This window comes from Nonomuraea insulae (assembly GCF_042656245.1).
The window spans coordinates 102,642-158,522 of record NZ_JBHSPA010000073.1 but is presented as its reverse complement, the minus strand read 5'-3'; the positions used below and the strand labels follow the sequence as shown (position 1 = coordinate 158,522).

General features: G+C 71.2%; 54 protein-coding genes and 1 tRNA gene. 27 read left to right on the top strand and 28 right to left on the bottom strand.

Annotated features, from left to right (window positions below; all coding sequences use genetic code 11):
- Positions 1 to 105 precede the first annotated feature (105 nt).
- Positions 106 to 1,065, bottom strand: a complete 960-nt coding sequence (gene meaB, locus ACFPZ3_RS50550) for a methylmalonyl Co-A mutase-associated GTPase MeaB (protein ID WP_379521595.1) — start codon at positions 1,063 to 1,065, stop codon at positions 106 to 108.
- Positions 1,066 to 1,176: 111 nt separating this feature from the next.
- Between meaB and ACFPZ3_RS50545 the strand changes: the two genes are divergently transcribed.
- Positions 1,177 to 3,318 (top strand): serine/threonine-protein kinase, encoded by a 2,142-nt coding sequence (locus ACFPZ3_RS50545; protein ID WP_379521594.1) that lies wholly within the window; start codon positions 1,177 to 1,179, stop codon positions 3,316 to 3,318.
- A gap of 4 nt (positions 3,319 to 3,322) precedes the next feature.
- On the opposite strand, the gene scpA is transcribed toward ACFPZ3_RS50545, so the two are convergent.
- From scpA to ACFPZ3_RS50520, 5 genes are all read right to left on the bottom strand, one after another.
- Positions 3,323 to 5,470 carry a methylmalonyl-CoA mutase gene (gene scpA, locus ACFPZ3_RS50540; protein WP_379521593.1) on the bottom strand — a complete coding sequence of 716 codons (2,148 nt, stop codon included), beginning with the start codon at positions 5,468 to 5,470 and terminating at the stop codon, positions 3,323 to 3,325.
- Entirely contained in the window at positions 5,467 to 7,194 is a 1,728-nt protein-coding gene (locus ACFPZ3_RS50535; protein WP_379521592.1) for a methylmalonyl-CoA mutase family protein, read from the bottom strand. Before ACFPZ3_RS50535 ends, scpA begins: the two co-directional genes overlap by 4 nt.
- Positions 7,195 to 7,269: 75 nt before the next feature.
- Positions 7,270 to 8,028 carry a peptidoglycan recognition protein family protein gene (locus tag ACFPZ3_RS50530; protein WP_379521591.1) on the bottom strand — a complete coding sequence of 253 codons (759 nt, stop codon included), beginning with the start codon at positions 8,026 to 8,028 and terminating at the stop codon, positions 7,270 to 7,272.
- 82 nt (positions 8,029 to 8,110) lie between these two features.
- On the bottom strand, positions 8,111 to 9,049 hold the full coding sequence (mtnA, locus tag ACFPZ3_RS50525) for an S-methyl-5-thioribose-1-phosphate isomerase (RefSeq protein ID WP_379521590.1): 939 nt from the start codon (positions 9,047 to 9,049) through the stop codon (positions 8,111 to 8,113).
- 32 nt (positions 9,050 to 9,081) lie between these two features.
- Complete coding sequence (locus tag ACFPZ3_RS50520) at positions 9,082 to 10,947, bottom strand: CASTOR/POLLUX-related putative ion channel (protein WP_379521589.1); 1,866 nt, start codon at positions 10,945 to 10,947, stop codon at positions 9,082 to 9,084.
- Between the two features lie 95 nt (positions 10,948 to 11,042).
- Here ACFPZ3_RS50520 and ACFPZ3_RS50515 point away from each other — a divergent pair, with 95 nt between their 5' ends.
- Positions 11,043 to 12,587, top strand: coding sequence for a serine/threonine protein kinase (locus ACFPZ3_RS50515; protein ID WP_379521588.1), 1,545 nt, complete (start codon positions 11,043 to 11,045; stop codon positions 12,585 to 12,587).
- Positions 12,588 to 12,645: 58 nt separating this feature from the next.
- Positions 12,646 to 13,755, top strand: a complete 1,110-nt coding sequence (locus tag ACFPZ3_RS50510; RefSeq protein ID WP_379521587.1) for a DUF5925 domain-containing protein — start codon at positions 12,646 to 12,648, stop codon at positions 13,753 to 13,755.
- A 27-nt stretch (positions 13,756 to 13,782) separates the two neighbouring features.
- Here the strand turns inward: ACFPZ3_RS50510 and ACFPZ3_RS50505 are convergent, their stop codons facing one another.
- The gene (locus ACFPZ3_RS50505) at positions 13,783 to 14,589 is read right to left on the bottom strand and encodes an SWIM zinc finger family protein (protein ID WP_379521586.1); all 807 of its coding nucleotides are present in this window, start codon (positions 14,587 to 14,589) and stop codon (positions 13,783 to 13,785) included.
- On the opposite strand from ACFPZ3_RS50505, the gene ACFPZ3_RS50500 reads away from it, so the two are divergent.
- The 4 genes from ACFPZ3_RS50500 (at position 14,588) to ACFPZ3_RS50485 (ending at position 19,227) form a co-directional block, all read left to right on the top strand.
- A complete protein-coding gene (locus ACFPZ3_RS50500; RefSeq protein WP_379521585.1) occupies positions 14,588 to 14,881 on the top strand; it encodes a hypothetical protein in 294 nt (97 codons plus the stop codon). The genes ACFPZ3_RS50505 and ACFPZ3_RS50500 overlap by 2 nt on opposite strands.
- 173 nt (positions 14,882 to 15,054) lie before the next feature.
- The gene (locus ACFPZ3_RS50495) at positions 15,055 to 16,107 is read left to right on the top strand and encodes a C39 family peptidase (RefSeq protein WP_379521584.1); all 1,053 of its coding nucleotides are present in this window, start codon (positions 15,055 to 15,057) and stop codon (positions 16,105 to 16,107) included.
- A 4-nt stretch (positions 16,108 to 16,111) separates the two neighbouring features.
- Positions 16,112 to 17,968 (top strand): dipeptidyl-peptidase 5, encoded by a 1,857-nt coding sequence (locus tag ACFPZ3_RS50490; protein ID WP_379521583.1) that lies wholly within the window; start codon positions 16,112 to 16,114, stop codon positions 17,966 to 17,968.
- Positions 17,965 to 19,227, top strand: coding sequence for a M20/M25/M40 family metallo-hydrolase (locus ACFPZ3_RS50485; protein ID WP_379521582.1), 1,263 nt, complete (start codon positions 17,965 to 17,967; stop codon positions 19,225 to 19,227). The genes ACFPZ3_RS50490 and ACFPZ3_RS50485 overlap by 4 nt, the downstream gene beginning before the upstream one ends.
- A 59-nt stretch (positions 19,228 to 19,286) precedes the next feature.
- Here the strand turns inward: ACFPZ3_RS50485 and ACFPZ3_RS50480 are convergent, their stop codons facing one another.
- Complete coding sequence (locus ACFPZ3_RS50480; RefSeq protein WP_379521581.1) at positions 19,287 to 20,954, bottom strand: FAD-dependent monooxygenase; 1,668 nt, start codon at positions 20,952 to 20,954, stop codon at positions 19,287 to 19,289.
- Between the two features lie 92 nt (positions 20,955 to 21,046).
- Between ACFPZ3_RS50480 and ACFPZ3_RS50475 the strand changes: the two genes are divergently transcribed.
- Positions 21,047 to 21,679 (top strand): TetR/AcrR family transcriptional regulator C-terminal domain-containing protein, encoded by a 633-nt coding sequence (locus ACFPZ3_RS50475; RefSeq protein WP_379521580.1) that lies wholly within the window; start codon positions 21,047 to 21,049, stop codon positions 21,677 to 21,679.
- 59 nt (positions 21,680 to 21,738) lie between these two features.
- Positions 21,739 to 22,329: a TIGR03086 family metal-binding protein gene (locus ACFPZ3_RS50470; RefSeq protein WP_379521579.1), complete on the top strand. Its 591-nt coding sequence runs from the start codon at positions 21,739 to 21,741 to the stop codon at positions 22,327 to 22,329.
- A 6-nt stretch (positions 22,330 to 22,335) separates the two neighbouring features.
- Here ACFPZ3_RS50470 and ACFPZ3_RS50465 read toward each other — a convergent pair whose 3' ends face one another.
- The 6 genes from ACFPZ3_RS50465 to ACFPZ3_RS50440 form a co-directional block, all read right to left on the bottom strand.
- Positions 22,336 to 23,298, bottom strand: a complete 963-nt coding sequence (locus tag ACFPZ3_RS50465; RefSeq protein WP_379521578.1) for a hypothetical protein — start codon at positions 23,296 to 23,298, stop codon at positions 22,336 to 22,338.
- A complete protein-coding gene (locus tag ACFPZ3_RS50460) occupies positions 23,295 to 24,140 on the bottom strand; it encodes an ABC transporter ATP-binding protein (protein WP_379521577.1) in 846 nt (281 codons plus the stop codon). Before ACFPZ3_RS50460 ends, ACFPZ3_RS50465 begins: the two co-directional genes overlap by 4 nt.
- Positions 24,137 to 24,538: a GntR family transcriptional regulator gene (locus ACFPZ3_RS50455; RefSeq protein WP_379521576.1), complete on the bottom strand. Its 402-nt coding sequence runs from the start codon at positions 24,536 to 24,538 to the stop codon at positions 24,137 to 24,139. The genes ACFPZ3_RS50460 and ACFPZ3_RS50455 overlap by 4 nt, the downstream gene beginning before the upstream one ends.
- A gap of 63 nt (positions 24,539 to 24,601) precedes the next feature.
- On the bottom strand, positions 24,602 to 25,345 hold the full coding sequence (locus ACFPZ3_RS50450) for a DUF427 domain-containing protein (protein ID WP_379521575.1): 744 nt from the start codon (positions 25,343 to 25,345) through the stop codon (positions 24,602 to 24,604).
- 45 nt (positions 25,346 to 25,390) lie between these two features.
- Complete coding sequence (locus ACFPZ3_RS50445) at positions 25,391 to 25,978, bottom strand: hypothetical protein (RefSeq protein ID WP_379521574.1); 588 nt, start codon at positions 25,976 to 25,978, stop codon at positions 25,391 to 25,393.
- Positions 25,979 to 26,452: 474 nt separating this feature from the next.
- On the bottom strand, positions 26,453 to 26,920 hold the full coding sequence (locus ACFPZ3_RS50440) for an adenylyltransferase/cytidyltransferase family protein (RefSeq protein ID WP_379521573.1): 468 nt from the start codon (positions 26,918 to 26,920) through the stop codon (positions 26,453 to 26,455).
- A 172-nt stretch (positions 26,921 to 27,092) separates the two neighbouring features.
- Here ACFPZ3_RS50440 and ACFPZ3_RS50435 point away from each other — a divergent pair, with 172 nt between their 5' ends.
- Positions 27,093 to 27,545 carry an ATP-binding protein gene (locus ACFPZ3_RS50435; protein WP_379521572.1) on the top strand — a complete coding sequence of 151 codons (453 nt, stop codon included), beginning with the start codon at positions 27,093 to 27,095 and terminating at the stop codon, positions 27,543 to 27,545.
- Here ACFPZ3_RS50435 and ACFPZ3_RS50430 read toward each other — a convergent pair.
- Positions 27,542 to 28,897: an RNA polymerase sigma factor gene (locus tag ACFPZ3_RS50430; RefSeq protein WP_379521571.1), complete on the bottom strand. Its 1,356-nt coding sequence runs from the start codon at positions 28,895 to 28,897 to the stop codon at positions 27,542 to 27,544. The genes ACFPZ3_RS50435 and ACFPZ3_RS50430 overlap by 4 nt on opposite strands.
- A gap of 4 nt (positions 28,898 to 28,901) precedes the next feature.
- The gene (locus ACFPZ3_RS50425; protein ID WP_379521570.1) at positions 28,902 to 29,243 is read right to left on the bottom strand and encodes a YciI family protein; all 342 of its coding nucleotides are present in this window, start codon (positions 29,241 to 29,243) and stop codon (positions 28,902 to 28,904) included.
- 215 nt (positions 29,244 to 29,458) lie between these two features.
- Between ACFPZ3_RS50425 and ACFPZ3_RS50420 the strand changes: the two genes are divergently transcribed.
- Complete coding sequence (locus ACFPZ3_RS50420) at positions 29,459 to 30,316, top strand: NAD(+)/NADH kinase (protein ID WP_379521569.1); 858 nt, start codon at positions 29,459 to 29,461, stop codon at positions 30,314 to 30,316.
- A gap of 13 nt (positions 30,317 to 30,329) precedes the next feature.
- Here the strand turns inward: ACFPZ3_RS50420 and ACFPZ3_RS50415 are convergent, their stop codons facing one another.
- Positions 30,330 to 31,841, bottom strand: a complete 1,512-nt coding sequence (locus tag ACFPZ3_RS50415) for a YibE/F family protein (protein WP_379521568.1) — start codon at positions 31,839 to 31,841, stop codon at positions 30,330 to 30,332.
- 87 nt (positions 31,842 to 31,928) lie between these two features.
- Between ACFPZ3_RS50415 and ACFPZ3_RS50410 the strand changes: the two genes are divergently transcribed.
- Both ACFPZ3_RS50410 and ACFPZ3_RS50405 read left to right on the top strand, forming a co-directional pair.
- Positions 31,929 to 32,636, top strand: coding sequence for a DUF72 domain-containing protein (locus ACFPZ3_RS50410; protein ID WP_379521567.1), 708 nt, complete (start codon positions 31,929 to 31,931; stop codon positions 32,634 to 32,636).
- Positions 32,636 to 33,604, top strand: a complete 969-nt coding sequence (locus ACFPZ3_RS50405; RefSeq protein WP_379521566.1) for a magnesium transporter CorA family protein — start codon at positions 32,636 to 32,638, stop codon at positions 33,602 to 33,604. The genes ACFPZ3_RS50410 and ACFPZ3_RS50405 overlap by 1 nt, the downstream gene beginning before the upstream one ends.
- Here the strand turns inward: ACFPZ3_RS50405 and ACFPZ3_RS50400 are convergent.
- From ACFPZ3_RS50400 to thrS, 4 genes are all read right to left on the bottom strand, one after another.
- Positions 33,582 to 34,064 carry a hypothetical protein gene (locus ACFPZ3_RS50400; RefSeq protein WP_379521565.1) on the bottom strand — a complete coding sequence of 161 codons (483 nt, stop codon included), beginning with the start codon at positions 34,062 to 34,064 and terminating at the stop codon, positions 33,582 to 33,584. The genes ACFPZ3_RS50405 and ACFPZ3_RS50400 overlap by 23 nt on opposite strands.
- A gap of 35 nt (positions 34,065 to 34,099) precedes the next feature.
- On the bottom strand, positions 34,100 to 35,050 hold the full coding sequence (locus ACFPZ3_RS50395; RefSeq protein ID WP_379521564.1) for a TAXI family TRAP transporter solute-binding subunit: 951 nt from the start codon (positions 35,048 to 35,050) through the stop codon (positions 34,100 to 34,102).
- Positions 35,047 to 37,011 carry a TRAP transporter permease gene (locus ACFPZ3_RS50390; RefSeq protein ID WP_379521563.1) on the bottom strand — a complete coding sequence of 655 codons (1,965 nt, stop codon included), beginning with the start codon at positions 37,009 to 37,011 and terminating at the stop codon, positions 35,047 to 35,049. The genes ACFPZ3_RS50395 and ACFPZ3_RS50390 overlap by 4 nt, the downstream gene beginning before the upstream one ends.
- A gap of 73 nt (positions 37,012 to 37,084) precedes the next feature.
- The gene (gene thrS / locus ACFPZ3_RS50385) at positions 37,085 to 38,335 is read right to left on the bottom strand and encodes a threonine--tRNA ligase (protein ID WP_379521732.1); all 1,251 of its coding nucleotides are present in this window, start codon (positions 38,333 to 38,335) and stop codon (positions 37,085 to 37,087) included.
- A gap of 113 nt (positions 38,336 to 38,448) precedes the next feature.
- Here thrS and ACFPZ3_RS50380 point away from each other — a divergent pair, with 113 nt between their 5' ends.
- Positions 38,449 to 39,420 carry a helix-turn-helix transcriptional regulator gene (locus tag ACFPZ3_RS50380; RefSeq protein ID WP_379521562.1) on the top strand — a complete coding sequence of 324 codons (972 nt, stop codon included), beginning with the start codon at positions 38,449 to 38,451 and terminating at the stop codon, positions 39,418 to 39,420.
- Between the two features lie 68 nt (positions 39,421 to 39,488).
- The gene (locus ACFPZ3_RS50375; RefSeq protein ID WP_379521561.1) at positions 39,489 to 40,340 is read left to right on the top strand and encodes a DUF72 domain-containing protein; all 852 of its coding nucleotides are present in this window, start codon (positions 39,489 to 39,491) and stop codon (positions 40,338 to 40,340) included.
- A gap of 49 nt (positions 40,341 to 40,389) precedes the next feature.
- On the opposite strand, the gene ACFPZ3_RS50370 is transcribed toward ACFPZ3_RS50375, so the two are convergent.
- The 3 genes from ACFPZ3_RS50370 to ACFPZ3_RS50360 all read right to left on the bottom strand — a co-directional run bounded on the left by ACFPZ3_RS50370 (position 40,390) and on the right by ACFPZ3_RS50360 (position 43,655).
- Positions 40,390 to 41,709: an enolase C-terminal domain-like protein gene (locus ACFPZ3_RS50370; protein WP_379521560.1), complete on the bottom strand. Its 1,320-nt coding sequence runs from the start codon at positions 41,707 to 41,709 to the stop codon at positions 40,390 to 40,392.
- 7 nt (positions 41,710 to 41,716) lie between these two features.
- Positions 41,717 to 42,631, bottom strand: coding sequence for a 5-dehydro-4-deoxyglucarate dehydratase (gene kdgD, locus ACFPZ3_RS50365; RefSeq protein WP_379521559.1), 915 nt, complete (start codon positions 42,629 to 42,631; stop codon positions 41,717 to 41,719).
- Positions 42,632 to 42,740: 109 nt separating this feature from the next.
- Positions 42,741 to 43,655, bottom strand: coding sequence for a LysR substrate-binding domain-containing protein (locus ACFPZ3_RS50360; RefSeq protein WP_379521558.1), 915 nt, complete (start codon positions 43,653 to 43,655; stop codon positions 42,741 to 42,743).
- 169 nt (positions 43,656 to 43,824) lie between these two features.
- Between ACFPZ3_RS50360 and ACFPZ3_RS50355 the strand changes: the two genes are divergently transcribed.
- From ACFPZ3_RS50355 to ACFPZ3_RS50335, 5 genes are read left to right on the top strand one after another with little or no spacing between them, the layout of a single operon-like run.
- Positions 43,825 to 44,832, top strand: coding sequence for a tripartite tricarboxylate transporter substrate binding protein (locus ACFPZ3_RS50355; protein WP_379521557.1), 1,008 nt, complete (start codon positions 43,825 to 43,827; stop codon positions 44,830 to 44,832).
- 14 nt (positions 44,833 to 44,846) lie between these two features.
- A complete protein-coding gene (locus tag ACFPZ3_RS50350; RefSeq protein WP_379521556.1) occupies positions 44,847 to 45,434 on the top strand; it encodes a tripartite tricarboxylate transporter TctB family protein in 588 nt (195 codons plus the stop codon).
- Positions 45,435 to 45,443: 9 nt separating this feature from the next.
- Entirely contained in the window at positions 45,444 to 46,943 is a 1,500-nt protein-coding gene (locus tag ACFPZ3_RS50345; RefSeq protein WP_379521555.1) for a tripartite tricarboxylate transporter permease, read from the top strand.
- A complete protein-coding gene (locus tag ACFPZ3_RS50340) occupies positions 46,940 to 47,335 on the top strand; it encodes a universal stress protein (protein WP_379521554.1) in 396 nt (131 codons plus the stop codon). Before ACFPZ3_RS50345 ends, ACFPZ3_RS50340 begins: the two co-directional genes overlap by 4 nt.
- Complete coding sequence (locus tag ACFPZ3_RS50335) at positions 47,332 to 48,597, top strand: glucarate dehydratase family protein (RefSeq protein ID WP_379521553.1); 1,266 nt, start codon at positions 47,332 to 47,334, stop codon at positions 48,595 to 48,597. The genes ACFPZ3_RS50340 and ACFPZ3_RS50335 overlap by 4 nt, the downstream gene beginning before the upstream one ends.
- A gap of 14 nt (positions 48,598 to 48,611) precedes the next feature.
- Here the strand turns inward: ACFPZ3_RS50335 and ACFPZ3_RS50330 are convergent, their stop codons facing one another.
- The 4 genes from ACFPZ3_RS50330 to ACFPZ3_RS50315 all read right to left on the bottom strand — a co-directional run bounded on the left by ACFPZ3_RS50330 (position 48,612) and on the right by ACFPZ3_RS50315 (position 51,818).
- A complete protein-coding gene (locus ACFPZ3_RS50330; RefSeq protein WP_379521552.1) occupies positions 48,612 to 49,328 on the bottom strand; it encodes a FadR/GntR family transcriptional regulator in 717 nt (238 codons plus the stop codon).
- The gene (locus ACFPZ3_RS50325; protein WP_379521551.1) at positions 49,329 to 50,459 is read right to left on the bottom strand and encodes an L-talarate/galactarate dehydratase; all 1,131 of its coding nucleotides are present in this window, start codon (positions 50,457 to 50,459) and stop codon (positions 49,329 to 49,331) included.
- A gap of 2 nt (positions 50,460 to 50,461) precedes the next feature.
- Entirely contained in the window at positions 50,462 to 51,589 is a 1,128-nt protein-coding gene (locus ACFPZ3_RS50320) for an L-talarate/galactarate dehydratase (protein ID WP_379521550.1), read from the bottom strand.
- 88 nt (positions 51,590 to 51,677) lie between these two features.
- Positions 51,678 to 51,818, bottom strand: a complete 141-nt coding sequence (locus ACFPZ3_RS50315; protein ID WP_379521549.1) for a hypothetical protein — start codon at positions 51,816 to 51,818, stop codon at positions 51,678 to 51,680.
- Positions 51,819 to 51,848: 30 nt separating this feature from the next.
- On the opposite strand from ACFPZ3_RS50315, the gene ACFPZ3_RS50310 reads away from it, so the two are divergent.
- The 7 genes from ACFPZ3_RS50310 (at position 51,849) to ACFPZ3_RS50280 (ending at position 55,856) form a co-directional block, all read left to right on the top strand.
- On the top strand, positions 51,849 to 52,070 hold the full coding sequence (locus tag ACFPZ3_RS50310; protein ID WP_379521548.1) for a hypothetical protein: 222 nt from the start codon (positions 51,849 to 51,851) through the stop codon (positions 52,068 to 52,070).
- A gap of 650 nt (positions 52,071 to 52,720) precedes the next feature.
- Positions 52,721 to 52,794: transfer RNA gene (locus ACFPZ3_RS50305), tRNA-Pro, on the top strand.
- Between the two features lie 61 nt (positions 52,795 to 52,855).
- Positions 52,856 to 53,764 (top strand): PDDEXK-like family protein, encoded by a 909-nt coding sequence (locus tag ACFPZ3_RS50300; protein WP_379521547.1) that lies wholly within the window; start codon positions 52,856 to 52,858, stop codon positions 53,762 to 53,764.
- Between the two features lie 138 nt (positions 53,765 to 53,902).
- Positions 53,903 to 54,328, top strand: a complete 426-nt coding sequence (locus ACFPZ3_RS50295) for a hypothetical protein (RefSeq protein WP_379521546.1) — start codon at positions 53,903 to 53,905, stop codon at positions 54,326 to 54,328.
- Positions 54,329 to 54,399: 71 nt separating this feature from the next.
- Positions 54,400 to 54,948, top strand: a complete 549-nt coding sequence (locus ACFPZ3_RS50290; protein ID WP_379521545.1) for a hypothetical protein — start codon at positions 54,400 to 54,402, stop codon at positions 54,946 to 54,948.
- A 5-nt stretch (positions 54,949 to 54,953) separates the two neighbouring features.
- The gene (locus tag ACFPZ3_RS50285; protein WP_379521544.1) at positions 54,954 to 55,649 is read left to right on the top strand and encodes a hypothetical protein; all 696 of its coding nucleotides are present in this window, start codon (positions 54,954 to 54,956) and stop codon (positions 55,647 to 55,649) included.
- 6 nt (positions 55,650 to 55,655) lie between these two features.
- A complete protein-coding gene (locus ACFPZ3_RS50280) occupies positions 55,656 to 55,856 on the top strand; it encodes a hypothetical protein (RefSeq protein ID WP_379521543.1) in 201 nt (66 codons plus the stop codon).
- The last annotated feature ends 25 nt before the right edge of the window (positions 55,857 to 55,881 follow it).

The following is a 55,881-nucleotide window of genomic DNA, read 5'->3' as shown; positions in this document are numbered from 1 at the left end:
GGCGGACAGCCCGCCTGGCCGGCCGGGTGGAGATCCGCCGCCGGTTCAGGGGCGGTTGAAGGCGGACAGCCCGCCGAGCGGGCCGGGTGGAGATCCGCCGCCGGTTCAGGGGCGTTTGAAGACGGACAGGAGGCGGTCGGCCGCCAGCGCCGGGGTGATCTCGCCCGCCAGCACCTCCCGCTCCACCTCGGCCGTGATCGCGGCCACCTCCGGGTCGTTGCGGAGCTCGGACAGCAGCCGGTCGTGCACCAGTGTCCAGGTCCAGCGGACCTGCTGGCGGCGGCGCTTGGCGGCCAGGTCGAGGGAGTCCTGGTGGGCCAGCACGTGCCGCCAGAGCTTGTCCAGCCCGTCCCCGGTGATCCCGCTGCAGGTCATCACGGACGGCGGGGTGGCGTCGGTGCGCAACATGCGCAGCGCACCCGACAGCTCGCGGGCGGCCTTCCTGGCGGGCAGCTCGTGCTCGCCGTCGGCCTTGTTGACCGCGATGACGTCGGCCAGCTCCAGCACGCCCTTCTTGATGCCCTGAAGCTGGTCGCCGGTGCGGGCCAGGGTGAGCAGCAGGAAGGTGTCCACCATGTCCGCCACGGACGTCTCCGACTGCCCGACGCCGACGGTCTCGACCAGGACGACGTCGAACCCGGCCGCCTCCACGACCACCATGGCCTCCCTGGTGGCCTTGGTGACGCCGCCCAGGGTGCCGGAGGTCGGCGAGGGGCGGATGAAGGCGTGGGGGTCGGCCGACAACCGCGACATGCGGGTCTTGTCGCCGAGGATGCTGCCGCCCGTCCTGGTGGAGGAGGGGTCCACGGCCAGCACGGCGACCTTGTGCCCCTGCGCGGTCAGGCGCGTGCCGAGGGCGTCGATGAACGTGGACTTCCCCACGCCCGGCACGCCCGAGATGCCGACCCGGCGGGCCTGCCCGGAGAACGGGGTCAGCTCGACGAGCAGCCGCTGCGCCAGCGCCAGGTGGTCGGGCCTGGTCGACTCGACAAGCGTGATGGAGCGGGCGATCCAGGTTCGGGAGCCCGCCCTTACACCCTGGGCGTAGTCCTCCAGCGAATGCACCCGGTTTACTCCTTTCTTCGCAGTTGATCAGCCTAACTTCTGACAAATATTGACTTTTGCCAGTATGGTGCTGGAGTTCTTGTCTCAGCCGTCACAGGAGTCACTCCCCTCATGCCCAACGTCGAACCCCTTCGCGAGGGCGACCCGGCAGCGGTGGGACCCTACCGGCTGGTCGGTCGGCTCGGCGCGGGCGGCCACGGTGTCGTCTACCTCGGTCAGGCACGCAACGGGACCCCCGTCGCCGTCAAGGTGCTGCGCGAGGGGCTCGCCGTAGGCGCGCGCCTGGCCAAGGAGATCGCCGCCGCGCGCAAGGTCGAGCCGTTCTGCCTCGCGCAGGTGCTCGACGCCTCGACCAGCGGCAGGCCGTACATCGTGTCCGAGTACGTGGACGGCCCATCGCTGCAGCAGGCCGGACGGCGCGGCGGGGCGGAGCTCCAGCGGCTCGCCGTGGCGACCGCGACCGCGCTCGACGCCATCCACCAGGCAGGCGTCGTCCACGGCGACTTCACGCCGTCCAACGTCCTGCTCGGGCCCGACGGGGCCCAGGTGGTCGACTTCGGCATCGCCGGGGCGCTGGGCTCGGGCATGAAGGCGACCAGCAACATCGTGGGGACGCCCGCGTACATGGCGCCCGAGCAGCTCGCGGGCAAGGCCGTCGGGGCGGCGGCGGACGTGTTCGGGTGGGCGGCCGTCCTCGTGTACGCGGCCACCGGCGTGCCGCCGTTCGGCGACGACGCGCTGCCCGTGGTGATCAACCGCATCCTGCGTGAGGAACCGCAGCTCGGGGAGCTGGGACGGCCACTGCGCGACATCGTCTCCGCCTGCCTGGCCAAGGACCCGGCGGCCCGCCCGCCGATGCGCGACGTCCTGCTGCGCCTGGCCGCCCCCTCGCGGCGGCCCTCCACTCCTTACGCGGCCCCGCACCCCGGACAGGCCGCCTCCGATCAGGCCGCGTCCTCCGAGCAGCCCTCGGCCCGTCCCACGTCCTCCGAGCAGGCGGCGGCCTGGCAGCAGACCCTCGACCAGCCTGCGACCCGCTATCAGGGCTATGAGCAGACGCCCGACCGCTCCTGGGAGGCGGCCCAGGAGCGCTCGCGGGAGCAGGCCGCCGACCCCGCCGACCCCGCCGCCGGTCGCGACACGGCCGCGCACCAGAGCCGCTCCCAGGGCGCGCCCGGCCGTCCGCACGCGCCAGGACAGCCGGGCGGCGGGACCGGCCAGGGCCTGCCCCCGCGCCAGGCCGGCAGCCCGCACCAGGGCACGGCCGAGACGCCCATCCGCCGCAGGCCCCGGGACCAGCACCAGCAAGCCCAGGCGGCGCACCAGGCGATGGGCGGCCCTCACCAGGGCTCCTCGCCGCACCAGCACCCGGCCGACGCGCACCATGGGATGGCGCCCGGCGCACACCAGGACTCCGGCCAGGACGCCTCGCCGCTCCAGGCCCTGTTCGACCTCGCCTCCCCGGTGGAGTCCCAGAACGACGGGAACGGGCAGGGGCCGCACGGCCAGCACGGGCAGGGGCCGCACGGCCCGCACGGGCCGGGGCCGCACGACCGATTCGCGCACGGGGCCGATGCGCACGACCGGCTCCCGCAAGCTCCCCCGGCCGGTCCGCACGAGGCCGGGGCGGGCACGAGTGTGGAGAGCGGCGGCGCGGCGCCCCCGAGGTCCCGGGGGCGGCGGGTCAAGACGGTGCTCATCGCGGCCGTCTCCGCCGTGTGCGTGTGCGCGCTGGCCATGGCCATCGTCTGGCTCACCCCCACCACGCCCACCCCCAAGACCAAGAACATCGCCGTCGTCGGCAACCCCACGACGGCCCCGGCCACGCCCAGCCCCGGGCGGACCCGTAGCAGGGCGACCCCGCAGACGGACGGCACCCCGAGCACCGTCCCGAGCGACGGCGAGGGCGTCACCGCCACCCCGGCGGCCGACGTCGACCGCCTCCGGGTCATGTACGTGCGCGCCGGCGGCACCAAGGACGGCGACTGCTGGACCGGCGGCGAGGTGAGCCTGCGCGCGCTGGTACGCCGTGCGGGCGGCCCGGTGACCTTCAGCTACACCTGGCTGATCGACGGCGCGTCGGCGGGCCGGGCCTCGGCGGTCATCTCCGAGAACGGCCAGCGCTATCTCACCTCGCCCAGAACACTCCAGAGCACCACGGGCGGCACGCACAGCGTCACCCTCCGGATCACCGCGCCGGTCACCGCCGAACGGACGGTCTCGGTCATGATGTGCGACCCGGCGACGTACTGACGGGCTATGAGCGGTTCCTGAGCTGCTCCACCAGGTCGAGCGCGGCGTCGGCGATCACCGTGCCCGGCGGGAAGATCGCGGCGGCGCCCGCCTCGCGCAGGTCGTCGTGGTCGCCGGGCGGGATGACGCCGCCCACGACGATCATGATGTCGGCGGCGTCGAGACCGGCCAGGGCCCGGCGCAGCGCGGGCACCAGCGTGAGGTGCCCGGCGGCCAGCGACGAGACGCCCACGATGTGCACGTCGGCCTCGACCGCCTGCCTGGCGACCTCCTCGGGCGTCTGGAACAGCGGGCCGACGTCCACGTCGAAGCCCAGGTCGGCGAAGGCGGTGGCGATCACCTTCTGGCCGCGGTCGTGGCCGTCCTGGCCCATCTTGGCGACCAGGATGCGCGGGCGTCGCCCCTCGGCCCTGGCGAAGTCGTCGCAGGCGGATCGGACGCGTTCGATGTTGCCGGCCGGGCCCGACTCGTCGCGGTACACGCCAGTGATGGTACGCACCTGCTCGGCGTGCCGGCCGAACACCAGCTCCAGCGCGTCGGAGATCTCCCCCACGGTGGCCTTGGCGCGGGCGGCGTCCACGGCCAGCTTGAGCAGGTTGTGCTCCAGGCCGGGGGCGGGGTGCCCGGCGGCCTTGGTGAGCGCGTCGAGGGCGCGCCGCACGGCCTCGCCGTCACGTTCGGCCCTGAGGCGGGCGAGTTTGTCGAGTTGCTCGGCGCGTACGGCGCTGTTGTCGACCTTGAGCACCTCGATCGTCTCGTCGCCCTCGGCCCGGTACTTGTTGACGCCGATCACCGGCTGGCGGCCCGAGTCGATGCGGGCCTGCGTGCGGGCGGCGGCCTCCTCGATGCGCAGCTTGGGCAGCCCCGCCTCGATCGCCTTGGCCATGCCGCCCGCGGCCTCGACCTCCTGGATGTGCTCCCAGGCGCGCTCGGCGAGGTCGTGGGTGAGGCGCTCGACGTAGTAGGAGCCGCCCCAGGGGTCGATCACCTGCGTGGTGCCGGACTCCTGCTGCAGGAGGAGCTGGGTGTTGCGGGCGATGCGGGCGGAGAAGTCGGTGGGCAGCGCGAGCGCCTCGTCCAGGGCGTTGGTGTGCAGGGACTGCGTGTGGCCCTGGGTGGCGGCCATGGCCTCGACGCACGTGCGGGCGACGTTGTTGAAGACGTCCTGCGCGGTCAGCGACCAGCCGGAGGTCTGGCTGTGCGTACGCAGGCTCAGCGACTTCGGGTTCTTCGCGCCGAACCCGGCCACGAGCCTGGCCCAGAGCAGCCGGGCGGCGCGGAGCTTGGCGACCTCCATGAAGAAGTTCATGCCGATGCACCAGAAGAACGACAGGCGCGGCGCGAACCGGTCGATGTCCATGCCCGCGGCCACCCCGGCGCGCAGGTATTCGACGCCGTCGGCGAGCGTGTAGGCCAGCTCGAGGTCGCAGGTGGCCCCAGCTTCCTGAATGTGGTAGCCAGAAATGCTGATCGAATTAAATTTCGGCATCTTTTCGCTCGTATACGCGAAGATATCCGAAATGATCCGCATCGACGGTGTTGGGGGATAAATGTAGGTATTGCGTACCATGAACTCTTTGAGGATGTCGTTCTGGATCGTCCCCGCGAGTTCCTCCGGCGCGACGCCCTGCTCCTCGGCCGCCACGATGTACAGCGCGAGGACGGGCAGCACGGCGCCGTTCATGGTCATGGACACCGACATGCGGTCGAGCGGGATCCCGTCGAACAACTGCCGCATGTCGTAGATCGAGTCGATCGCCACCCCCGCCATGCCCACGTCACCGGCCACCCGGGGATGGTCGGAGTCGTAGCCGCGGTGCGTGGCCAGGTCGAAGGCCACCGACAGGCCCTTCTGCCCGGCGGCCAGGTTGCGGCGGTAGAAGGCGTTGGAGTCGCCGGCCGTGGAGAAGCCCGCGTACTGGCGGATGGTCCAGGGCTGGTTGACGTACATGGTGGGGTACGGGCCGCGCAGGTAGGGGGCGGCGCCGGGGTAGGTGCGCAGGAAGTCGAGGCCGTCGAGGTCGGCGGCGGTGTAGAGCGGCTTGACCCCGATGCCCTCTGGCGTCTCCCACACCTCGCCCGCCGCCTCCGGGCCCTGCTCCGCCGGCCAGGGCAGGGGGTTGAGCGGGATGCCGGAGAAGTCGGGGATCATCGGGTCGCCTCCAGGTCGTCGAAGGTCTCGCTGAGCACGGCCAGCGCGTCGCAACCCGCGTACAGGTTGGCGTCCACGCCCTCGTACTGCCCCTTCCCCGCCAGCCACACCTTTCTCGCGCCCGCCTTGCGCAGGGCGGTGGCGACGGCGGCGGCGTGCTGGGCGTACAGCTTGTCGCTGGAGCAGAGGCAGGCCACGGTGGCGCCGCTCACGGCGAAGGCGGTGGCGATCTGCTCGGGGTCGGCCCCGGGGCCGGCGTTCTCGGTGGCCAGCCCGCCGGCCTGGAACAGGTTCGCGGCGAAGGCGGCCCTGGCGGTGTGGGCGGCCAGGGGGCCGATGGTGGCCAGGAACACCTTGGGGCGCTCGGCCCGCGCGTCGGCCCACGCGTCGGCCCGATCCCGCAACCGCTCGAACGGCTCCGCGTACCGCCCCTTCGCCGGCCCCGGCCCTTCCCGCGAGGGGCGTTTCTCCTCGACGTCAGGGAACTCGCTCACGCCCGTGATCGGGAAGCGGCGGTGCGCGACGTCGTCGGCGCGGCGGGCCCGGGTGGCGGCGACGCGGCCGGACACGAGGGGCTCGGCCGCCTCGATGCCCCCGGCCGCCTCGATCTCCTGGAAGAAGGACCAGGAGGCGTCGGCGAGGTCGGCGGTGCGGCGTTCGACGTACCAGGAGCCGCCCGCGGGATCGATCACGCGCCCCAGGCCCGACTCCTCCAGCAGCAGCGACTGCGTGTTGCGGGCGATGCGCCGGGAGAAGGCGTCCGGCAGTCCGAGGCAGGCGTCGAACGGCTGCACGGTGACCGCCTCCGCCCCGCCCACCCCGGCGGCGAAGCAGGCCAGGGTGGTGCGGAGCATGTTCACCCATGGGTCGCGGGCGGTCATCATGGCCGAACTGGTGACCGCGTGCTGCCGCTGCCCGCCGGCCTCGGGCGCGCCGCAGACCTCGGCGACCCTGGCCCACAGGCGGCGCGCGGCCCGCAGTTTGGCGATGGTGGCGAACTGGTCGGCGGTGGCGGCGTACCGGAACTCGATCTGCCCCAGCGCCTGGCCGACGGAGAGCCCGCCGGCGGTGAGAGACCGCAGTTCGGCCAGGCCCGCGGCGATCGAGCAGGCCAGCTCCTCGGCGTCGCTCGCGCCCGCGTCGTGGTACGGCGTCGCGTCCACGGTGACGGCCCGCAACCCCGGGAACTCGGCGGCGCAACGCGCGGCCAGCTCGACCGCGACCTGCCCGCGGGCCCCGAGGTTCCCGCTCAGCGTGACGCCACGCGCGGCGGCCAGGCCGAAGAGGACCCCGGCTGCCTCGCGTGTCCGCGCCCCGGCCTCCAGCACGACCGGCGCCAGGTCGAGGCGGACGTCCTCGAGCACCGCGCCGAGCCGGTCCACCGGGATCGCGTCGTCGCCGACGACCAGCCACAACGAGGTGACGCCGTGCTCCAGATCGGCGAGCACGGCCTCGGGGTCGGCCACGGCGTGCCGCTGCCGCACGTCCCACCCGGCGGCGGCCCGGGACCCGCGCACGAAGGGCTGGGCCCCGGGCGACCCGGGATCACCGGGCAGATCGTCCGCGTCGTACAGAGGCGCGACCGTCACCCCGTCGTAGGTCGTCCTGGACAACACGTCCTCCGGCGAGCGCGAGTCGGAGATGCCGGACTTGCGCAGAACTTCCGCCGCCAGCGCGCGCCAGTCGTCTCGGGATATGGACGCGAACCCCGCTGCCAGTTCCATGTTCGGATAGTAGGCGGAAGCCCGCGCACGCAGTAACCCCGGGGCGGCGCGACACAACCGCCACGTGATCGGTTCCTAACCGATCGGCGCCTCCCAGGCCAACCGCCACGTGATCGGCCCCACGATCCCGTCGTCATCCTGGCCCTGCTGCCGCTGGAACCGCAGGCACACCTCACGCGACGCGGAACCGTAGGCGCCGTCCACGTCCAGCTCCCAGCCGCGCGTGCTCATCTGCGCCTGCCAGGTCCGCACGTCCTCCCCCTGGATCACCGGCGGATACTTCAGCAGCCGCCCGGGGAACGGCGGGGCCGTGGGACCGCTGTTCCCCGGCCGGGGGGCGCCGCGTTTGACCCAGGCGTAGAGGGGGTCGCCGGGGCAGTCGGTGGCGTACCCGTCGCGGTGGCCCTTGATCTCCTTGCCGGCGCGGCCGTGGTCGCGTACGTACTGGATCGCGTCGAGGATCGCGTGCAGGATGCCGTCGGTCGGCTGGACGAGGCCGGCGTTGCCGACGAGCCCGAGCACGGCGTAGTGGCCCGCGTTGAGGCCGGGGCCGTTGGCGGCGGGCAGGTGGTGCAGGCCGCGCCCCTCGAACACCTTCCTGTGCGGACACGTCACATACGTGTATCCGATGTCGATCCAGCCGTTCCCGTCCATGTGGTAGCCCTGGATCGACCGCACCATGGCCACGCACTGAGCGTGGTCGGAGACGATGCCCGGATCGACTCTTCCGCCCGTGTAGTGAACTTTGACTCCCTTGGTGGAGTCGAGCTGTGTGTAGTCGCCGCGCGGCGCGCGGGCGTTCCAATCGCGCCGTAACACCAGGTCGATGGCCACGGTGAACTCCGAAGGGTCGCTGTAGGGACGACCGAGCGTAACGCGGGGGACGCGGACGGGTCCGGAGATCGCCGATTTTCGGCTACGGTCTGATCACCCGCTGGTCCGTCACGATGGCGCTGATCAGGTCGTGCGGTGTCACGTCGAACGCCGGGTTCAGCGCCCGGGTCCCCTCCGGCGCCAGCCGGACGCCTCTGATGGCCACCACCTCGTCCGCGCCCCGGTCCTCGATCTCGATCTGGTCGCCCGACGGGGTGTTCTGGTCGATCGTGGACTCGGGCGCGACCACGATGAAGGGCACGCCGGCCCGTTCCGCGCCGAGCGCGAGCGCGTACGAGCCGATCTTGTTGGCGGTGTCGCCGTTGGCGGCGATGCGGTCGGCGCCGATGAGCACCGCGTCCACCCCGCCCTTGGCCAGCAGGTAGGGTCCCGCGGAGTCGGCGATGAGGAAATGCGGCGCCCCCATCCTGGCCAGCTCCCACGTCGTGAGCCTGGCGCCCTGCAGCAGCGGCCGGGTCTCCAGGGCGAGCACCTCGGCCAGCCGCCCGCGCTCGTGCAGGGTCTGGACGACGCCGAGCGCGGTGCCGCGTTCGACGGCGGCCAGCCCGCCGGTGTTGCACACGGTCATGATCCGGAGGCGGTCGCCTTCGAGCAGGTCGGCCCCGCGCTCGCCCATGGCCCGGCAGGCGGCGATGTCGTCGTCGCGTACGCGCAGCGCGGCGGCCAGCACCGCCTCGCGACCCCTGGGCACATAGGTGGCGGCCTGGTCGACGCCCCAGGCGAGATTGACGGCGGTGGGCCGGGCCGCGCGCAGCTCGGCGATCTGGGCGGAGTCGCCGTCGGCGAGCACGACGCCGAGCGCCCCGGCCACGCCGAGCGCGGGCGCGCCGCGCACGGCCAGCCGGCGGATGGCGTCCACGAGCTCGGCGACGGAGTGAATGCGCAGCATGACGCACTTGTCGGGCAGCAGGGTCTGGTCCACGAGCTCGACGGCCCCGTCGACCCAGTCGATGGTCCTCACACGCAAACGCTAACTTAGCGACCGGGCCGTATTCAGCGTTCGGCCAGGACGATCACCGAGTCCCGCTCACCGAGGACGAGAGGCTCCGCCTTGTCGGGGTTCAGGACGATGCCGTAGTGCGGCGGGTCATTGCGCCTTTCTGCGTCGCGATAGCCGATGGCGGTCTCGTGCCTGCGCCGCGCCGACTCCACGACGGTGGAGAACGACACCGTCGTGCCCGGCCGCACGTAGTCGCCCGCGGGGCGCGGGTAGATCTCCGAGCCGCGCGAGTCGAAGAGGTAGGCGAACACGTCCGCCAGGTGCCGGTTCTCGGCGAGCTGGGCCAGGAGCAGGCCGATGACGGTGTCGCTGATCACGATGTCGTCGGCCTCGGTGACCTCGGCCAGGGCGCGGTTGTTCTCGTCGTGCATCTCGCTGACGATCGAGTAGTGCTCGCCCAGCGTGCTCTGCATGTCGCGCAGCTGCAGCAGCGTCATGAGGGTGCGCGTGTCGGAGTGGTGCGGGTCGAAGCGGTCGTCGGAGAGCACGATGACGTGCTGGAAGAGGCCGACGCCGAGGGACTCCAGGGCGAACCTGTCGGTGGTGTCGCAGTCCTTGACGTTCACGGTGAGGTTGCGCAGGCCCGCGAGGCTCGTACCGGCCTTGGGGTGGTCGGCGGCGACCTCCAGGACCGAGCCTGGGGCGACGTAGCCGTCGAGGTAGCGGATGATCTGCTCGGCGCGGCCGTTCCAGTTGAGCAGGAGCGTGCGCTCGGGCTCGGTGGCCCGCTTGCCCGCCACGACGATGGCGGCCTCGTCCAGGGACGGCTTGCCGGCGGCCAGGCGCACGTGGGAGTCGTCGTGCGCGATGACGATGACCTCGTCGTCGGCGTTGATGACGGTGTCCATGGGCGGGTTCAGCACGACGCCTGTGGGCCGGCGCAGGCCGATCGCGGAGGCGGTCTGGTAGGCGTGCAGCGCGTCCCCGTAGGTGACGCCCACGAGCTTCTTCGGGGTGCGCAGATAGATCTCGCCGCCGTCGAAGTTGAGCAGGTCCATGCAGACCACGGACATCCCGGACTGGCGGGAGGACTGCACGATGAGCCGCGAGGCGGTGTCGTCGGAGTCGACCAGGTGCACGTCCTGGCCGCCGGCCAGACGGGCGGCGGCGATGTTGCGGCTGGAGGCGAGCCCGGCGACGACCGGCGGGTGCACGCCCTGCCGCTTGGCCAGGGCGAGCAGGATCTTGATCACGTGAGCGTCGGAGTCCTCGCTCTCGGGCGAGAGCACGACGACGGAGCGGGCGCTGGCGAGGTTCATCAGCGCGAGGTCGCGCGGCTCGGTGGGCCGCCCGGTGCGGCAGACCAGCCGGGTCCTGCCGAGGTCGCCGACGTGCTCGCGGATGTCCTCCTCCATCTCCAGCTTGTCACGTTCCGCCAGTACGGCGATGACCGTGCCCTTCTGGCTGGCCTGCGCCTTGGCCAGCTCGGTGACGATCGTGAACATCTGGTCGGACCAGCCGAGGATCACCGTGTGCCCCGACTCCACGATCCGCGAACGGCCCCTGCGCAGGCGGTCCACCTTCTGCTTGAGGCCGTTCGACAGCAGGCCGACGAGCATGCTGACGATGAACAGGCCGCCCAGCGACCCGGCGAACATCACTGTCATGTACGCCATCGAGCCCTTGTCGCTCGCCACCTTGCTCGGGGTGAGCGCGTGCATGAGCGTGATCCAGAGCACTTCCCCGGCATGCCCCACACCCTCGGGCTCTTCGGGCGCGACCCACAACGTCAGCCCCGCCACCACCACGATCAGCCCGACCGACACCACCGCCAGCCAGCCGATCAGCGACGCCGTCCCCTTGGACATGGTGTTGTCGAACCAGTAACGCGCCCGTTCACGGAACGTGACCTTCGACACTTCCCCGATACCTCCGCGTAAGGAGTGATTTCACCCGACGACACAAGGTACCGGTGGATCTTTGCATTCGCAGGACGACCGGTAACGTATCGGCCATGGCGACCCCCCTCACCCCCGACGATCCGGCGTCGCTGGGCGGGTTCCGGCTGACGGGCCGGCTCGGCGAAGGCGGCCAGGGCGTGGTCTATCTCGCCCGGTCCGAGGACGGCGAACAGGTCGCGATCAAGCTCCTGAGCACGGGAGACAAAGAGACGCGGGCCCGGCTGGCGCGGGAGCTCGACGCGCTGGAGAGCATCGCCTCCTTCTGCACGGCGCGCGTCATCGACGTCTCGACCGGCGGGCAGCGGCCGTTCGTCGTGAGCGAATTCGTGGACGGCCCCTCGCTGGCCGACCGCGTACGCGAGCGCGGCCCCCTCCGCGGCGGCGACCTCGAACGCCTCGTCGTCGGCACCGCCACCGCGCTGGCCGCCATCCACGCGGCCGGGGTCGTGCACCGCGACTTCAAGCCGGCCAACGTGCTGCTCGGCCCCGACGGGCCGCGCGTGGTGGACTTCGGCATCGCCAGGGCCGAGGGGGCGGCGACGATGACCTCGGGGCTGATCGGCACGCCCGCCTATCTGGCGCCCGAGCAGATCGGCGGCTCGCCCGCCGGGCCGGCGTCCGACGTGTTCGCGTGGGCGGCGTCCATGGTGTACGCGGCCACGGGGACGAGCCCGTTCGGCGCCGACACCGTGCCGGCCGTGCTGCACCGGGTGCTGCACGCCGAGCCTGACCTGTCGCCGCTGCCGCCCAGGCTGCGCGAGGTGCTCGCGTCCTGCCTGGCCAAGGACCCGGCACGCCGGCCGACGGCCCGGCACCTCATGGTCTCCTTGATCAACCCCAACACCCCCGGCCCCGCACCGCCTCCTGGGTCCGGTTCTCAAGGGTCAGGCTCGGGCCCTCAGGGTTTCCCGCCCGCGGCGTTCCCTGGCCCGCGCCCCGGTGACAGGCCCGCCGCGCCTCATGATGGCGGGCCCACCGGACCGCCGGCGCCGCCGCACACCACTGCGGGAACGGCGCGGGCGAACCGCCGGCGGGGCCCGCTCATCGGCATCGTGGCGGCGGTGATCGCCCTCGCCGTGGCCGGCGGCGCCGTCCTGCTGCTGAACCGCGCCCCCGGCACAGTCGCCGTACGCTCGCCGTCGGCCGAGCAGTCCGCACGCACGGAACCCGGCACCGCGACGGAGACGCCCGACAACGGAACGGCGATCCCTGAGGAGACGGCGACCCCTGAGGAGACGGCGGAGCAGACGTCTGATCCTGATCTGAAGATCCCGGCCACCTTCGCGGGAGACTGGCGGGGCCACACCCTCAGCACGAACTTCCTGGACTCCGACGGCGCCGACAACGAGGTGAAGCTGGAGAAGGGCGAATCCAGCGCGGAGTGGTCGGAGAAGGACCAGGACGACGACTGCCGGGGCACCATCAACCTGACCAAGGTGGAGACCAGCCGTCTCACCTTTTATCTGGGCCCGAACGAGGGTAACTGCATCGCCGGAACGATCACCCTCGACAGGGACGGCGACAACCTCACATACACCTGGCGTGACGTGCCTGGCCCCGGTCTCGTCACTCAGACCGGTACCCTCAAGAAGAACTAAGCGATTTCCCCGTCTAAACCCTTCGACATCCGCCATCGACACGGAGATCATTAACGGTATGTCTGTGATCAGGGAGGTGCCGTTCCCCAGCCCGGACTCCTCAGAGCTCCCGATGAACATCTGGATCGACGACGCCGATTCCGCCATCGACGTCATCGACGCGCTGGCGTTGTCGCCGTTCGCGACGGGTGTCCAGCCGTGGTCGCGGCTGGCCAACCTGGAACGCGTACGCCCTGACGCCACGCTCACCCCCGCCGGTGGGCGCGTGCTGCGTACCGCGCGGGTCGAGGACGGCTCGGAGTCGAGGCTGATCTGCGGCGACGGCTGGACCCTGCGCGTCGTACGCCACCGCAACCGCACCGCGACCGTGAGCGTGACCGCGGTCAACGAGGACCTGGCCAAGACGGTGCTCGCGGAGAGCATCGAGGGGGCGGAAGAGGCCGCACCCGACGTGGACCACATCGAGATGGGCTTCTGGTGGCGGGGCATGCACGGCGGCACCCGCTCAGAGAAGCCGATCACGGCCCAGCCCTGGGACGAGATCAGCTCGAACTACACGGCCAAGGTCCGCCCGGCCCTCGACCGGCTGATGTCGATCACCCCGGCCGACGTCAACGGCCGCCTCATCCTCCTGCACGGGCAGCCGGGCACCGGCAAGACCACGCTGCTGCGCTCGCTGGCCAAGCAGTGGCACGACTGGTGCCAGGTGGACTGCGTACTCGATCCTGAGCGCCTGTTCAACGAGCCGGGCTACCTGATGGAGGTGGCGGTCGGCTACGACACCGACGAGGAGGCGCAGCGCTGGCGGCTGCTGGTGCTGGAGGACTGCGACGAGCTGATCAGCTCGGGCGCGAAGGCGCAGGCGGGGCAGGGGCTCTCACGCCTGCTCAACCTGACCGACGGGCTGCTCGGGCAGGGCCGCGACGTCCTGGTGGCGATCACCACGAACGAGGACCTGGCCCGCCTCCACCCCGCCGTCGTCCGCCCCGGCCGCTGCCTGGCGCAGGTCGAGGTGGGGCCGCTGAGCAAGGAAGAGGCGGTCACATGGCTGGGGTCCCCGGACGGCGTGGGTGCGTCGGGGGCGACGCTGGCGGAACTGTACGCCCTGCGCGCGGGCCGCGAGATCACCCCGACACCGGGCGACGAGTCCACCGGCCTCTACCTCTGACCGTGTGCGGCGTTGGTGACTCGTCCGTCACAGGGCCGCCTCCACCGCCACGCGGGCGGCGATCCTGGCCGCCAGCACGTGCTTGCAGGGGCCGCGCGACCCCCGATGGTCGAACCACCAGGGGCACGTGCACGTCCCCTCCGTCACCGCCACCAGCCGCACCCCGCCCCCGGTCGTCACCTCGGCGCGGTCGTCGGCCAGCAGGCGTACGGCCCTTGAGGTGATCAGCCTCCTGGCCGCCGTGAGGCGTGGGTTGAGCTCGGCCACCTGGTCCTTGTCGTAGGGCAGCTCCCGGTGGAAGTGGGCGGCCTCGTGCAGGTCGTAGCCGACGCGGCCGGAGGTGCCGAGCTGGGTGAGCGCGGCGCGTACCCGATCGATGGGCAGGCCGGAGCGGTCGGCGAGCAGCCCCAGCTCGACGGTGGGCTCGAAGTTGAGCAGCATGCCGACCACGTCGGCGTCGGCGGCGGCCTCGTCGGTGGACAGGTCGTCCAGGACCTGGCCCTCGCCGGAGAAGCCGCGCGACGGCGCGGGTGAGACGGCCAGGGTGTAGCGCATGCCGGGCAGTTCCAGTTCCCAGGCGCTGGTCGTGGCGGAGTCGTCGGCGGGGCCGTACACCCGCAGCGCCTTGGCGAATCTGAGCAGGGGCAGCAGCGTGGCCACCCGCCCGGTGCCCGACAGGCAGACGCCGCCCGGCGCGGGCCCTGAGGACAGGCGCAGGTCGCGGCCGGCCGGGGTGGCCCAGACGGTGGAGCGGGCGGAGCGGGGCAGGGAGCGCAGGAAGCGTACGGCCTGGGGGCCCGCCAGCTCGGCCCGCAGGTCCCACCCTGCGGCCATGACCTGCACCTCGGCGAACCCGCGCAACCACCGCGACGGCAGCGGCACCTTCTTCTCCACCACCGCGCCGTCGAGCGTGGTGACGGTCAGCTCGTCGGGCCCGACGCCCAGGTGGAGCGGGTCCCTGCCGCCCGCCGTCGCACGTCACCACCGGGTCGCGGGTCCAGCCGGGCCGGGGCTGGTGGTAGCGGGTGAGCGCCACGTCGGCCACGGCCAGCAGCCCGGCGGCGGCCGGGGCGGCCTGGGAGAGCAGCCCGCTGAAGAATCTGGGGTGGGCCTGGAGGCCGGATAACGCCGTGCCGCCGGAGGTCGAGAGGCCGAGTCTGCCGTCGGCCAGCACCGAGGGGCCGGCGTAGGAGTATGCCTGAACTGCGGATGTCATGCCCCGAACCATAGAGATGATCACTGACACAATCGGGCCGGTACGTAAACCATCCGATGTGCGACATGCAGTGCGAAACCACAATGTGTCCGGTGCTCACCGTCGATCTGGCCCGCGTCGCCTTCGCCCGCTTCGCCGTGCGGGAAAGCTCCGGAGTGTGGATCGGCGAGGAACGAGCGATCGGCTTCGCCGCCACCCAGCTCGTGCCGTCGTGGACGGCGCGTACCCCGCCCGGCTCCTGGATCGAGATCGAGCTGCGCGCCAGGACCGCCTCCGGCGACCTCACCAAGTGGTACGTCATGGGCCGCTGGTCCGAACACGGCGAGCCGCGTACCTCGGTGCCCGGCCAGGGCGACGAGGATGGGGACGTGGCGGTGGACACCTTCGTGGCCAGGCGGCCGGTGGTGGCCTACCAGGTGCGGGTGACCCGGCACGGCGAGGGCGCCCGCGTGACCGGTCTGGGCGTGATGGCCTCGGCGCTCCCCCAGCGCCCGCCCGAGCCGAGCCCGCCGGGGACCGGCGGCGCGGTGGAGCTGGCCGTGCCCCGGCACTCGCAGCACGCGCACGCCGGGCATCATCCGCGTTACGACGGCGGGGGCGCCAACTGGTGCAGCCCGGCCTCGGTGGCCATGGTGCTGGGGTTCTGGGGGCGCGGACCGGTGGCCGGCGAGCTGGCGTGGGTGGGCGACGGCGATCCGGCGCCGGTGGTGGATCACGCGGCGGCGGGCACGTACGACGAGAGCTACCAGGGCACCGGCAACTGGCCGTTCAGCGTGGCCTACGCGGGACGGTACGAGATGGCCGGGTTCGTCACGCGCCTGCGGTCGGCGGCGGAGCTGGAGCGGTTCGTCCGGGCCGGGATCCCGGTGATCACCTCGCAGTCGTTCAAGGCGCACGAGCTGCCCGGCTCCTGCTACACCACCAACGGCCACATCCTGGTCGTCACCGGCTTCACGGCCGGGGGCGACGTCGTGGTGAACGACCCCGCCGCGCCCACGGACGCCGAGGTCCGCCGGGTCTATCCACGGGCGGCGTTCGAGCACGTGTGGCTCAGGAGCTCGGGCAGCGGCGGCATCGCGTACGTCCTGCATCCGCCCGAGCTCCCTCTTCCTCCTTGTCCCGACGGCAATTGGTGAATTGATGAGCATTCGACCGATCGACGTGGCCCGTACCGACGGCGGCCCCCAGTGGGTGGAGGCGGTGGCCACGCCCTCCGGTGTCGAGGTGTGGTGGGACGAGCCGCGTCCCCACGAGGGCGGCAGGCGCTGCGTGGTGCGCCGCCTGCCGGACGGCTCCCGCGTCGACGCGCTCCCCTCGGGCTGGAACGCGCGCAACCGGGTCGTCGAGTACGGGGGCCGCTCCTGGCGCCCACTCCCCGCAGGGGGCCTGGTCTTCACGAACTGGGCCGACCAGCGCCTGTACCGGCTGGACGGGGCCGATCCGGTGGCGCTCACCCCGGAGGGCCCGTCGCGGTACGGCGACCTCTGTCTCCCGCCGGGCCGCGACGAGGTGTGGGCGGTCAGGGAGATCGACGACGTGCGCGACCTGGTGGCGGTGCCGCTGGACGGGGGCCCGGTCAGGGTCATCGCCAAAGCCCATCATTTCCTGATGAATCCCCGTATTTCGCCTGACGGCCGACATGTCGCTTGGATCGGCTGGGAGCACCCGAACATGCCGTGGGACGGCACCGAACTGTGCGTCGCCACGCTGGACGAGGACGGTGTGGCTGGGGCGTACGAGGTGGTCGCGGGCGGGCCGAGCGAGTCGGTGACGCAGTCCGAGTGGCGCGACGACACGAGCCTGTACGCGGTCACGGACCACACCGGCTGGTGGAACGTGCACCTCGTGCGTCTGGACGGCTCCCCCGCCCGCAACCTGACCCCGATGGAGCTGGAGTTCGGCACGGCGGCCTGGAAGCCGGGCCTGACCTGCTTCGCCGTCGCCGAGGACGGCCGCCTGGTCGTCGTCTACGGCACCGCCGACCACCGCCGCCTGGGTGTGCTCGACCCCGGGAGCGGCGAGCTGCGGGAGATCGGCGGGGCGGCCACCCACTGGTCCCCGACCGTCTCCGTCGCGGGCGGCAAGGCGGTGGCCGTGGGGGCGACGCCGTACACGCCGCTGGAGGTGACGCTGGTCGGCCTGGCCGACGGCGCGCACGAGGTGGTGTCGGCGCACAAGCCGCTGCCGGACCGCGCCCTGCTGCCCACGCCCGAGGCGATGACGATCGAGGGTGTGCACACGCACCTCTACCCGCCGAACGAGGCCCAGGGACCGGGGCCGTACGTGATCTTCGTGCACGGCGGCCCGACCGGGAACCTGCCGATCATGCTCGACCTCGAGATCGCGTACTTCACCAGCAGGGGCATCGGCGTGGCCGTGGTGAACTACGGTGGTTCGACCGGGTACGGCCGCGCCTACCGGGAACGGCTGCGCCACCAGTGGGGCGTGGTGGACGTGCACGACTGCGCCAGGGTGGCGCGCGGCCTGGTGGAGCTGGGCCGGGCCGACGCCGCCAAGCTCGCCATCCGGGGCGGCAGCGCGGGCGGCTGGACGACGGTGGCGGCGCTCGTCCACAGCGACGTGTTCGCGGGCGGCGTCGCGCACTTCGCGATCACCGACCCGGAGAGCTGGGCGGCCGAGACGCACGACTTCGAGTCCCGCTACCTCGACGGCCTGGTGGGCCCGCTGCCCGAGACGCGGCAGCGCTACACCGAACGCTCCCCGCTCCTGAACGCCTTCCGGGCCTCGGGCCCGTGCCTCATGCTGCACGGCCTGGAGGACGCGATCGTGGACGTCGGCCAGGCCGAGCGATTCACCGCCGAACTGGACAAACATGGCAAAGAGTGGGCTCTGCTCACCTTCCCCGGCGAGCAGCACGGCTGGCGCAGGGAGGAGACTATCGTCGCGGTGCTGGAGGCCGAGCTGGCCTTCTACGGGCTGATCTTCGACATGGAGACGCCCGGGGTGCCGCCTTTGACACTGAAGGGGAGAGCGTGAAGAGCGTTGCCGAGATCTGCTCGGATCTGATCAGGTTCGACACCACGAATCCGGGCTCCGGTGAGCGCCCGGCCGCCGAATACGTGGCCACGCTGCTGGCCGACGCGGGTCTTGAGCCGGTGGTGTTCGAGTCGGAGCCGAAGCGGACCACCGTCGTGGCCAGGATCGACGGCGACTCCCCCGACGCGCTGCTCATCCACGGCCACCTCGACGTGGTGCCCGCCGACCCGGCCGAGTGGCGGCTGCACCCGTTCTCCGGGGAGATCGTGGAGGGCTGCGTGTACGGGCGGGGCGCGGTCGACATGAAGGGCTCCTGCGCGATGACCCTGGCGACCGTGCTCGACCTGGCGGCGCGGGGGGTGCGGCCCAAGCGTGACCTGGTGCTGGCGTTCCTGGCCGACGAGGAGGCCACCGGCGACTACGGCTCGCGGCACGCGGTGAGCGAGCACCGGGAGCTGTTCGACGGCGTGACGGAGGCGATCAGCGAGTCGGGCGGGTTCAGCGTGGTCTCCGGCGAGCACCGGGTGTACCCGATCGCGGTGGGCGAGCGCGGGACCGCCTGGATGAAGCTGACCGCGCACGGCGTGGCCGGGCACGGATCCAGGCCGGCCGTCGACAACCCGGTCGCGACGCTGGTGCACGCGTTGTCGCGGGTGGCGGCCTACCAGTGGCCGATACGCCTGACGCCGTCGGTCGCCGCGCTCGTCCAGAGCCTGTCGGAGATCACCGGCCAGCCGATCGACCTCGACCGCCTGGACGCGGAGGCGGCCCGGCTCGGGCCGCTGGGCGGCCTGTTCAAGGGCCAGATCCGCAACTCGGCGAACCCGACGATGCTGAACGCCGGCTACAAGGTGAACGTGGTGCCCTCGACGGCCGAGGCGCACGTGGACGGGCGCTACCTGCCGGGCCTGCGGGAGGAGTTCCTGACCACCATCGACGAACTGCTCGGGCCGAAGATCACCCGCGAGTTCGTCAACCTGGAGGAGGCGCCCGCCGCGCCGTACCCGTCGGCGTTCTTCGACTCGCTCGCGGGCTCGCTCGTCGCCGAGGACCCCCTGGCCCGGCCGGTCCCGTACGTGATGGCGGGCGGCACGGACGCCAAGTCCTTCGCCAGGATCGGCATCAAGGGGTACGGGTTCGCGCCGCTCATGCTCCGGTCCGACCTCGACTACTTCGGGATGTTCCACGGGAAGGACGAGCGGGTGCCGGTCGAGGGCCTGGACTTCGGCACCCGCGTCCTCACCCGCCTCCTCACGTAACCCGCCCGTCCGGCCCGCGCCCCCGACCGAGCACCGGCCGAACGTCACGCGGCCGAACGTCACGCGGCCGGACGTGTGGGCGGGCCGAACCACGTGGTGAGCGCGTCGCCCGCCCCGTCCAGGTCCCCCGCCCACGCGACGTAACCGTCGGGCCGCACCAGCAGGGCGCTCGCCCCGCCGAACTCCGCGCCGGTGGCGGCCCACGCCGGCCCCACCCGGTCGCGGTGCCCCGCCAGGACGGCCCCGAGATCGCCCGCCCGGTCAAGGCCGACAAGCAGCCCGCGACCGTCCCGCGACAACTCGGCCATCCCGGTCACGGCCATCCCGGTCACGGCCATCCCGGTCACGGCCATCCCGGTCACGGCCGTCCCCGTCACGGCCGTCCCCGTCACGGCCGTCCCCGTCACGGCCGTCCCCGTCACGGCCGTCCCCGTCACGGCCGTCCCCGTCACGGCCGTCCCCGTCACGGCCGTCCCCGTCACGGCCGTCGCCGGTACGAACCGCCCGACCAGGGGGTTGGCCGAGCCGGGCGCGTAATCCGTCTCCGTCCCGTCCACCATCCCCGCGAAGTGCCGCCGCGCCTCCTCCAGCCCCAGCACCTCCGCCAGCACCTCCCGCAACGCGTCCACCTGCGCCCCCGGCCGCATCAGCGCGACCTGCGCCCGCGTGTTCCGCAGCACCCTGGCGGCCACCGGATGCCGTTCGGAGGTGTAGCCGTCGAGCAGGCTCTCGGGCGCGAGCCCCCGCACCACCAGCCCCAGCCTCCACCCCAGGTTGACCGCGTCCTGCAGCCCCAGGTTGAGCCCCTGGCCGCCGAGGGGCGAGTGCACGTGCGCCGCGTCCCCCGCCAGCAACATCCGCCCCTCCTGGTACGTACGCGCGTGCCGGGTGTTGTCGCTGTAGCGGATCCCGGTCTCCATCCGTTCGACGACCACGTCGCGCCCGCTCACCCGCCGCAGGCTGTCCTGCAGCTCGGCGGCCGTCATCGGCGCGTCCCTGTCGCCGGGCCCCCCGTCGAACTCGAGGGTGGCGATCTCCCCCGGCACCAGCGACAGGGTCACCAGCCCGCCGGGGGAGCGCAGCGACGAGGCGATCATGCCGGGATCGGCCAGCGTGGCCACGGCGGTCCGCCCGGTCATGGTGGCCGGTGTGCCGTCGAACGCGATCCCGGTCCGTTTGCGCACCAGACTCCGCCCGCCATCGCACCCCACCAGGTACGCCCCGCGCACGGCACGCCCGTCGGCGAGGGTGGCCACGGCGCCGGTGGAGTCCTGCGTGACGTCCGTGACCGTGCATCCGTGCCAGATCCGCACCCCCATCCCGGCCGCGTGCTCGGCCAGGATGGCCTCCAGCCGGTGCTGCTTCAGCATGAGGTACTCGGCGCCGCCGCCCTCCTCCGTCAGCGGCAGCCCGCTGAAGTGACCTCTGACCTGCCCTTTCCGCAGCAGCTCGATCATGTGGGCGATCACGTCGGCCCCGGCCGGTTCGCGGCGGCCGGCCAGCCCCTCGAGCATCTCCCACTGCTCCCGCTCCACCAGCTCGACCAGCCCGCGCAGGGCCAGCGACTGCACGGTGCGCGCGCTGAGCGAGCGCAGCCCGAGGCTGCGCGTCCTGCGCTCCTCGCCGGCGGCCGCCTCCAGGACCAGCGGGTCCGCCCCGGCCAGTTTGAGCTCGCACGCCAGCAGCAGGCCCACGGGCCCGCCACCGACGATGATCACGTCGTTCATCGTCCCCCCTACTTACAGCGTATGCTTACGTCGTAAGTAGAGCACATACACCGTAAGCTTTGTCAATGGGAGAGGGGCGAGAGGAGCACCGAATGACCCGGCGCGAGCCGCTGAACAGGGAGAAGGTCCTCGACGCGGCCTTGGCGCTGGCCGACGAGGAGGGCCTGGAGGGCCTGTCGATGCGGCGGCTGGCCAAGATTCTCGGCGTGGAGGCGATGTCGCTCTACAACCACGTCTCGAACAAGGCCGACCTGCTCGACGGGATCGCCGAGCGGGTGTTCGCCCAGGTCGAGCGGCCGGATCCGGAGCTGCCGTGGCGGGAGCAGGTGCGGGCGGTGGCGCTGAACATGTACCGGGCGTTCCTGCGCCATCCGGTGGTGCCGCTCGCGCTGGTCACCGACCGGTCGAACCCGACCTCCGTACGCGCTCTGGAGCCGCTCGACGCGCTGCTCGGGGCGCTGTTCGCGGCCGGGTTCGACGAGGCGGGAGCCTGGCGGGCGCTGAGCGCGGTGAACGGCCTGGTGTTCGGCACGCTGCTGATGTCCACCGGCGGGTTCTCCGAGGCCGACAAGAGCGGCGCCAGGGACACGAGCGCGTACGTCACGAGGGTGGATCCGGTGGCGCTGCCGCACTTCAGCAGGGCGCTGAGCGGCGCGCAGGACAGCGTGGACGTGGAGGCCGACTTCCTGTGGGCTCTCGACGTGCTGATTCGCGGGCTCGATTAGTGGAACAAATCATTCCGTTCTGATAGAGTGAAGACACTGAACGGGAAGGGACTTCGCTCATGAACGACATCAAAAGTGGCTGGGATGTTCTCGACGCCGCGCACCAGGCGCTGCGCACGGCCGCGGGAGACATCCCGCGCGACGGATGGGGCCTGCCGACGCCCTGCGCGAACTGGAGCGTCGCCCAGGTCTTCCAGCACGCCGTGGGCGACCAGCTCGGATTCGCCTCCGCGCTGACCGGCGAGCCCGGGCCCGCGTACAACCCGTTCGAGCCCACGGGCGAGCTCGACGGGGACCCGATGGAGGTCCTGCAGGACGCGCTGTCCCGCTCGGCCAGGGCGTGGGCCGATGTGGACCGGGAGGCCGCCGAGGTGCCGACGCCGGTGCCGCCGCACAAGATGTCGCCCTGGTCGGGCTCGACGGCGTGCGCGCTGGACGCGGGCGTGCACGCCTGGGACCTCGCCATCGCGACGGGCCGGCCCTCGCCGCTCACGCCGGAGCTGGCCCGGCCGCTGCTCAAGGTCGCCAGGGAGATCGTCGAGCCGCTGCGGGCCTGGGGCGCGTACGCGCCGGCGCTGGAGCCGCAGGAGGGCGACGACGACGTGGCCGCCCTCCTGCGCTACCTGGGCCGCGACCCGCGGCACGCCTGACGGGCCTCAGCCGGGGCGGCGCAGGGTGCGCCGCACGGCCAGCCCGCCGAGGGCCGCCGAGGCGAGCGTGAGGATGGCCGCCTCGGTCCACTGGAAGCGCCAGAACCGGGACGGCGGGTGGTAGTAGACCGCATACCGGTAGCCCTTGCCGAACAGGCACGCCTGCCACACCTCGGCGTTCCTGTTGCTCTGCCCGGCATCCACCCGGCGGGGGCAGCCGGTGCCGGCCGGCTCGGCGATCTCCCGCCCGAACGGGTCCACCCAGGTCGCGCTCACCAGCCGGATGTCGGGATCGTCCAGCACCACCGTGCCGGACAGCTCGGTGCGGGCCGGTTCGGCGTACTGGTCGCTGACGGCGAACAATACGAACATCGTCGCCGCCACCCCGGCCACGACCAGCGCCATCGCGGGCAGCGTCCGCCGGAACAGGGTGCCGGCCGCCGTGCCGAGCATGAACGCGTACAACCACCACACCGCCGGCGCCACTCCGACCATGTTGAACACGCCGATGTTGCCGAAGGAGGAATCGATCCCCGTCCGGAACACCGGCCGCCACAGACTCACCATCAGCGACAGCAGCAGCCCGCCCGCCACCACCGCGCCACCCAGCACCGACAACTTGACCATCAGCCACCGCCCCACGGGCACGGACTGGGTCCAGGCCAGGCGGTGGGTGCCGCGCTCATACTCGCGGCCGAGCAGCGGCGCCCCCCAGAACGCGCCGACCAGCGCTGGCAGCACCAGCGGCATCCAGCCGAACACCGAGTAGACCGCGTCGTAGCGCCGCCCGAGCGCCACGTCCAGCTCGCCGCACGCCACGGCGGGCCCGGGACAGCCGGGCGGGGCGTGCTCGGCCACGTACACCCCGGCCTCCACCGCCGAGCCCAGCAGCAGCAACCCCAGCAGCGCCAGGAAACCCGCCGTCAGCAGGATCTGCGCGCGATGCTGACGCCACGTCACCCAGATCACGCGCCCACCCCCGTCAACCCGGGCAGCGCCGCCGACTCGGGGCTGCGCAGGTAGCCCATGACGAGCTCCTCCAGCCCGGGCCGCCGCGCCCGCCAGCGCGGGTCGGCCGGCGGCGCGCCCCTGACCAGCATGCTGACCTGCCTGCCGGTACGGTTCGCGCCCACCACGTGCGTGCCCGCCGCCGACGCCCCGTCCGGCCCGGTCAGCACCAGATGCCCCTCCAGCAGCTCCTCGATGTCGCCGCTGACCTGCAACCGCCCGCCGTTCAGCACCACCAGCCAGTCACACGTCTCCTCCAGATCGGAGACGACGTGCGAGGACAGCAGCACGCTCAGCTCCCGCCCGGCCACCTCCGCCATGATCGAACGCATCACGTCATGGCGAGCGAGCGGGTCGAGGTTGGCCAGCGGCTCATCCAGCACCAGCAGATCGGGCCGGCAGGCCAGCGCCAGCGTGACCGCCACCTGCGCCCGCTGCCCGCCCGACAGCCCGCCCACCTTCCGCCCCAGCGCGATGCCCAGCCCTTCGAGCCGGTCCGTGGCGATCGCCTCATCCCAGCGGGCGTTCATCCGGCGCCCGAACCCGAGCATCTCGGCAACGGTGAAACCCTCGTACAGGGGCTTGTCCTGCGCCACGAACGCCGCCGCGCCGGCCAGCCGGACGCTGCCCCGCGCCGGCCGCAACAGGCCCACGGCCGCGTGCATCAGCGTGGTCTTACCCGCCCCGTTCGGCCCGACCAGCGCCGCCACCCGCCCCCCGGGCACCGCCAACGAACAGTCCCGCAACGCCCACGTCCGGCCATAGCGCACCCCCAGCCCGGTCACCTCCAGCGCCGCGCTCACGCCACACCCTCCTTCGCCACATCGGCCAGCACCACCGCGATCAACGCCCGCAGATCCTCCTGATCGAGCCCCGCCGCGCGAGCCTCACGCACCCACCCCTCCAAACCGCGCCGCAGCCGGCTGTGATCGGCCAGCGTCGCCCCCGCGATGCCCTGCCTGACGAACGTCCCCATCCCCGGCCGCCCCTCCACCAGCCCCTCCCGCTCCAGCTCCCGATAAGCCTTGAGCACGGTATTGGGATTGATGGCCAGCCTCTCCACCACCTCACGGGCCGTCGGCAACTGATCACCAGAGCGCAACGTGCCCAGCCTGAGCGCCTGTCTGACCTGGTGAACGAGCTGCAGATACGTCGAAACGCCCGAGCCGCGATCCAGGTTGAACTCGATCAACCAAAACACCCTTCCACTATTCGAATAGTGAAAGGGTGTTGGAAGCGGCCGCCGCTTGTCAAACCGCCGTGTTCACGCGAACTTGGTCTTGGGCCGCTCCTGCAGCTCGCCGTCCACGTAGACGTCGAGTTTCTCGTCGTAGAACGCGATCAGCCCCGCCACCTTCTCGCTCTCCGGCAGCGGCGTGCGGTAGGACCAGGCCAGATCCTTCTTGCCGTTGACCGTCCAGTATTCGGCCGTCCCCTTGTACGGGCAGTGGGTGACGGTGTCGGTGTGCTCCAGCAGGTCGAGCCGCACGTCGGTCTTCGGCAGGTAGTAGCGGGCGGGCAGGCCCGTCTCGAAGATGATGCGCGGGCCGCGCGAGTCGGCCACGGTGACTCCGTCCACCTCGATCCGCACGTGCCGCGAACTGGCCAGGATGTCGACTCTCGTGTACGGGTCGCGCGGGTGGAAGAACACCTCCTCGTCCTCCTCGAACCAGGCGTCCATGGCGTCCCACTCGAACCGGACATGCCCCCGGATCTGCTCCAGCGGCGAGTCCGGATAGGCCAGCGCGGCGTCGGCGGCCTCCGCGGTGCCCGAGGTGACCGTGTACACCACGGCGTCGCCCCTGCTCGGGGAGTGCTTGGTGGCTCCGGTCGCCTTGAGCGCGGCGTCGTCCACGTCGTCGAGCGGGAAGTAGTAGGCGGGGTAGTACGGGGACTCCCACACCAGCAGGGCGGAGGTGGTGTCGGCCACCACCCGGCCGCCGAGGTAGGTCCTCACACGCTTGGCCGTGTGCTCCACTCGCACCCGGCCGCGGTTCGTGGCATCCATGTTCGCGGCAACCCCACCGGCGAGCCCGCTATTCCACCGTTGTCGTCAGCCCACGCCGAACGCGCTCAGGGTGGCCCACGTCGTCAGCGTCCCGACCACGGCACCGGCGCCGACCTGCGCCCACGTGTGATGCGCGAGACGTACCCTCGCCCAGCACACCAGCGCCACGACGGCGGCCCCGACGAGCGCGGCCGGCCACACGGGCAGGACATGCGCGAGCACCACGACCGTGCCCGCGCAGACCGCGGCGTGGAAGGAGATCTTCCAGCGCAGGGTGATCGGCACGGTCACGGCCAGCGCGACCAGCATCGCCGTCACGGTGGCGACGAGCAACGTCGGCGCCCCCATCACCACCAGCAACGCCAGCGCCACCAGCACCGCCGCCACGGCGGCGAGCAGGGGTCCGGTGCGGCGGGCGCGGTCCACGATGTGATGCGAGTCCAGCCGCCCAGAACGCACCCCGAGCGCGATCACCGCCGCCGGCACTCCCCCGCAGAACGCCGACGCCACCAGCCCCCAGGCCGCCCCGCTCCAGCCTTGCGCGAGCAGGCCGACGACCGGCGGCATGACGATCACCAGCACCTGCGGTGCCAGCACGTTCGTCACCCGCTTCGCCACCAGGTCGGCCGTCATGTCACGAAAGATTACGCGATCATGGCCGCCCCCTACCCCACCGCCCCCACCTCACCCCTGCCCCCACGCGGAGCACTGCGCACATCGCGCCCCCATCGCACCGGCGCGGCGTCCCAAGGGCCACGCAGGTGACGGGCACACAGCACGACCCCTGAGCTCCGGGCACCTCCACACACCACCCGCGCCAGAGGCCGAGGGGTTGTCGTTGCGCGGCGGACCGCACACTGTCGCCGCAAGCGACGCGACCTGCGCCCCTGCGTGGGGCAGCATGCGTGGGGCTGGGCGCAGGACGGCACGCGGCCAGGCACAGGACAGCACGTGGCTGGGCGCGAAGTGGCGCGTGCCGGGCGTGTCGTGCCGGATGGATCGCCCCACGCCGGATCGTCTCAGGCAGCGTGCCGGATCGCCTCTGGCGAGCGCGCCGGATCACCCCACGCCGGACCGCCTCTGGCGAGTGTGCCGGGCGGGGCCGGGTCAGGGTTTGCCGGCGGCGTTCACGATGCGGGTGGTCGAGCGGTCCGGGATGGCGTCCAGTTCCCAGCACTCCGCCCCCAGGATCGCCGCCGCCGCGGCGCGGGCCCCCGCGTGGGGGTCGCCTGCCGTGTGGGCGAGCGCCGCTGGATGCATCGGGGCCAGGAGGTCGATGTAGTCCTCAGGCCCGTGTGCCTCCGATGGACCGGTGACGATGAAGACGCCCATGACGAAACGGAGCGCGGCCAGCACTTCGGCACGCTCCGCCGACGGGTTGAACGGGCGGGTCGGCCCCTTCCAGGCACGCACGCGCGGATCGTCCTCGACACCCACGACGAGCGGCAGGCCGCGATCGGCGACGGCGCCGAGGTAGCGGACATGGCCCACGTGCAGGATGTCGAAGACGCCGGTCACGACCGCCGCCCCCGGCCGTTCGTACGGCTGCACCCAGACGGCCTCCAGGCTGCTCACACGACCTCCTGCTCCCCCACGGGCCTAGACGACTCGTCGATCGCAGCGTACTCGGTCGGCGTGCGGGCTCGCGCAGGCGACCTTGGGAAAGGGCATTCCTACCTTTTCGCGATAATCTCCGACCCACCCCTGGCGCGTCTCATTAGGTCACCGAAATCTGGGGGAGGTCGCCGTGGCATCGCCGGACTCACACCACGCTGATGAGGACGATCAACCCGGCCCCGGCGATCTCGTGGCCCGGCTGTCTGGGATTCCGTCCCAGGTGTCCAGGGCCAGGGAGCTCGTCACGGCGGCGCTCGGCCGCGACGACCCGCTGTACGACGACGTCGCGCTGCTCACCAGCGAGTTGGCCACGAACGCGATCCTGCACACCAGGTCGGGCTCTGGAGGGTCGTTCACGGTGAGCGTGACCAGTTCGGCTACGGGGGTGCGGGTGTTCGTGGCGGACGGCGGGTCGGACGGGCCGCCGTGCGTGTGCCGTACGAGCATGCAGTCCACAGGCGGACGCGGCCTGCCGTTGATCGAGGCGCTCAGCCACCGCTGGGGCTTCACCCGCGAGGCCGGCTCCACGACGGTCTGGTTCGAACTGCTACGGGCCCGGGTGCCCGCCGAAGTCGCCGTCTAAGCCCCGTCAGGCCCATCCGGTACGGGCGCCGTCCAACCTCCATCAGGCCCATCCGCCGAAGTCGCCGTCCCATCCCGATCGAGCCCATCCGGTACGGGCGGGGCCTCGCATGCCCGTAGCCGACGCCGCAGGTGGGCCCGCTCGGGTTCGGTCCCGGCGCAGGCGAGCGCCTCCCGGTAGGCGTCCGCGGCCTCGCCCAGGCGGCCGAGCCGTTGGAGCAGGTCGGCCCGCGCCGTCGCGTACGGGTGGTAGCCGCGCAACCGAGGCTCCCCGGCCAGCGAGTCCAGCAGCGCCAGCCCGGCCTCTGGCCCGTCGCGCATGGCCACCGCCACGGCCCGGTTGAGCGCGATCACGGGCGACGGCGCGAGGACGAGCAGCACGTCGTACAGCGCCACGATCTGCGGCCAGTCGGTGGTCGCGACGTCGGCGGCCTCGTCGTGCAGGGCGGAGATGGCGGCCTGCACGCCGTAGAGCCCGGGCGGGCCGCCGGTGAGCGCGACGACGACCAGCCCCTGCCCTTCCTCGATCATCGCCGGATCCCAGCGCCGCCGATCCTGATCGTCCAGCAGCACCAGCTCCCCGTCAGGCCCGATCCTGGCCGCGCGCCGGGCATGGACGAGCAGCATCAGCCCGAGCAGCCCCGCGACCTCCCGCTCTCCCGGCAGCAGCCGGCGCAGGATCCTGGCCAGCCGGACGGCCTCCTCGGCCAGCTCCAGCCGTTGCAGGTCGGGGCCGGAACTGGCGGCGTACCCCTCGGTGAAAATCGAGTAGATCACCTGGAGCACGCCGGGCAGCCGCGACGGCAACTCGTCCGCGCCCGGCACCCGGAACGGGATGCGCGCCTCGCGGATCTTCTTCTTGGCCCGCACGATGCGCTTGGCCATGGTGGCCGTCGGGAGCAGGAACGCCCGCGCGACCTCCGGCGTGGTCAGCCCGGCCAGGCAGCGCAACGTCAGCGCCACCCGGTCCTCGGCGGGCAGGGCGGGGTGGGCGCAGGTGAAGAAGAGCTGCAGCCGCTCGTCTGGCAGCTCGCCGTCGGCGTCCGCGGCCGGCGCGGGCCCCGCGCGGTCGGCCTCCACCTGCAGGACGGCGAGGCGGGCGGCGTACGCGCGGTCGCGCCGCAGCCGGTCCACGGCCCGCCGCCGCGCCGTCGTCATCAGCCAGGCCCCCGGCTTCGGCGGCACGCCGGAGACCGGCCAGTGGACCAGCGCCGCCTCGATCGCCTCCGAGGCGACCTCCTCGGCCAGGTCCAGATCGCCGAAGCGGCGGACCAGGGCCGCCAGGAGCCGGCCCCGCTCCTCACGGAAGATCGCCTCCACGGAGGCCCCGGCGTCGGGCGTCTGGCCGGTCATCGGCTCAGAACTCGGCCACGGGCCGCACCACGATGGACCCGCCGCCGCGCGCCCCCGGGCAGCGGGCCGCCCAGTCGAGCGCGACGTCGAGGTCCGGCACGTCGATGACGTAGTAGCCGCCGAGAACCTCCCGCGTCTCGGCGAACGGCCCGTCGGTGACGGTACGCTCCCCCTCCGGCCCCACCCGCACGACGGTGGCGGTGGTCAGGTCGGCCAGCGAGTGCCCGGACACGTGGATGCCCGACTCCCTCACGGTCTTGTCGTAGGCCATCCAGTCCTCGAACGAGCCCATCTCCCCGCTCTCCTCACCGGCGGCGGGACTGTTGATGAGCAACATGTACTTCATGGCCGATCTCCTGTCTTCGTGGTGCGGCGCCGTTCGCCGCGTCCCTATGTCTACGAACGGGACGAACGCGGAAGGACACACCCCTCAGAAAACTTCTTACCGGCCAAGGCCAAGGTCAGACAAACAGCCAGACCGGCGCGCCCGGCTCCCGATGGGCGAAGAGCGGGGGCCGGTCAGGAGGAGGTTCACTGATCGGGACATCATAGGCTGGCCTCATGGGAATGGTCGGGACGGTCGGGCTGGTGCTGCATCCTCAGCGCGACTCCAAGAAGGCGATCGACACCATCCTGCGGTGGGCCGGGGACAAGGGCGCGACGGTGCTCGGGCTGCCGGAAGAGGTGGGGCGGATCGACTGCACCGCCGTTCCCGTGGACGCGACCACGCTGGTGGAGCGGGCCGACCTGGTGGTGGGGCTGGGCGGTGACGGGACGATGCTGCGTACCATGCGGCTGCTGGCCGGGCGGCCGACGCCCATCCTGGGGGTGAACCTCGGGCGGCTCGGGTTCCTCGCGGAGATCAACGTGGAGGAGCTGGCGCAGACGTTGTCGGCGATCGACGGGCACGCGTACTCGATCGAGCCGCGCATGGCGATCCGCAGCGTGGTGGCGGGGGTGGACGTGACGGCGTTCAACGACATCGCGCTCGTCCGGATCCCCGGTGACGGGCTGGCCGCCATCTCCGTCACCCCGTCCGGGAGCCCTTTCGTCCGGTACGCCGCCGACGCCGTCATCGTGGCCACCTCCACCGGATCCACGGCCTACAGCTTCTCCGCGGGAGGGCCGATCGTCTCGCCCCGGGTGGAGGCCGTGCTGGTCGTGCCCGCCGCCGCGCACTCGTCCTTCAACCGGGCCCTGGTGCTGCCCGCGGACGAGGAGGTGACCCTCCAGGTGCTGCCCACCAGCGGGCGGCTGGCGGTGGAGGTCGACGGGGCCGTGGTCGGGCACCTGTGCCCCGGTGACAGTGTCACGGTGGCGGCCTGGCCGGGGGCGGCCAATGTGGTGCGGCTGGGCACGACGTTCTACGAACGCGCCCGGCGCAAGCTCCGCGTGGACGGCAGCGCCGAGGTCGACTGACCCGCCCGATGCGTCAGGCGCCCGCGCGGCGACGGTGACGCGCCGGACGCTCGGACGGCGTTTCCCGACGAGCCGGCCCGTCGGAGCGGGGCTGCGTTTCCCGATGTGACGGCTCGTCGGAGCGAGGTTGCGGTTCCCGACGCGGCGAATCGTCGGAGCGGAGCTGCGGTTCACGACGAGACGGCCCGTCGGAGCGGGTCTGCGGCGTGAAGAGGTCGTCGTGCTGGGTTCGCGGGGTGAAGAAGTCGTCGTGGTCGTTCTGGGGGGCGAAGAAGTCCTCACCCTCGTCCCTGCGGACGGCGGTGCCGCGCCGCCGGGACGAGGGTTCCCCACGGCGGGCGGGGGGCTCGGGACGTGGGGAATCGGTGGCGTCGCGGTGGCGGGAGGCCGTCAGGGCGGCCAGGGCCGTGGTGATGGGGACGGCGGCGATGAGGCCGAGGGTGCCGACGATGCTGCGGACGATCTCCTGCGCGATGACCGGCGTCGTCATCACCTCCCCCAGAGGCTGCTCACCGATGCTGAACAGCAGCAGCAACGGCAGCGACGCCCCCGCGTACGCCAGGATGATCGTGTTGATCACGGAGGCGATGTGCGCGCGCCCGATGCGGCCCGCCGCACGGTAGAGGCGGGCGAAGCCGTAGGACGGGTTGGCGTGGGCGAGTTCGGCGACCGTCACCGCCTGGGTGACCGTGACGTCGTCGAGCACCCCGAGCGCGCCGATGATGATGCTGGCCAGCAGCAGCCCCTGCGTGTCGATGGACAGGCTCATGTCCAGCATGAGCGCGCTGTCGTCGGTGATGCCGTTGAGCCGGGCGAACCCCAGCGCCCCGTACGACAGCAGCCCGGTCAGCGTCAGGCTGGCCAGCGTGCCCAGGACGGCCACGGATGTGGACAACGAGAAGCCGTGCGTGAGGTAGAGCACCGCGAGCATGATCGCCGCGGCCCCCACGATGGCCACCAGCATGGGTGGCCGGCCCTCCAGAATGCCGGGGATGACGAACGTCAGCAGCAGCACGAACGTCACCGCCAGCCCCACGAGCGCCGTCACCCCGCGCCAGCGTCCGAAGGCGATCACCGCCAGCGCGAACGCCGCCCCGAACAACCACAGAGGCATCGACCGGTCATGATCGGAGATCTGGTAGGCCCCGTCCGCCCCTCGCAGCAGGATGACGTCGTCGTCCACGCCGAAGTGCTGCGACCCGGGGCCGCTCGGCAGCCGCAGCTCGATGTCCTTGCCCAGGTCGGGACCGTCCCCGACCTTGACGACGGCGTTGCCGCAGGTGGCCGGGTCGGGCTTGGGCGAGCCCTCGGGGACGGCCTGGCAGCGCTTGAGCGTGACGCTGACGACCGTGCCGGTGAGCCGCTCGACGCCGGACTGCGGCGCGGCGGCGGGCCTGCCCTCCGGCCAGAGCCACACCAGCGCGGCCAGGGTGACGATCGCCAGCGGCACCAGGACGGCCAGGCCGGCCACCAGCGTGCGCCGCGAGCCGGGTACGGGTGTGCCGTGGACGTGGTTGGCGCCCATAGCGTGAAAGGTCCTCCTCGGAGGATGAGACGCGGCTGACGAAACAGGACAGTACTGCACCCGGCTCCACTGGGTAGTGCCAACGGCATGACGTGGCTGGTGGGCACCTCCGGATGGCAGTACGGGGACTGGCGGGGGGTCCTGTATCCGGAGGGTGTGCCGCAGCGGCTGTGGCTGGAGACGTACGCGGCCGAGTTCGCCACCGTCGAGAGCAACAACGCCTTCTACCGCCTGCCCAGCCCCGAGTCGTTCGCGGCCTGGCGGGATCGTACGCCGCCGGGGTTCGTGATGGCGGTCAAGGCCAGCAGGTTCCTCACCCACGTCAAGCGCCTGGCCGAGCCGGAGGAGCCGGTCGCCCGCCTGGTGGGCGCCGCCGCGGAGCTGAAGGACAAGCTCGGCCCGATCCTGTTGCAGCTCCCGCCGACCTTGAAGGCCGACCCCGGCAGGCTCGACCGGTGCCTGGGCTGCTTCCCCGGCGGGGTCAGGGTGGCCGTGGAGCCGCGGCACGACTCCTGGTGGACCGAGGAGGTGCGCCAGATCCTCATCGCGCGGGCCGCCGCGCTGTGCTGGGCGGATCGGCTGAGCCGGCCGCAGGGGCCGTTCTGGCGTACCGCCGACTGGGGGTACGTGCGCCTGCACCAGGGGCGGGTGAACTTCGCGTACGGCGAGAGCGCGCTGCGGACGTGGGCGGGCAGGGTGCGCGATGCGGGCTGGCGGGACGCCTGCGTCTACTTCAACAACGATCCAGGAGGGGCGGCTGTGCGTAACGCGAGACGATTTGCCAGACTCCTCTAGTGCACACGCGTCTGTACCGGAACGGTGTCCTCGAAAAGGAAGGCTTCCCTGTCGAGGAGGTTTCCGACTATGTGGACGATCCGGACAACATCGTCTGGTTCGACCTGTGTTCTCCTTCGCCCGACGACCTCGGGGTGATCAGCGAGGAGCTCGGGCTGCACGAACTGGCGGTCGAGGACGTCCTGTCCGACCATCAACGGCCGAAGGTGGACGTCTACGACAACCACCTGTTCATCACCGTCTATGGGGTTCATTTCGACGGGGACCGGCTCGATCCCGTCGAGGTCAACGTCTTCGTCACCCAGAACGCCCTGGTCACCATCCGCGAGAACGACCACTTCGACATCGCCCAGGTGGTCAGGCGCTGGGACGCCGCCTCCCGCCTGGCCGGGCACGGCGTCACGTTCCTGCTGCACGGCCTGCTCGACTACGTGGTGGACAGCCAGTTCGACCTGGTGCAGGACCTCGACGGGCAGGCGGAGGCGCTGGAGGAGGCGCTGTTCGAGGACCAGGTGCGCAACGGCAAGGAGCTGCAGCGCGCCATGTACGTCCTGCGCAAGAAGACCACAAAGCTCCGCAAGATCACGATGCCGATGCGCGAGGTGATCGGCACGCTGCTCCGCCGCGACCAGGACCTCATCGCCGACCCGGTGATGAGGCCCTACTACGAGGACGTCTTCGACCACGTGCTGCGCGTGACCGAGTGGGTGGAGTCCATCCGCGACATGCTCGCCAACGTCCGCGAGACCCGCCTGGCCCAGCAGGGCTTCCGGCTCAACGAGATCATGAAGCGGGTCACGAGCTGGGCCGCGATCATCGCCGTGCCCACCATGATCACCGGCTACTACGGGCAGAACGTGCCCTATCCGGGGTCCGGGCAGCCCTGGGGGTTCTGGACCTCCTCGATCCTGGTGGCTCTGACGTCGGTGGCGCTGTACACGGTGTTCAAGAAGAAGGACTGGTTGTGAGCGCGGATTCCGCCGCCCGCGCGGAGCGCCGAAGGCGGCCCGTGTAGGGGAGGCGGCAGGGCTCGCCGCGGACCTCCGTGGTGAGCCGCAGCTTGAGCCGCACCTCGGCGGCCGCCGGGTAGAGGGGCAGGCAGCGGTCACCGGAGATCACGGTCCTGCGGCCGATCGAGGTGGTGAGCAGGGACAACTCCCCGTACGTGGCGGGCTCGGCCAGGCGCAGCAGCCACCCGCCGCCCGGCAGGCGGATGCGCTCGCCCTCCAGGTCGTAGTAGTCCAGCACGCCCTCGTTCAGCGAGAGCACCGCCCGCATGGTGAAACGGCCGCCCTCCACGGTGAAGACCTCCGCGGAGGGCGCGCGGTAGATCGAATGCACGTACCCGATCATGAACCGGCCCGCCACGACGGGCAGGCCGTTCACGGTCAGGCGGCCGGCGCCGGAGCCGGTGCCGAGCGCGGCCACCGCCGCGAGCGCCGCGAGCGGCAGGAGCAGCCTGGTCAGCCCTTTTCCTTGAAGTAGCGGGCGGCCCCCGGGTGCAGCTGGACCGGGGCCACCTGCTGCCCCAGCGCCAGGTCCAGCTTCTTGGCCTCCGGGTGCACGGCCGACAGCTCGGCCTTCTTCTCGAACAACGTCTTGGTGATGTCGTACGCGAGCTGCTCGCTCATCGAGTCGGGCACCAGCAGCACGTTCGCGATGCCGACGGTCTTGATCTTGCCGGGCAGCTTGTAGGTGGACATGTCCACATCGAGCGCCACGTACTGCTGGCCGAACGTGGCCTGCATCTTCCCCAGCACGTCACTGGTGTCGAGGATCTTCATGTCGGGCTTGCTGGCGGCCAGGTCGGTGATGCCGGCCGTGGGCAGGCCGCCGACCCAGAAGAACGCGTCGATGGTGCCGTCCTTGGCGGCCTGCACCGACTCGTTGATCGACAGTTGCTGCTTGGTGATGTCGGTGTCCGGGTTGATCCCGGCCGCCTCCAGCACGCGCCTGGCCACGACCTGGGTGCCGGAGTTGGCGGGGCCGAGCGAGACGCGCTTGCCCTTCAGGTCGGCGGCCTTGGTCGCGGCGACGCCGGGGGCGACCACGAGGTGGGTGTAGTTGTCGTAGATGCGGGCGATGGCCTTGATCGGCTGCTTGGAGGTGAAGGTGTCCTTGCCGTTGACCGCGTCGGCGGCCGTGTCGGCCTGGGAGAAACCGATCTGGGCCTTGCCGGAGGCCAGCAGCTTGATGTTCTCGACGGAGGCCGAGGTGACCGAGGCGGTGGCCTGGGTGTTGGCGATGTTCGCCGAGAGTTGCTTCGCTAAACCGCCGCCGTACACGTAGTAGACGCCTGTCGTGCCGCCCGTGGCGATCGAGATCCGGTTTCCGGAACCGCCCCCCGCACCGCTGCCGCCGCAGCCCGCCGCGGCCAGGACCGTGGCGGCGACTATCGTGAGAATCCGCTTCACGCTGTTCTCCTTCTTCTGATGAGGTGCGCGGCGGCGGCCACGGCCAGCACGGCCAGACCGGCCACGATGGGGACGGGTTCGAGGAACAACAGCAGCACCGCGGCCACCGCCGCCAGCAGCCGCTCGGGCCAGGCGGCCAGCCCGCCCGTGGCCATGGCCAGGGCGGCCACCGCGACCGCCGACACCCCGGTCATCAGCAGCACGGTGCCGATCGGCCCCTGCCCGAGCAGCGCCTGCCCGTTCGGCGTCAGCACGAAGGCGAACGGCACCAGGAAGGCAGGCAACGTGTAACGCCAGGTCATCATCATCGTCTTGTACGTATTGCCGCCGGTGATCGCGGCCGCCGCGACCGCGGACAGCGCGGTGGGCGGGCTCACCTCCGACAGCACCGCGTAGTAGAAGACGAACATGTACGCCTCGGGCGCCGAGACACCGAGGTCGAACAGCGCCGGCCCGATGATCACCGCGGCGATGATGAAGCTGGCCGTCACCGGCACGGCCAGGCCCAGCAGCAGCACCGCGACGGCCGCCATGACCGTGGTGACGATCAGGTTGCCCGCGCCGATGTCCACGATGATGTCGGCGAGGTTCTGCCCGAGCCCGGTCAGCGTGATGGCGCCCACGATGATCCCGGCCGCCGCGCAGACCGCGGTCACCGGCAGCACCTCCAGCGTGCCCTTGGCCAGCGCCTGCCCGACGCGCTTGGGGCCCATGCGGTTCGCGGGGTCGAGGAAGGACAGCAGGAACGCGATGGCGGTGGCGATCACCACGGACTGGAAGGCCGACCGGTCCAGCGCCATCAGCACGACGATGAGGATCAGCGAGCTGAAGTGGTAGCCGAAGCGCAGCAGCAGCCGGCCTGCCCCGGGGGCGTCCACCTCGACGGCGTGGGTGCCGAAGCGGCGGGAGTCGATCTCGATGGCCAGGAAGATGCCGAGGTAGTACAGGATCGTGGGAATGGTCGCGTACAGGAGCACCTGAAGGTAGCCCACGCCGAGGTACTCGGCGATGATGAACGCCGCCGCGCCCAGCGTGGGCGGCGACAGGATGGCGCCGATGCCGCCGGCCGCGAGGATGCCGCCCGCCGCCTCCTTCGGGTAGCCGGCCCGCCGCAGCACGGGCCAGGCCACGCTGCCCAGGCTGACCGTGGTGGCCACGCCCGAGCCCGACACGGTGCCGAGCAGGAAGCCGGCCGTGGTGACGGTGCGGCCGGGGGCGGCGCGGGACCTGCGGAAGGCGGCGAAACTCAGGTCGATGAAGAACTTGCTGGCCCCCGAGAAGTCGAGCACCGCGCCGTAGATGGTGAACAGGATGATGTAGCTCGCCGCCACCTGCATCGGCACGCCGAAGAAGCCCTCGGTGCCGGTGTAGAGCTGGGAGACGATCTGCCCGAGGTCGAACCCTGGATGCCCGATGGTCCAGCCGATCGGCAGGTACGACCCGTAGTAGGCGTACAGCAGGAAGGCGACGCAGATGGCGGCGAAGATCCAGCCGACGGTGCGGCGGACCGCCTCCAGCAGCAGCACCGTCAGCACCAGGCCCGCCACGATGTCCAGATCGGTCAGCGCGGCGCCCGAGCCGCGCTCGCGGAAGGCGTCGATGCCGGCCAGCGGGTAGACCAGCACGGCCAGCGACGCCGCGGCCAGCACCCAGTCGCCCACGCCCGGCCACTCCACGCCGCCCTCGCGAGGGGCCGGCTCGGGGCGCCGTAACCGGCGGCGTAGCCACGCGGCCGCCCCCGAGCGGTAGCAGAGGAAGACCAGCGGCAGCGCCACCGCCAGGAATGTCATCCGATGCTCGATCGCCTCGACCGGCCGGAACACCACCACCAGCGAGTATGCCGACAACAGCCCGCCCAGCACCCACACGCCGAGACGGAGCGGCCCGCCCAGCCGCCGTGCCGGGCGTTCCTGCTCGTGTGTGGACAGCAGCTCGGCCTCACGATCGCTCAGCTCGGTCAAGTTCTTCGTCCTCCCCGAACCACGGCGTTGCAGGGGACTCTAAGAGCCGTTCACGCCGTCAGGGAAGCCTCCGTTATCCGATTGATCCAAACGGTCGCGATTGTGCGGCCAACTGCTCCACGGGCATCTCGCCCGCCTGGCCGCCGTCGCGCAGCCGCACCGCCGCCCGCCCGCTCGCCACCTCGCGCGGCCCCACCACGAGCTGGTACGGCACCAGCCGGTGCGCCCTGATCCTGGCCCCCAGGCTGCCCCGATCGGCGGGCGCCAGCTCGGCCCGCAACCCGGCCTCCAGGCACCGCCGCAGCAGGTCGGAGGCGGCGGGCAGCTCGGCGTCCGACAGCGGCAGCACCACGGCCTGCACGGGCGCCATCCAGGCGGGGAAGGCGCCCCCGTGCACCTCGATGAGGTGGGCGACCAGCCGCTCGATGCCGCCGACGACGCTGCGGTGCACCATGACGGGCCGCTCGCCGCCCACGTAGCCCAGGTCGAAGCGCTCGGGCTGGAAGTAGTCCACCTGGACGGTCGACAGGGTCGACTCGCGGCCCGCCGGGTCGGCGATCTGGATGTCGATCTTCGGCCCGTAGAAGGCGCCCTCGCCGCGCTCCTCGTCGTGGTCCCGGCCGCGCTCGTTCAGCACGTCACGCAGGAGCGCCTCCGAGCGTGCCCACATGCCGGGGTCGTCCACGAACTTCGCGCCCTCGCCGCGCAGCGACAGCCGGTAGCGGGCGGCCCTGATGCCCAGCCGCGCGTGCGCGGCCTCGATCAGGTCGAGCGCCGCCGACACCTCTTCCGCGGCCCGCTCCGGGGCGCAGAACACGTGGCCGTCGTTGAGCTGGATGGCCCGCACCCTGCTCAGCCCGCCCAGCACGCCGGACGGCTCGGAGCGGTACATGCCGCCCAACTCGGCCAGGCGCAGCGGCAGCTCACGATGGCTGCGCCGGCGCGATCGGTAGATGAGCGCGTGGTGCGGGCACAGGCTGGGCCGCAGCACGAACTCCTCGCCGCCCACCAGCATGGGCGGGAACATGTCCTCGGCGTAGTGCGCCCAGTGGCCCGATCGCTCGTACAACTCGCGTTTGCCCAGCACCGGCGAGTTGACGTGCTGGTAGCCGTTGCGGCGTTCGAGCTCGTGCACGTAGTCCTCGATGGCCTTGCGCACGGCCGACCCGGCGGGCAGCCAGTAGGGCAGGCCGGAGCCGATCAGCGGGTCGGTGTCGAAGATGCCCAGCTCGCGGCCGAGTCTGCGATGGTCGTTCATGATCATCCTTTCCTGGGAAAGGGCGAACGACCAGGCTCCCGGGCGTCCGCCCGGGAAGCATGCGATCAGCGCGCCGGGACGGTGTCCGGCGTCGTCGTGACGAAAGCGCGCTGCATGGATCCGACGGTAGCACGCGAGGGGCCGGTAAAACTTCTGGCTAATTTTGGTATAAAAGCAGCGTGGCGGAGATCACCGTGGACGTGCGCCAACTGCAGGCGTTCGCCGAGGTCGGCTACCAGGTCGCAGGCGGTGGCGGCGCCCAGGGGGCGATGACGGCGCTGCGCCGGGTGGCCGCGCTCGACGCCTACGAGTTCGTCGCCTACGACCCCGCCACCGGGCGGCACCACAGCGTCGTCTCCGACGGCCATCGGCGCATCGACCGCGACGCGGCCGAGGAATACGCCGGGCTGGAGGCCTACCGCAGGGCCATCGCCACCCGCGCGCCCGTCGGCATGCCGGAACCGGGCACCGAGCGCTACTTCCGCCGCCATCTGGCCCCCTACGGCTGGCGGGCCGGGCTGACGGCGCCGCTGTTCCTGACCGACGGCCGCTACACGGGCCTGCTCCACCTGGCCTCCAGAGACGCCTTCCCCCGGCTCACGGGGGCGCTGGTGGCGGCGGTCAGCCCCATGCTGGCGCACCTCACCGACCTGAGCCGGTGCGTGATCGACCCCGTGGGGCTGCCCGCGGGCTTCCGCGCGGTGGCCTTCGACCGGCTCGGGACACGCCGCGAGGTGCCGGGGCACCCGGCCTCTGCCGCGTTGTGGGACGACCCGGCGATGGCCTCGTACGCGCGGGCGTTCATCGACTCGCGCGAGCTCGGCAGGCACGGGCTCTGGCTCGCCGCCGACGGGCACTGGCACGAGGTGCGGCTGGTGCGGGCCGGGGTCGGGTTCCAGGGGGCGCTGCAGGGGGCCGTGGCCGCCGAACGGCCGTGCTCGTTGCCGTACGAGCTGACCGGGCGGGAGGTCGACGTGCTCACCAGGGTGGCGGCCGGTGACTCCAACCCGCAGATCGCGGCGGCGCTCGTGCTCAGCGTCCGCACGGTGACGACCCACCTGGAGCACATCTTCGCCAAGCTCGGCTGCGACAGCCGCACCCGCCTGACCACCAAGGCCCTGGCGGAAGGGCTGTGCCGCCTGGACGTCTGACGCCGAGGCGGAAGGGCTGTGCCGCCTGGACGTCTGACTCCGCGCCCGTCTCCGATAACGTCGGATCCATGCGGCTTCATGTGGGATGCGCGATGTGGACGCACGCACGCTGGCAGGGACGTTTCCTCCCCGACCGCCTCTCCCCGGGTGATCGTCTGCGGGCGTACGCGACGTGGTGCGACGCCGTGGAGGGCAACACGACGTTCTACGCCACCCCGTCCCGGGCCACGGTCGAGTCCTGGGCGGCCCAGACCTCCCCCGGCTTCCGTTTCGTGGTCAAGCTGCCCAAGCCGATCACCCACGAGCGCCGCCTCAGGAACACCGAGGACGACCTGCGCACGTTCCTGGAGGTGATGGAGCCGCTGGGCCCGCGCGCGCACGCCCTCTGGGTGCAGCTTCCCGGCTCCTTCTCCCCCACCGACCTCGGCGCGCTGGCGGCCTTCCTGCGCGGGCTCCCCCAGGGGCACCGCTACGCCGTGGAGGTCCGCCACCCGGCCTTCTTCGAGGACGAGCGCTCGCAGCGCCTGCTCGAACGGGTCCTGGCGACCGTGGAGGCCGAGTGGGTCCCGTTCGACACGACCGTCATGTTCGACGGGCCGCCCACCAGCGACGCCGAACGCGACGCCTGGACGAAGAAGCCGCGCGTGCCCCGCCGCACGCGCGCGCTCACCGGCCACCCGATCGTGCGTTACCTGGGCCGCGACGCGGAGGAGCGCACGGTGGAGGGCTGGCGGCCCTGGGTGGACACGGTGACGGAGTGGCTGCGGGAGGGCCGCTCGCCGACCGTGTTCATCCACACCCCGGACAACGCGGACGCGCTGCGGCTGGCCCGCCGCTTCCACGACGACGTGCGCGCCCGACTGCCCGAGCTGGCCCCGCTCCCCGACCCGATGCCGAACGAGCCGCTGACCCTCTTCTGAGCGCCCTCAGTCTTCTGAGCGCCCTCAGCGCACGAGCTTCTGAGCGCCCTCAGCGCACGAGGCAGGGCCGCTTGGGGTCGAACTCCCAGCCCTCCACCAGGAACCGCATGGCGACGGCGTCGTCGCGGGCGCCCAGGCCCTTGCTGAGGTACAGCTCGTGGGCCTCGGCCAGAGCCCCGCGGTCGAGCTCGACACCGAGCCCCGGCGTGTCCGGCACGTCGATGGCGCCGTCCCTGATCGCGAACGGCTTCGTGGTGAGCGCCTGGCCGTCCTGCCAGATCCAGTGCGTGTCCAGCGCCGTGATCTCACCCGGCGCAGCGGCCCCGACGTGGGTGAACATGGCCAGCGAGATGTCGAAGTGGTTGTTGGAGTGCGAGCCCCACGTCAGGCCGAAGTCGTGGCAGAGCTGCGCGACGCGGATCGACCCGGCCATGGTCCAGAAGTGCGGGTCCGCGAGCGGGATGTCCACGGCGTCGGAGCGTACGGCGTGCGCCAGCTCCCGCCAGTCCGTGGCGATCATGTTCGTCGCGGTCGGCAGCCCGGTGGCCCGCCTGAACTCGGCCATCGTCTCCCGCCCCGAGAACCGCCCCTCGGCGCCGCACGGGTCCTCGGCGTAGGCCAGGACGTCGCCGCGCCCCCTGCACAGCCGTACGGCGTCGGCCAGCAGCCAGCCGCCGTTCGGGTCGAGCGTGATCCGGGCCTCGGGGAACCTGCGGGCCAGCGCCGTGACCGCCTCGATCTCCTCCTCGCCGGCCAGCACGCCGCCCTTGAGCTTGAAGTCGGTGAACCCGTACCGCTCCTGGGCGGCCTCGGCCAGCGCCACCACCGCGTCCGGCGTCAGCGCCTCCTGGCGGCGCAGCCGCGACCAGCGGTCGTCGCCGTCGTCCACGAGGTAGGGCAGGTCCGTCTTCCCCGGGTCGCCGACGTAGAACAGATAGCCCAGCATCGGCACCCGGTCGCGCTGCCGGCCCTCGCCTAGCAGGTCGGCCACGGGCACGCCGAGGTATTGACCGTGCAGGTCGAGCAGGCCGGACTCCAGGCCGGTCACGGCGTGCACGGTCGTGCGCAGGTCGAACGTCTGCAGCCCGCGCCCGCCCGCGTCCCGCCCGGCGAACCGCTCGGCCACCGATCGCAGCAACCCCCGGTAGCGGGCCACCGGCTGCCCGGCCAGCAGCGCGCCCGCCTCCTCGACGGTCCGCCTGATCGCCTCGCCGCCGGGCACCTCGCCCAGTCCCGTGCGCCCGTCGGAGTCGGTCACGATGACGACGTTGCGGGTGAAGAACGGCCCGTGCGCGCCGCTCAGGTTGAGCAACATGCTGTCGTATCCGGCGACCGGGACAACCTCGACGTTCTGGATGGTGGGAGACACGGCGCCCCTAGCTGATCTTGTTGATGAGGGCGGTCAGCTCGGCGAGCTCGCCGTCCTTGAGGTTCTGCAGCGGCGGCCGCACCGGCCCGGCGGGGCGGCCGACGGCGGTCAGGCCCGCCTTGATGATCGACACGGCGTATCCCTTCATGCGGTCCCGGATGTCCAGGTAGGGGATCACGAACTCGCGGATGCGCCGGTAGACGGCATCCCGGTTCTGGGCCCGCACGTCGGCGTAGAAGTCGAGCGCGTACTGGGGCACGAAGTTGAAGATCGCCGAGGAGTACGTGCTCACGCCGAGCTGCAGCAGCGGCAGCGCGAACGTCTCCGCGGTGGGCAGGCCGCCGATGTAGGCCAGGCGGTCGCCGACGGCCGCGTAGATGCGGGTGAGGTTCTCGATGTCGCCCACGCCGTCCTTGAACCCGACGAGCGTCTCGTTCCGCTCGGCCAGGGCCGCGACCGAGCGGTCGTTCAGCACGGCGTTGGCCCGGCTGTAGACGATCACGCCGAGGCCGGTGGCGGCGCAGACCGCCGAGACGTGCTCGACCAGGCCCTCCTGACCGGCCTCCGTGAGGTAGGGAGGCATCAGGAGCAGACCGTCAGCGCCCGCGGCCTCGGCGGCCCTGGCCTGCTCCACGGCGGTCGCGGTGCCGCCGGTGGCGGGGGCCACGACCGGGACCCTGCCGTTCACCTCGTCCACCGCCACGCGGACCACGCGGTCGATCTCCGTGGCGGTCAGCGAGAAGCCCTCGCCCGTGCCTCCCGCGGCGAACAAGCCGGCCACCGGGTGCCCGCTCAACCAGGACAGGTGCTCACGGTAGGCCGCCTCGTCGAACTCAAGGTCCTGGGTGAAATGGGTGACGGGGAAGGACAGCAGGCCGCTCTTGAGCTGTGTGGCGAGCTCCTGCGGGGCGTAATCGGGCATGGGCGGGGCGCTCCTCGCTTCACGTTAAGGTCTGTCTGCCCGCCAGGCTAAGAAGCGGGGGCGATTCCTGTCCAAGTGCTATTGCGTATCCGGCGATACCCATAGGGCATCATGCTCCCAGGTCGGGCAGCAGTTCGAGCACGCGGCCGAGTGCCGGGTTGGTGGACTCGCGATTCCAGATGACGTGCAGCTCGACCGGTTCGTTCGTGGCGGCCTCGTCGTCCAGCGGGTCGCCGCCGCCCCGTACGAGGTCGCAGATGACGATGCCGTCCACCCCGAGCGAGCGAGCGCTGGCCGGGGCCAGCGCCACGCCCCTGCCCGCCGCCACCAGCAGCACGGCGGTGAGGATCTGGTGCACCTGCTGCTCGATCCTGGGGTGGGCGTTGGTGAGGAAGCGGACGGTCAGCTCGTGGAAGTAACGCGACTGGACCGGGTTGTAGCTGACCACCGGCAGGCCGTCGAAGTCGTCGGGCGCCAGCGGCCGCCCCAGCTCGGCCAGCCGGTGACCGACGGGGACGACGGCGCACAGCGGCTCGCGGAAGACGACGCGGGAGTCGAGCGTGTCGATGTCGAAGGGCGGGCGGGCCAGGCCCAGGTCGAGCTCGCCGCGCAGCAGGCCGTCCACCTGCCCGGCGGTCACCCGCTCGTGCAGGATGACGTCGATCTCCGGCAGCCGCTCCGACAACCGCCGCAGCAGCGCGCCGAGCATGCTGATGGCCGAGACGGCGGTGAACCCGAGCCGTACGGTGCCCGCCGCGCCGCTGGCGATCCGCCGCGCCCGGTCCCCCGCGGTGTCGACGAGCGAGAGCATGCGCCGCGCGTCGTCCAGGAAGGCGCGCCCGGCGTCGGTGAGGACCACGCGCCGGTTGTCGCGTTCCAAAAGGATCACGCCGACCGCCCGCTCCAGCTTCTGGATGTGGCGGCTGAGCGGGGGCTGGGTCATGCGCAGCCGATCAGCCGCGCGGCCGAAGTGGAGCTCCTCCGCAACAGCGACGAATGCCCGAATCTGATCGAGTGTTAGCATGATGCACAGAGAGTATCACTTGATACCGAATTTAGCCTGGACAGGCATCGAGGCAGGTCCCTAGTCTCCGGAGAACTACAGAGCGGAAACCTTGCCGTAACCTTACGCAACTCCTCTTCTCTCCAGAGCAGGCCAATGGGCGTCCTCCGCCCGCATGAAGGAGAAGTCAATGCCGACATCTCAGACAGCCCCCCGCCGCATTCTCGTGGGCGTCGTCGGCGCGGCCGCCGCGATCGCGCTGACCGCGTGCGGCGGCGTCAAGACGACCTCTTCCGGCGGCGGCGACGGCGAATACCCGTCGGGCAACATCGAGTTCAGCGTCGGCGCCTCCGCGGGCGGCTCCTCCGACCTCATCACCCGGGCGCTGGCCCAGGGCTTGAGCAAGGAACTCGGCGTCTCCGCCCCGGTGCTCAACAAGCCCGGCGCCAACGGCGCGCTCGCCGCCAAGGAACTGCAGTCCGCCAAGCCCGACGGCTACAAGATCGCCGTGCAGAACGCCTCCCTCTTCACCATCACGCCGCTCACGGTGTCGGCCGCCGAGGCCACGAAGATCGACTCGTTCGACGTCATCACCGGCGTCTCGCGCGACGACTACGTCATGGCGACCAACACCAAGTCCGGCTTCACCTCGATCGAGGACATGAAGAAGGCCGGCAAGACCATCCGGTACGGCACCACCGGCGTCGGAACCGGTGCCCAGCTCGCCTCCGCGCTGACGTTCAAGACCGCCGGCGTCGAGGCCACGGCCGTGCCCTTCGACGGCGGCGCCCCCAACCTGACCGCCCTGCTCGGCAACCAGGTGGACGTCTCGACCATGCAGATCGGCGAGGCCATCGAGAACATCAAGGCCGGCAAGCTCGTCCCGCTCGCCGTCTTCTCCAAGGAGCGCATCCCCTACCTCCCGGACGTGAAGACGGCCAAGGAGCAGGGCTTCGACGTCCTGGTGACCCAGTACCGCTTCCTGACCGCGCCCAAGGGCACGCCGGAGAACGTCAAGACCAAGCTGCTCGACGCGGCCAAGAAGACGTTCGCCACGGCCGAGTACAAGAAGTTCAACGAGCAGAACTCGCTCACCCCGATGGAGACCTCCCCGCAGGAGGTCCTCAGCTCGCTGAAGAGCGACACCACCACGTTCAAGGCGAAGCTGGACGAGTTCGGCATCAGCCTGGCCGGCTGATCGAAGGAGTGCCCATGTCCATGTCCGATGAGGCGGCGTCCACCGGTTCCTCCGCTGGTTCGTCCGCCGAAGCCGGCTCTCTTCAGGCGGGCTCACTTCAGGAGGGCTCTCTTCAGGAGGAGGCCGACCGGCTCCAGGCCGAGATGGAGGAGGCCAGGCCGCCGCACGCCGGCCCGCTCGCGCAGATCGGTGCGGCGGTGGTGGCGCTCGCCGTCGGCGTCTTCGGGGCGATCGGCTCGTTCGCGCTCGGGCTCGGGCAGCTCACCCAGCCCGGTCCCGGCCTGTGGCCGTTCGCCATCAGCGTCGTCATCGTCGTGTTGTCGGCGACGCTCGTCGTCACGGGCCGCGGCCTGCAGGACACCGAGCGGTTCTCCCGCTCCAGCCTGCTCACCGTGGTGGGCCTGGTGACGCTCGTCCTGCTCGCCGCGCTGCTGCCGGTGATCGGCTTCGAGATCCCCTCGCTGCTGCTCATGTTCGTCTGGCTGCGCTGGCTGGGCAAGGAGTCGTGGCGCTCCTCCATCGTGATCAGCATCGGCGCCGTGGCAGCGTTCTACCTGCTCTTCGTGGTGCTGCTGCAGATCCCGCTCCCACGCCTTATCTGAGAAAGTCACATGGACATCTCCCCGATCCTCAACGGCTTCGGCGTCGTGCTGGAGCCGGCCAACCTGCTCTACTGCCTCATCGGCGTCATCATCGGCATGCTCATCGGCGTGCTGCCGGGTCTCGGCCCGGGGGCGACGATCGCCATCCTGCTGCCCATCACGTACGGCATCGGGCCCGTGTCGGCGATCATCATGCTGGCCGGCATCTTCTACGGCGCCCAGTACGGCGGCACGATCACCTCGGTCCTGCTCCGCCTGCCGGGTGAGGCGTCCTCGGTGGTGACCGTCTTCGACGGATTCGCGCTGGCCAGGCAGGGCAAGGCGGGCACCGCGCTCGGCATCGCGGCCATCGGCTCGTTCATCGGCGGCACGGTCTCGATCCTCGGCCTGACGCTGGTCGCCCCGATCGTGGCCGGGTTCGCGCTCGACTTCGGGCCGCCGGAATATGCCGCCCTGGGCATCCTGGGCGTGTTGCTGATCTCCTCGGTGGGCAACGGCAACAAGCTCAAGGCCATCGTCGCCGCCTGCATCGGCCTGCTGATCGCGACCGTGGGCCGCGACACGTTCACCGGCGCCGAGCGTTTCACCTTCGGCAACCTGAACCTGGCCGAGGGCATCGACTTCATCCCGATCGCCATGGGTCTGTTCGGTCTCAGCGAGATCCTCTACAACCTGGAGGCGCGGCACAACCAGGTGCACTCGCCCGCCAAGGTCGGCAACGTGTGGCCCTCCCGCAAGGACCTCAGGCAGTCGTCGGGGGCGATCGGGCGCGGCTCGCTCGTCGGGTTCATCCTGGGCGTCCTGCCCGGTGGTGGCGCGGTGTTGTCGTCGCTGGCCGCGTACGCGCTGGAGAAGCGCCGCGCCAAGAACCCGGAGCGCTTCGGACAGGGCGCCGTCGAGGGCGTGGCCGCGCCCGAGACCGCCAACAACGCCGCCGCGACCTCGTCGTTCATCCCGCTGCTGACCCTCGGCATCCCGGCGAACGCGACGATGGCCCTGATGTTCGGCGCGCTGCTCATCCAGGGCATCCAGCCGGGCCCGCAGCTCGTCACCGAGCACCCCGACGTGTTCTGGGGCGTCATCAACTCGATGTACATCGGCAACATCCTGCTGCTGATCATGAGCATCCCGATGGTGGGCGTGTTCGTGAAGATCCTGCGGGTGCGCCCGGCCATCCTGGCCCCGATCACGGTGCTGATCACCCTGCTGGGCGCCTACACGGTCAACAACCAGGTGTACGACGTCTACATGGTCATCGTGTTCGGCCTGCTGGGCTACCTGATGAAGAAGTTCGGCTTCGAGCCGGGACCGCTCGTGCTGGCGTTCGTGCTGGGCTCGATGATCGAGAACTCATCGCGGCAGGCGCTGCTCATCTTCGGCGGCGACCCCACCGGCTTCTTCACCCGCCCCATCTCGGGAACGGTGCTCGCCCTGGTCGTGGCCGTCGCGGTCTGGCCGCTGATCCGCAAGTCCGTGCGCCGCAATCGTGTTGAGGAGAAGATCTCATGACCATCCTCGTCGGGTACGTTCCGACGCCCGAGGGCGAGGCCGCCGTGGACGCGGGCCTGCGCGAGGGCGCCCTGCGCGGGGAGCGCGTGATCATCGTGAACTCCCCCCGCCGCGGCGCCACCGTCGACGAACACAAGATCGACGACGCCGCGGGCGCCGAGCTGCTGCGGCGGGCGCGGGAGGCGGGCGTGGACGCCGAGGTACGCCAGCCGCTCCACGAGGACGACCTGCCCGAGACGTTCGAGGAGCTCGTCGAGGAGAGCGGCGGCACGCTCATCGTCATCGGGCTGCGGCACCGCTCCCTGGTGGGCAAGTTCATCATGGGCAGCGAGGCGCAGCGCATCCTCATGGAGTCCAGCGTGCCGGTGCTGACCGTGAAGGCCGCCCGGTGAAGGTCAGCAGGGTCAGCAGGGTCACTGTCACGCCGGTCGCCTTCCGCGACCCGCCCCTGCTCAACGTCGTGGGCGTGCACCAGCCGTACGTGCTGCGCGCCATCGTCCAGGTGCGCACCGACGACGGGCTGGTCGGCCTCGGCGAGACCTACGCCGACCAGGCCCACGTCGAACGCCTCCGCGCGGTGGCCGCCGCACTCCCCGGCACGGACGTCTTCGACCTCAACGGCCTGCGCCGGGTCGTGGTCGAGACGCTGGGGGCCTCCACGGGTGGGGCGGGCGCGAGCTTCGGCGGCATGCTGGAGGTCTCCAGCGCCGTGGACACCGTGGTGGCGCCCTTCGAGGTGGCCCTGCTCGACCTGCAGGGCAAGGCGCTCGGCCGGCCGGTGAGCGACCTGCTGGGCGGGGCGGTGCGCGAGCGGGTGCCGTACTCGGCGTACCTGTTCTACAAGTGGGCCGGCCACCCGGGCCACGACGAGGACACGTGGGGCGAGGGCCGCACGCCCGAGCAGATGGTCGCCCAGGCCCGCCGCATGGTCTCCGAGTACGGCTTCACCGCCATCAAGCTCAAGGGCGGCGTGTACGAGCCCCGCCACGAGATGGAGACCGTCGAGGCCCTGGCCGCCGCCTTCCCCGGCCATGCCCTGCGCATCGACCCGAACGGCGCCTGGACTGTCGAGACCTCGATCAAGGTGGCGGACCGGCTCGCGGACGTCCTGGAGTACCTGGAGGACCCGACGCCCGGCATCGACGGCATGGCGGAGGTCTCCCGGCACACGGATCTCCCGCTGGCCACGAACATGTGCGTCATCGCGTTCGAGCACCTCAAGCCCGCCGTCGCCGCCGACGCCGTCCAGGTCGTCCTCTCGGACCACCACCTGTGGGGCGGGCTGCGCCGCTCGGCGCTGCTGGGCGGCATCTGCGAGACGTTCGGGATGGGCCTGTCGATGCACTCCAACTCCCACCTCGGCATCAGCCTGGCCGCCATGACCCACCTGGCCGCCACGACGCCGAACCTCACCTACGCCTGCGACACCCACTACCCGTGGAAGACGGAGGAGGTCGTCAAGCCGGGGGTGCTGGAGTTCGCGGGCGGCGGCGTGGCCGTGCCCACGGGTCCCGGTCTGGGCGTCGAGCTGGACGAGGACGCGCTGGCCGCCCTGCACGAGCAGTACGTCAAGTGCGGGCAGCGGGGGCGGGAGGACACCGCGTACATGCGCGGCGTCGTCCCGGACTTCACCCCGAACACGGCCCGCTGGTAGCCCTGCGGGCGGGGCTACGGAGTCTGCAGGCGGGCGCGGGAGTTGGACAGGTGCACCCGCATCGCCGCCCGTGCCGCCGCCGCGTCCTGGTCGGCGACGGCGCGGTAGATGTTCTCGTGTTCGAGCGTCACCCTCGTCAGGTGAGTGGCGTTCGAAACACTGTAGACATGCTCCAGCCGGGTCCGCGGCAACATGATCATCATCGGCCCGAGCGAGGCCAGCAGGTCGGAGTAGAACCGGTTCCCCGACGCGAGCGCGATCTTGAGATGGAACTCGAAGTCGGCCTCGACCGCGTTGCCCGGCTGCTCCCCTGATCGCCCGAGATCGACCAGCGCCCGCTCGACGGCCTTGAGCTGCAACTCCGTACGCCGCTCCGCGGCCAGCCCCGCCGCCTCCGACTCGACCCCGATCCGAAAGTCGATCATGTCGAGGACGTCGCGATGGGTGCGGACCTGCGCCGCCTCCACGGAGAAGGCCGTCGAGGCGGGCAGGGCCAGCACGAACGACCCACGCCCCTGGAACGTCTCGACCAGCCCGGCGGCCTGGAGCCGCGAGATGGCCTCGCGAACCACCGTACGGCTGACGCCGAACTCCTGGATGAGCGACGACTCGGTCGGGAGCTTCTGCCCCGGCTCGATCTCACCGGCCAGGATGCGGTCCTTGAGCCGCTCGACGAGCTCGTGCGCGAGCCCCCGCCCGGTGTCGCGGTCGAGCCTGCGTTCCGGCGGCATCTACCGCCCCGTCCCGCGGAACCCGACCTCGTCCAGCCGCCACTCCTGCGCCCGCCCGGCCAGGCTGAGCCCCAGCCCCGGCCTCTCAGGTACGCGCATGCGCCCGCCCTCGATCTCCAGCCGCTCCTCGAACAGCGGCGACAACCATTCGATGTGCTCGACCCAGGAGTCACGCGGATAGGCGGCGGCCAGATGCACGTGGATCTCCATCACGAAATGCGGCGCGACCTGCAGGTGCGCGTGATCGGCCAGCGCGACGACCTTGAGGTACGGCGTGATCCCGCCGACGCGCGGCACGTCCGGCTGAAGGAAGTCGACGGCACGCAGGTCGATGAGCCGCACGAGCTCCGGCACGCTGGAGAGCATCTCCCCGGTCGCGATCGGAGTGTCAAGCGCCGCCGCGAGCTGAGCGTGCCCCTCGGCGTCATAGGCGTCCAGCGGCTCCTCGATCCACACCAGCCCGAGCTCCTCCACGGCCCGCCCGAACCGCAGAGCGCTGGCTCGATCCCACTGCTGATTGGCATCCACCATCAGGGGCGTGTCCTGCCCGATGTGCTCCCGCACGGCCGCCAGCCGCCGCAGATCCTCCTTCATGTCCGGCTGCCCCACCTTGATCTTGATGCCGCCGATGCCGCTCTTGAGCGACAGACCGGCCTTCTCCTTCACCTCCTCGATCGGCGCCTGAAGGTAGCCGCCCGAGGTGTTGTAGACCTTGACCGAGTCCCGGTGGGCACCCAGCAGCTTGGCCAGCGGCAATCCCGCCCGGCGCGCCTTGAGGTCCCACAGAGCGGTGTCTACGGCGGAGATCGCCTGCGTGGCCACCCCCGACCGCCCCACCGAGGCCCCCGCCCACAACAACATGTCGTACACCTTGCCGATGTCGGACGGATCCTGACCGATCAGCAGCTCGCCGATCTCCTTCACGTGCGCGAACTGCGCCTGGCAGCCGGCCCGGGTGGTGTAGGAGAACCCCAGCCCGCCCACCCCGTCCCTGCTGGTGATCTCGCAGGTCAGGACATCGATCTGGGACAGGGGCCGCTGCCGCCCCGTGGCCACCTTGGCGTCGCTCACCGCGTGGGCGAGCGGCACGGCGTAACGCCCGAACCGCACCGCCTCGATCCGGTCCCCCATTTTCACGCCTTCCCGAACGCGACGCTGTCCACGACCCACGCCCGGCACTGCTCGCTCAAGGTGAACCCCAGCCCCGGCCGATCCGGCACGATCATGCGCCCGTCGCGCGTTTCGAGCCGCTCCTCGAACAGCGGGTTGAGCCACTCGAAGTGCTCGACCCAGGGCTCGCGCGGGTAGGCGGCGGCCAGGTGGAGGTGGATCTCCATGGCGAAGTGCGGGGCGAGTTGCAGGCCCGCGTGGTCGGCGAGCGTGGCCAGCCGCAGGAAGGGCGTGATGCCGCCGACGCGCGGGGCGTCCGGCTGGATGATGTCGGCCGCGCGGGCCTCGATGAGCCGTACGTGCTCGGCCACGCTGGAGAGCATCTCCCCGGTCGCGATCGGGGTGTCGAGCGCCGCCGCCAGTTGCGCGTGCCCTTCGGCGTCGTACGCGTCCAGCGGCTCCTCGATCCACACCAGCCCGAGCTCCTCCACGGCCCGCCCGAACCGCAGAGCGCTCGCCCGATCCCACTGCTGATTGGCATCCACCATCAGGGGCGTGTCGTCCCCGATGTGCTCCCGCACGGCCGCCAGCCGCCGCAGATCCTCCTTCATGTCCGGCTGCCCCACCTTGATCTTGATGCCGCCGATGCCGCTCTTGAGCGACTGGCTCGCCCGCTCCTTCACCTCCTCGATGGGAGCGTGCAGGAACCCGCCCGAGGTGTTGTACGTCCGCACCGAGTCCCGGTACGACCCCAGCAGCTTGGCCAGCGGCAACCCGGCCCGCTTCGCCTTGAGGTCCCACAGGGCGATGTCGATCGCGGCCAGCGCCTGCGTGGCCACCCCCGACCGCCCCACCGAGGCCCCCGCCCACAACAACATGTCGTACACCTTGGCGATGTCGGACGGATCCTGGCCGATCAGGTTCTCGCCGACCTCCTTCGCGTGCGCGTACTGCGCCGGGCCTCCGGCCCTCTTGGAGTAGCTGAAGCCGGTGCCGCCGTGGCCGTCCTCGGTGGTGATCTCGGCGAAGAGGAAGGCGATCTCGGTCATCGGCTTCTGCCGCCCGGTGAGGACCTTGGCATCGCTGATGGGGACGGCGAGGGGGAGGGTGACGGAGGAGAGGGAGACGTGCCGGATGCGGTCGGAAGCCATGGTGGTCCTCGGGATGGGCGGTTAGAATTCGTACGTCATCGTACAAATCCATAAGTCATATGACAACTGCCCCAGCCGGTCATCCGCCCTACCGCTTGACGACGTCCTCGATCGCGCCGGCCACGGTCTCGGCGTCCTTGGCGATGAGCTGCACGTGGTTGCTGGTCGAGGTCGCGTACACCGTCACCCGCTCGTTGACCGCCGTGGCCTTGGAGACGGTGGCCCGCATCCGGGCGTTGTCCTCCGCCGGGGCCCCTGAGTGCGCGCCCCGCTCGCGACGACGAAGGCGACCGGGCACCGCATGGCCGCGAAGTCCGCCTCGACGCCGCCGTTGAGCGCGTCCATCTCGATGACCACCTGTGCCGCCTCGGCAGGGCTCATCTTCGCCGACTGGCCGAATAACGCCGCGATGCGCATGAGCCACCCCAGTCGTCTGAACCGCCTGCGCACGTGCGCCTCGCCGAACATCGTGACCGGGTAGGCGCCGTCGATGAGGACGAGGCCGGCGACCTTGTCCGGATGCGTGCTCGCGTACCGCACGCCCATGGTCGCGCCGGTCGTAGAACGCGGCGCCCTCTTCGAGCATCGATCGCCGTTCGGAGGGCCCGTCTTCGATCAGGTCGAGCGCGGAGCGGGCGATGTCGGCCTGCTCCCGGTAGATCGCCCCCACGAACCCGGTCGGGTCGAGCGCCTGGGGGTCGAGCGTGACATGGTCCACCGGCTGCCCCGCCGCCCGCGACCGCCGCACGACGTTGTGCCCGGCCAGCAGCGCGACCGCCCCGGTGATCGCGCTGCGACTGGCGATCTCAAGCGCCAAGAATTTCGGAGACGTTCCAAAAACCTATACAAACCGGACAGAAGGTCATAACCTACACATGCCTCAGCCGGGGTGCGCTGAGGCACCAAAGCTCCAACCGCCCCGGCCGCACAGCATCGCGGCCGGGGCGAGGCGTCCTGGCGAATAGAGGCCTGCCGCCTGCCCGCTTCCGGCGGGAAATCGTGCGCGGGCCGCCGCCCGGCAGGCCCTTTCCAGCCTTCGAAAAGTTGGCACAGAGGGGTCTGCCGCACGTGATAGTGTTCTTCACGCAAGGCCAGCTGGAACCCGATCAAAAGGTCCAGCAGGGGCTTGACCGGGACGTAGCGCAGCTTGGTAGCGCACCTGACTGGGGGTCAGGGGGTCGCAGGTTCAAATCCTGTCGTCCCGACATTTGAACAACAATTCCCGATTGCCGAGATTTGGTGATCGGGTTTTTCTATTCTCCAGTGGTGCCAGCCACCACATCCAAGCACACCCGCCGCGATGCCATGCGATGGAGCGACGAGGACCTCCGCAGCGCGATCGCGCTATCCATCAGCTGGTCCGGTGTGGCCAGAAGTCTCGGGTACCACCCCACCGCCACCGCCTCCCGCAAGATCATGCAGGCCCGCGCCAGAGCGCTGGAGCTCGACACATCGCACTTCCAAGCACAACCTGGGCGTCCCCGGCGTCCCCGTCCGCGGCTCAGCCCACGCCCAGAAGTCACGGTCGCCACCGTTGAACAATCAGCCCTCCTTAGTCCCGCCCCGCCCAGCGTCGACCATTTCACCAGGACATGGAACGACGAGGAGCTCACGATGGCTGTAGCCGGTGCCACATCGTGGCGTGGAGTTTCCCGGACGCTTGGGCTGGCTTCCAAGGGCGGCCGGCAACTCGACGTCCTCAAGAAGCGAGTCGAGGCCCTCAGACTTGACACCGATCACTTCACCGGCACGCGGCGCTGGAGCCCCGCACAGCTTCGACAATCGGCAGAGCGCTCCACCTGGGCCGAGGCGACCGACTCTCTCGGCGTGAGCGACACGCGCCAGAATCGAACCACGATCAAGCGACAGGCAGCCCTGGCAGGGGTCACGACCGATCACTTGGACACTGTCACCAGCGAACCCGCCCCTCAGCCGGTCGCCGGCCTCAGGCACCTGCGTGAAGCCGCAACCAGCATCGCCGCCGCCTGGTTCACTCTGCGCGGCTTCACGCCCTCCTTGCCGCTGGAAGCCAAGCCTTATGATCTTCTCGTCGACATGGGGAACTCCATTCAGCGGGTTCAGGTCAAGAGCTGCATGGCCGGTGAAGGCATGGTCACCATCGCCTATCGACTGTCCGGCACCTCCAAGGGCTCCGCCAAGAGCCTGCTCAGCTAGGCACTGCTCGGGCTCGGGCCGTCCAGTGCGCTCCGCTGGGCGGGCGCTACCATCGGTAGCGATCTCAGTTCTTATAATGGTTGCTGTTCCTGCAGGTCAAGCGGGCATACCTGGAAAAGCCTGAGCGGAGGCGGCCACGTGGGGCGGAAGGCGACCATTGATCGCAAGGAGCTGGCCAGGCTCGTCGCCGAGGGGATGAGCGTGCAGGAGCTGGCCGTTCACTTCGGGGTCAGCGAGTCAGGGGTGTTGCAGGCCAAGCGGGCCGCCGGGCTGGCCAAGCAGATGCTCGACCACAGCGGCGCCCTCCCCTGGAAGCTGGCCCGCGTCCACTCCCAGTCCGGGCCGGCGACCAATCTGCGCAATCTGTCGGCGGCGGCCCAGGGGAAGCCGCCGGCGGCTGAGCGGTTGAACACCGCGCTGCGGTGGGCTCAGCGGCTCGTGGACCAAGGGCTCGACGTGCGGTACGACGCCGGCGAAGGGTTCAGTGAGATCCCTGCCGCCCCGGAGGGCTCACACGTCGCATCCGTGCTGGACGCCGCCAGGAAGGCGCTCGAAGCCCGCTGAGGTCCGCAAGTTTCGACACGTCGTTCGAGGGCAGTCGCTGGGACTCTACACAGAGACCGGAGGCGAACATCATGACCACCTGGATATGGGTGGCCGTCGTCGTGGTCGCGGTGGTGGCGCTCGCCGCAGTGGGATATTTCGTACTGCAGCAGAAGCGCCGCACACAACTCCGCGAACGCTTCGGCCCGGAGTACGAACGCATAGTCGCCGAACACGACAACAACCGCCGGGAGGCGGAGCAGGAGTTGCTCAGCCGCGAGCAGCGCCATTCGGAGCTCGACATCAAGCCCTTGACGGAGGAGTCGCGCGACGCCTACGCCAGCCGGTGGATCGAGGTTCAGGAACGCTTCGTGGACGCGCCCGGATTCGCGGTGACCGAGGCTGACCAGCTGGTCACGGCCGTCATGGCGGAGCGGGGTTACCCGACGGAGGACTTCGAGCAGCGCCTGTCCGACCTTTCGGTGGGGCACGGGGCGACGCTCGACCACTACAGGACGGCTCACGAGATCAGCGGGCACGCGGCCAGGAAGGAGGCCTCCACGGAGGACCTCCGGCAGGCCATGGTGCACTATCGCGCGCTGTTCGAGGAACTGCTCCACGAGACCAGTCGAGGACGGTGAACGATATGAGCAGCGACGAGCTGAAGGTGCCGTCGCAACGCCACGACCTGACCGACGACGAGACCGACAAGGACAGGGAAAGGGAGGCCGCGCAGAGGAACGAACTCGCCGATGACGACGAGTTCGCCCGTAGCGAGGCCGATACCGAGGTTCGTCGCGGCGAGACCGCCGACGGTACGCCCCTTCCCGGCGGCGATCCGCGGGTCGATGACGAGTACCCGGCCGCCACCCCCGTTGCCGACACCCCCGTTGCCAACGACGAGGACGACACCCCTCTCCGCGACCCGTACGCCAGGGCCGGCGGCGACATGCTGGCGCCGGAGCCCGAGCAGGTCGAGGCCCAGGAGACCGACCCCGCCCCTCCCGCTCACGCGGCCCCCGACGAGACCGTCCTGTTCGATCAGGATCCCGCGGAGGTGCAGGCCCGCTGGCGCGACCTGCAGGCGGCCTTCGTGGATGACCCCGGCGAGGCGGTACAGCGCGCGGACGGGCTGGTCGGCGAGGTGGTGGACGCCCTCACCAGCGCTTTGTCCAACCGTACGAACGCCCTGCGCGACCGCTGGAAGGACACAGAGAGCGCCGACACCGAGCAGCTGCGTCTGGCGCTGCGCGACTACAGAAACGTCCTGGAGCGCCTGCTCACGATCTCCGGCACGTCCCCTTCTCAGCCCACTCCGTACCAGAGTCAGGGAATGAGGTGACATGACATGCTCGCGATCATCGCTGCGATCATCTTCGGGCTGGGCTTTCTGCTCGACCTGGTAGGCGCGACGATTCCCGGTGGCTTCTCCGGCATGACGTTCGTCCTGCTGGGGCTGACCCTGCTGGCCCTGCACCAGGCAGGCGTCGGCACGGCCGGCATCCGCACCGGGTACAGCAACTGGCGCGGCGGCAGAGCCCGCCGTTAGGAACCGTTCAGGAACCGTTGGAAGA

Bases quoted from the DNA above. Each gene is read 5' to 3' on its own strand.
- ACFPZ3_RS50360 (WP_379521558.1), bottom strand. From the start codon at position 43,655: ATGCTAACACTCGATCAGATTCGGGCATTCGTCGCTGTTGCGGAGGAG.
- ACFPZ3_RS50500 (WP_379521585.1), top strand. From the start codon at position 14,588: ATGACCTGCACCTCGGCGAACCCGCGCAACCACCGCGACGGCAGCGGC.
- ACFPZ3_RS50315 (WP_379521549.1), bottom strand. From the start codon at position 51,818: ATGCGGGCCACCGTCTCCAAGGCCACGGCGGTCAACGAGCGGGTGACG.
- ACFPZ3_RS50490 (WP_379521583.1), top strand. From the start codon at position 16,112: ATGAGCATTCGACCGATCGACGTGGCCCGTACCGACGGCGGCCCCCAG.
- ACFPZ3_RS50345 (WP_379521555.1), top strand. From the start codon at position 45,444: ATGGACATCTCCCCGATCCTCAACGGCTTCGGCGTCGTGCTGGAGCCG.
- ACFPZ3_RS50285 (WP_379521544.1), top strand. From the start codon at position 54,954: ATGAGCAGCGACGAGCTGAAGGTGCCGTCGCAACGCCACGACCTGACC.
- ACFPZ3_RS50410 (WP_379521567.1), top strand. From the start codon at position 31,929: ATGACGTGGCTGGTGGGCACCTCCGGATGGCAGTACGGGGACTGGCGG.
- ACFPZ3_RS50355 (WP_379521557.1), top strand. From the start codon at position 43,825: ATGCCGACATCTCAGACAGCCCCCCGCCGCATTCTCGTGGGCGTCGTC.
- ACFPZ3_RS50475 (WP_379521580.1), top strand. From the start codon at position 21,047: ATGACCCGGCGCGAGCCGCTGAACAGGGAGAAGGTCCTCGACGCGGCC.
- ACFPZ3_RS50450 (WP_379521575.1), bottom strand. From the start codon at position 25,345: ATGGATGCCACGAACCGCGGCCGGGTGCGAGTGGAGCACACGGCCAAG.
- ACFPZ3_RS50320 (WP_379521550.1), bottom strand. From the start codon at position 51,589: ATGGCTTCCGACCGCATCCGGCACGTCTCCCTCTCCTCCGTCACCCTC.
- ACFPZ3_RS50420 (WP_379521569.1), top strand. From the start codon at position 29,459: ATGGGAATGGTCGGGACGGTCGGGCTGGTGCTGCATCCTCAGCGCGAC.
- ACFPZ3_RS50480 (WP_379521581.1), bottom strand. From the start codon at position 20,954: ATGAACGACGTGATCATCGTCGGTGGCGGGCCCGTGGGCCTGCTGCTG.
- ACFPZ3_RS50545 (WP_379521594.1), top strand. From the start codon at position 1,177: ATGCCCAACGTCGAACCCCTTCGCGAGGGCGACCCGGCAGCGGTGGGA.
- ACFPZ3_RS50425 (WP_379521570.1), bottom strand. From the start codon at position 29,243: ATGAAGTACATGTTGCTCATCAACAGTCCCGCCGCCGGTGAGGAGAGC.
- ACFPZ3_RS50495 (WP_379521584.1), top strand. From the start codon at position 15,055: ATGTGTCCGGTGCTCACCGTCGATCTGGCCCGCGTCGCCTTCGCCCGC.
- ACFPZ3_RS50470 (WP_379521579.1), top strand. From the start codon at position 21,739: ATGAACGACATCAAAAGTGGCTGGGATGTTCTCGACGCCGCGCACCAG.
- ACFPZ3_RS50330 (WP_379521552.1), bottom strand. From the start codon at position 49,328: ATGCCGCCGGAACGCAGGCTCGACCGCGACACCGGGCGGGGGCTCGCG.
- scpA (WP_379521593.1), bottom strand. From the start codon at position 5,470: ATGATCCCCGACTTCTCCGGCATCCCGCTCAACCCCCTGCCCTGGCCG.
- ACFPZ3_RS50350 (WP_379521556.1), top strand. From the start codon at position 44,847: ATGTCCATGTCCGATGAGGCGGCGTCCACCGGTTCCTCCGCTGGTTCG.
- kdgD (WP_379521559.1), bottom strand. From the start codon at position 42,631: ATGCCCGATTACGCCCCGCAGGAGCTCGCCACACAGCTCAAGAGCGGC.
- ACFPZ3_RS50445 (WP_379521574.1), bottom strand. From the start codon at position 25,978: ATGACGGCCGACCTGGTGGCGAAGCGGGTGACGAACGTGCTGGCACCG.
- ACFPZ3_RS50375 (WP_379521561.1), top strand. From the start codon at position 39,489: ATGCGGCTTCATGTGGGATGCGCGATGTGGACGCACGCACGCTGGCAG.
- ACFPZ3_RS50415 (WP_379521568.1), bottom strand. From the start codon at position 31,841: ATGGGCGCCAACCACGTCCACGGCACACCCGTACCCGGCTCGCGGCGC.
- ACFPZ3_RS50325 (WP_379521551.1), bottom strand. From the start codon at position 50,459: ATGGGGGACCGGATCGAGGCGGTGCGGTTCGGGCGTTACGCCGTGCCG.
- ACFPZ3_RS50280 (WP_379521543.1), top strand. From the start codon at position 55,656: ATGCTCGCGATCATCGCTGCGATCATCTTCGGGCTGGGCTTTCTGCTC.
- ACFPZ3_RS50430 (WP_379521571.1), bottom strand. From the start codon at position 28,897: ATGACCGGCCAGACGCCCGACGCCGGGGCCTCCGTGGAGGCGATCTTC.
- ACFPZ3_RS50510 (WP_379521587.1), top strand. From the start codon at position 12,646: ATGTCTGTGATCAGGGAGGTGCCGTTCCCCAGCCCGGACTCCTCAGAG.
- ACFPZ3_RS50340 (WP_379521554.1), top strand. From the start codon at position 46,940: ATGACCATCCTCGTCGGGTACGTTCCGACGCCCGAGGGCGAGGCCGCC.
- ACFPZ3_RS50515 (WP_379521588.1), top strand. From the start codon at position 11,043: ATGGCGACCCCCCTCACCCCCGACGATCCGGCGTCGCTGGGCGGGTTC.
- ACFPZ3_RS50290 (WP_379521545.1), top strand. From the start codon at position 54,400: ATGACCACCTGGATATGGGTGGCCGTCGTCGTGGTCGCGGTGGTGGCG.
- ACFPZ3_RS50505 (WP_379521586.1), bottom strand. From the start codon at position 14,589: ATGGCCGCAGGGTGGGACCTGCGGGCCGAGCTGGCGGGCCCCCAGGCC.
- ACFPZ3_RS50535 (WP_379521592.1), bottom strand. From the start codon at position 7,194: ATGGAACTGGCAGCGGGGTTCGCGTCCATATCCCGAGACGACTGGCGC.